Origin of the sequence: Streptomyces sp. NPDC048370 (assembly GCF_043200825.1) — a bacterium.
GTDB lineage: Bacteria > Actinomycetota > Actinomycetes > Streptomycetales > Streptomycetaceae > Streptomyces.
The window spans coordinates 378528-434248 of record NZ_JBICYI010000001.1; the positions used below are offsets into that span (position 1 = coordinate 378528).

Annotated in this window: 53 protein-coding genes and 1 pseudogene (2 of these 54 cut by a window edge); 22 read left to right on the plus strand and 32 right to left on the minus strand. The window is 71.8% G+C overall.

Translation table 11 applies throughout. The features are described from left to right. On the plus strand, positions 1-522 hold the end of the coding sequence (locus tag ACGFYP_RS01585) for a site-2 protease family protein (RefSeq protein ID WP_393485264.1). The gene continues 636 nt to the left of window position 1, outside the view; the window shows 522 of its 1158 coding nt (coding positions 637-1158); the start codon falls outside the window, past its left edge; it ends in the stop codon at positions 520-522. Positions 523-696: 174 nt separating this feature from the next. On the opposite strand, the gene ACGFYP_RS01590 is transcribed toward ACGFYP_RS01585, so the two are convergent. The 3 genes from ACGFYP_RS01590 to ACGFYP_RS01600 all read right to left on the minus strand — a co-directional run bounded on the left by ACGFYP_RS01590 (position 697) and on the right by ACGFYP_RS01600 (position 3559). After that, positions 697-1806: an SPFH domain-containing protein gene (locus ACGFYP_RS01590; protein WP_393485265.1), complete on the minus strand. Its 1110-nt coding sequence runs from the start codon at positions 1804-1806 to the stop codon at positions 697-699. A gap of 29 nt (positions 1807-1835) precedes the next feature. Beyond that, positions 1836-2273, minus strand: coding sequence for an NfeD family protein (locus ACGFYP_RS01595; protein ID WP_393485266.1), 438 nt, complete (start codon positions 2271-2273; stop codon positions 1836-1838). 932 nt (positions 2274-3205) lie between these two features. Continuing rightward, entirely contained in the window at positions 3206-3559 is a 354-nt protein-coding gene (locus ACGFYP_RS01600; protein ID WP_393485267.1) for a hypothetical protein, read from the minus strand. A 275-nt stretch (positions 3560-3834) separates the two neighbouring features. Between ACGFYP_RS01600 and ACGFYP_RS01605 the strand changes: the two are divergent. Continuing rightward, positions 3835-4020 (plus strand): annotated as a pseudogene (locus ACGFYP_RS01605) (pyridine nucleotide-disulfide oxidoreductase); the annotation flags it as partial. Between the two features lie 93 nt (positions 4021-4113). On the opposite strand, the gene ACGFYP_RS01610 reads toward ACGFYP_RS01605, so the two are convergent. Both ACGFYP_RS01610 and ACGFYP_RS01615 read right to left on the minus strand, forming a co-directional pair. After that, on the minus strand, positions 4114-4392 hold the full coding sequence (locus ACGFYP_RS01610) for a hypothetical protein (RefSeq protein ID WP_393485268.1): 279 nt from the start codon (positions 4390-4392) through the stop codon (positions 4114-4116). Between the two features lie 1446 nt (positions 4393-5838). Continuing rightward, positions 5839-6804 carry a pirin family protein gene (locus ACGFYP_RS01615; protein WP_393485269.1) on the minus strand — a complete coding sequence of 322 codons (966 nt, stop codon included), beginning with the start codon at positions 6802-6804 and terminating at the stop codon, positions 5839-5841. 143 nt (positions 6805-6947) lie between these two features. Between ACGFYP_RS01615 and ACGFYP_RS01620 the strand changes: the two genes are divergently transcribed. The 3 genes from ACGFYP_RS01620 to ACGFYP_RS01630 all read left to right on the plus strand — a co-directional run bounded on the left by ACGFYP_RS01620 (position 6948) and on the right by ACGFYP_RS01630 (position 8576). Further along, complete coding sequence (locus tag ACGFYP_RS01620) at positions 6948-7292, plus strand: tetratricopeptide repeat protein (protein ID WP_361967488.1); 345 nt, start codon at positions 6948-6950, stop codon at positions 7290-7292. 100 nt (positions 7293-7392) lie between these two features. After that, positions 7393-7794 (plus strand): DUF6153 family protein, encoded by a 402-nt coding sequence (locus ACGFYP_RS01625; RefSeq protein ID WP_393485270.1) that lies wholly within the window; start codon positions 7393-7395, stop codon positions 7792-7794. Positions 7795-7889: 95 nt separating this feature from the next. Next, positions 7890-8576 carry a DUF305 domain-containing protein gene (locus tag ACGFYP_RS01630; RefSeq protein WP_393485271.1) on the plus strand — a complete coding sequence of 229 codons (687 nt, stop codon included), beginning with the start codon at positions 7890-7892 and terminating at the stop codon, positions 8574-8576. Between the two features lie 51 nt (positions 8577-8627). Here ACGFYP_RS01630 and ACGFYP_RS01635 read toward each other — a convergent pair whose 3' ends face one another. Continuing rightward, positions 8628-10319 carry an amidohydrolase gene (locus ACGFYP_RS01635; protein ID WP_393485272.1) on the minus strand — a complete coding sequence of 564 codons (1692 nt, stop codon included), beginning with the start codon at positions 10317-10319 and terminating at the stop codon, positions 8628-8630. A 127-nt stretch (positions 10320-10446) separates the two neighbouring features. After that, entirely contained in the window at positions 10447-11913 is a 1467-nt protein-coding gene (locus ACGFYP_RS01640) for a purine-cytosine permease family protein (RefSeq protein ID WP_393485273.1), read from the minus strand. A gap of 141 nt (positions 11914-12054) precedes the next feature. Between ACGFYP_RS01640 and ACGFYP_RS01645 the strand changes: the two genes are divergently transcribed. Next, complete coding sequence (locus ACGFYP_RS01645; protein WP_393485274.1) at positions 12055-12669, plus strand: TetR/AcrR family transcriptional regulator; 615 nt, start codon at positions 12055-12057, stop codon at positions 12667-12669. 6 nt (positions 12670-12675) lie between these two features. Here ACGFYP_RS01645 and ACGFYP_RS01650 read toward each other — a convergent pair whose 3' ends face one another. Both ACGFYP_RS01650 and ACGFYP_RS01655 read right to left on the minus strand, forming a co-directional pair. Continuing rightward, complete coding sequence (locus tag ACGFYP_RS01650) at positions 12676-13560, minus strand: hypothetical protein (protein WP_393485275.1); 885 nt, start codon at positions 13558-13560, stop codon at positions 12676-12678. Further along, positions 13557-15008 carry a dihydrolipoyl dehydrogenase family protein gene (locus ACGFYP_RS01655; protein WP_393485276.1) on the minus strand — a complete coding sequence of 484 codons (1452 nt, stop codon included), beginning with the start codon at positions 15006-15008 and terminating at the stop codon, positions 13557-13559. Before ACGFYP_RS01655 ends, ACGFYP_RS01650 begins: the two co-directional genes overlap by 4 nt. A 207-nt stretch (positions 15009-15215) precedes the next feature. Here ACGFYP_RS01655 and trxA point away from each other — a divergent pair, with 207 nt between their 5' ends. Beyond that, the gene (trxA, locus tag ACGFYP_RS01660; RefSeq protein WP_393485277.1) at positions 15216-15590 is read left to right on the plus strand and encodes a thioredoxin; all 375 of its coding nucleotides are present in this window, start codon (positions 15216-15218) and stop codon (positions 15588-15590) included. Positions 15591-15886: 296 nt separating this feature from the next. Here trxA and ACGFYP_RS01665 read toward each other — a convergent pair whose 3' ends face one another. The 3 genes from ACGFYP_RS01665 to ACGFYP_RS01675 form a co-directional block, all read right to left on the minus strand. Continuing rightward, positions 15887-17074, minus strand: coding sequence for a thiolase family protein (locus ACGFYP_RS01665; RefSeq protein ID WP_393485278.1), 1188 nt, complete (start codon positions 17072-17074; stop codon positions 15887-15889). A gap of 323 nt (positions 17075-17397) precedes the next feature. Then, complete coding sequence (locus ACGFYP_RS01670; RefSeq protein WP_393485279.1) at positions 17398-17667, minus strand: hypothetical protein; 270 nt, start codon at positions 17665-17667, stop codon at positions 17398-17400. 65 nt (positions 17668-17732) lie between these two features. Further along, the gene (locus ACGFYP_RS01675) at positions 17733-18755 is read right to left on the minus strand and encodes a LacI family DNA-binding transcriptional regulator (protein ID WP_393485280.1); all 1023 of its coding nucleotides are present in this window, start codon (positions 18753-18755) and stop codon (positions 17733-17735) included. A gap of 156 nt (positions 18756-18911) precedes the next feature. Here ACGFYP_RS01675 and ACGFYP_RS01680 point away from each other — a divergent pair, with 156 nt between their 5' ends. The 4 genes from ACGFYP_RS01680 to ACGFYP_RS01695 all read left to right on the plus strand — a co-directional run bounded on the left by ACGFYP_RS01680 (position 18912) and on the right by ACGFYP_RS01695 (position 22793). Next, positions 18912-20180 carry an MFS transporter gene (locus ACGFYP_RS01680; RefSeq protein WP_393485281.1) on the plus strand — a complete coding sequence of 423 codons (1269 nt, stop codon included), beginning with the start codon at positions 18912-18914 and terminating at the stop codon, positions 20178-20180. Between the two features lie 160 nt (positions 20181-20340). Continuing rightward, a complete protein-coding gene (locus tag ACGFYP_RS01685; RefSeq protein WP_393485282.1) occupies positions 20341-21048 on the plus strand; it encodes an alpha/beta fold hydrolase in 708 nt (235 codons plus the stop codon). A gap of 14 nt (positions 21049-21062) precedes the next feature. Then, positions 21063-21281 carry a hypothetical protein gene (locus ACGFYP_RS01690; protein WP_361967461.1) on the plus strand — a complete coding sequence of 73 codons (219 nt, stop codon included), beginning with the start codon at positions 21063-21065 and terminating at the stop codon, positions 21279-21281. An 81-nt stretch (positions 21282-21362) separates the two neighbouring features. Next, positions 21363-22793: an SPFH domain-containing protein gene (locus ACGFYP_RS01695; RefSeq protein WP_361967459.1), complete on the plus strand. Its 1431-nt coding sequence runs from the start codon at positions 21363-21365 to the stop codon at positions 22791-22793. Positions 22794-22950: 157 nt separating this feature from the next. On the opposite strand, the gene ACGFYP_RS01700 is transcribed toward ACGFYP_RS01695, so the two are convergent. Next, positions 22951-23115 carry a hypothetical protein gene (locus ACGFYP_RS01700; protein WP_361967458.1) on the minus strand — a complete coding sequence of 55 codons (165 nt, stop codon included), beginning with the start codon at positions 23113-23115 and terminating at the stop codon, positions 22951-22953. Positions 23116-23218: 103 nt separating this feature from the next. After that, the gene (locus tag ACGFYP_RS01705; RefSeq protein WP_393485283.1) at positions 23219-24043 is read right to left on the minus strand and encodes a TIGR02452 family protein; all 825 of its coding nucleotides are present in this window, start codon (positions 24041-24043) and stop codon (positions 23219-23221) included. A 133-nt stretch (positions 24044-24176) separates the two neighbouring features. On the opposite strand from ACGFYP_RS01705, the gene egtA reads away from it, so the two are divergent. The 4 genes from egtA to egtD are packed head-to-tail and all read left to right on the plus strand — an operon-like array spanning position 24177 to position 28484. Further along, positions 24177-25442 (plus strand): ergothioneine biosynthesis glutamate--cysteine ligase EgtA, encoded by a 1266-nt coding sequence (gene egtA / locus ACGFYP_RS01710; protein WP_393485284.1) that lies wholly within the window; start codon positions 24177-24179, stop codon positions 25440-25442. After that, the gene (gene egtB, locus ACGFYP_RS01715) at positions 25439-26755 is read left to right on the plus strand and encodes an ergothioneine biosynthesis protein EgtB (RefSeq protein WP_393485285.1); all 1317 of its coding nucleotides are present in this window, start codon (positions 25439-25441) and stop codon (positions 26753-26755) included. The genes egtA and egtB overlap by 4 nt, the downstream gene beginning before the upstream one ends. After that, positions 26755-27522 carry an ergothioneine biosynthesis protein EgtC gene (gene egtC / locus ACGFYP_RS01720; RefSeq protein WP_393485286.1) on the plus strand — a complete coding sequence of 256 codons (768 nt, stop codon included), beginning with the start codon at positions 26755-26757 and terminating at the stop codon, positions 27520-27522. The genes egtB and egtC overlap by 1 nt, the downstream gene beginning before the upstream one ends. Further along, positions 27519-28484 (plus strand): L-histidine N(alpha)-methyltransferase, encoded by a 966-nt coding sequence (gene egtD / locus ACGFYP_RS01725; protein ID WP_393485287.1) that lies wholly within the window; start codon positions 27519-27521, stop codon positions 28482-28484. The genes egtC and egtD overlap by 4 nt, the downstream gene beginning before the upstream one ends. On the opposite strand, the gene ACGFYP_RS01730 is transcribed toward egtD, so the two are convergent. From ACGFYP_RS01730 to ACGFYP_RS01765, 8 genes are all read right to left on the minus strand, one after another. After that, complete coding sequence (locus tag ACGFYP_RS01730) at positions 28379-29257, minus strand: lysophospholipid acyltransferase family protein (RefSeq protein ID WP_393485288.1); 879 nt, start codon at positions 29255-29257, stop codon at positions 28379-28381. The two genes, egtD and ACGFYP_RS01730, sit on opposite strands and share 106 nt — an antisense overlap. Next, positions 29254-30144 carry a GNAT family N-acetyltransferase gene (locus ACGFYP_RS01735; RefSeq protein WP_393485289.1) on the minus strand — a complete coding sequence of 297 codons (891 nt, stop codon included), beginning with the start codon at positions 30142-30144 and terminating at the stop codon, positions 29254-29256. The genes ACGFYP_RS01730 and ACGFYP_RS01735 overlap by 4 nt, the downstream gene beginning before the upstream one ends. A 214-nt stretch (positions 30145-30358) precedes the next feature. Further along, entirely contained in the window at positions 30359-31606 is a 1248-nt protein-coding gene (locus ACGFYP_RS01740) for an extracellular solute-binding protein (RefSeq protein WP_393485290.1), read from the minus strand. A 206-nt stretch (positions 31607-31812) separates the two neighbouring features. Then, a complete protein-coding gene (locus tag ACGFYP_RS01745) occupies positions 31813-33231 on the minus strand; it encodes a cellulose binding domain-containing protein (protein WP_393485291.1) in 1419 nt (472 codons plus the stop codon). Continuing rightward, a complete protein-coding gene (locus tag ACGFYP_RS01750; protein ID WP_393485292.1) occupies positions 33228-34730 on the minus strand; it encodes a beta-N-acetylhexosaminidase in 1503 nt (500 codons plus the stop codon). Before ACGFYP_RS01750 ends, ACGFYP_RS01745 begins: the two co-directional genes overlap by 4 nt. Before the next feature lie 9 nt (positions 34731-34739). Beyond that, entirely contained in the window at positions 34740-35573 is an 834-nt protein-coding gene (locus ACGFYP_RS01755) for a carbohydrate ABC transporter permease (protein WP_393485293.1), read from the minus strand. After that, the gene (locus tag ACGFYP_RS01760; RefSeq protein ID WP_393485294.1) at positions 35570-36469 is read right to left on the minus strand and encodes a carbohydrate ABC transporter permease; all 900 of its coding nucleotides are present in this window, start codon (positions 36467-36469) and stop codon (positions 35570-35572) included. Before ACGFYP_RS01760 ends, ACGFYP_RS01755 begins: the two co-directional genes overlap by 4 nt. After that, positions 36466-37722, minus strand: coding sequence for an extracellular solute-binding protein (locus tag ACGFYP_RS01765; RefSeq protein ID WP_393485295.1), 1257 nt, complete (start codon positions 37720-37722; stop codon positions 36466-36468). Before ACGFYP_RS01765 ends, ACGFYP_RS01760 begins: the two co-directional genes overlap by 4 nt. Positions 37723-37916: 194 nt before the next feature. Here ACGFYP_RS01765 and ACGFYP_RS01770 point away from each other — a divergent pair, with 194 nt between their 5' ends. Then, a complete protein-coding gene (locus ACGFYP_RS01770) occupies positions 37917-38684 on the plus strand; it encodes a GntR family transcriptional regulator (RefSeq protein WP_361967433.1) in 768 nt (255 codons plus the stop codon). A 94-nt stretch (positions 38685-38778) separates the two neighbouring features. After that, a complete protein-coding gene (locus ACGFYP_RS01775; RefSeq protein WP_361967431.1) occupies positions 38779-38994 on the plus strand; it encodes a dodecin in 216 nt (71 codons plus the stop codon). Between the two features lie 135 nt (positions 38995-39129). On the opposite strand, the gene ACGFYP_RS01780 is transcribed toward ACGFYP_RS01775, so the two are convergent. Beyond that, a complete protein-coding gene (locus ACGFYP_RS01780) occupies positions 39130-39618 on the minus strand; it encodes a hypothetical protein (protein ID WP_393485296.1) in 489 nt (162 codons plus the stop codon). Positions 39619-39684: 66 nt separating this feature from the next. Here ACGFYP_RS01780 and ACGFYP_RS01785 point away from each other — a divergent pair, with 66 nt between their 5' ends. Next, positions 39685-40704, plus strand: a complete 1020-nt coding sequence (locus ACGFYP_RS01785; RefSeq protein ID WP_393485297.1) for an LLM class flavin-dependent oxidoreductase — start codon at positions 39685-39687, stop codon at positions 40702-40704. Positions 40705-40713: 9 nt separating this feature from the next. Further along, positions 40714-43086: an ATP-binding cassette domain-containing protein gene (locus ACGFYP_RS01790; RefSeq protein WP_393485298.1), complete on the plus strand. Its 2373-nt coding sequence runs from the start codon at positions 40714-40716 to the stop codon at positions 43084-43086. Between the two features lie 28 nt (positions 43087-43114). Here ACGFYP_RS01790 and ACGFYP_RS01795 read toward each other — a convergent pair whose 3' ends face one another. Continuing rightward, positions 43115-43693, minus strand: a complete 579-nt coding sequence (locus tag ACGFYP_RS01795; protein ID WP_393485299.1) for a YceI family protein — start codon at positions 43691-43693, stop codon at positions 43115-43117. Positions 43694-43808: 115 nt separating this feature from the next. Here ACGFYP_RS01795 and ACGFYP_RS01800 point away from each other — a divergent pair, with 115 nt between their 5' ends. Beyond that, complete coding sequence (locus tag ACGFYP_RS01800) at positions 43809-44672, plus strand: helix-turn-helix domain-containing protein (protein ID WP_393485300.1); 864 nt, start codon at positions 43809-43811, stop codon at positions 44670-44672. Between the two features lie 35 nt (positions 44673-44707). Here the strand turns inward: ACGFYP_RS01800 and ACGFYP_RS01805 are convergent, their stop codons facing one another. From ACGFYP_RS01805 to ACGFYP_RS01825, 5 genes are all read right to left on the minus strand, one after another. Continuing rightward, a complete protein-coding gene (locus ACGFYP_RS01805; RefSeq protein ID WP_393485301.1) occupies positions 44708-45535 on the minus strand; it encodes a tyrosinase family protein in 828 nt (275 codons plus the stop codon). Between the two features lie 23 nt (positions 45536-45558). After that, entirely contained in the window at positions 45559-45951 is a 393-nt protein-coding gene (locus ACGFYP_RS01810) for a tyrosinase cofactor (protein ID WP_393485302.1), read from the minus strand. Between the two features lie 317 nt (positions 45952-46268). Next, a complete protein-coding gene (locus ACGFYP_RS01815) occupies positions 46269-47015 on the minus strand; it encodes a succinate dehydrogenase/fumarate reductase iron-sulfur subunit (RefSeq protein WP_361970128.1) in 747 nt (248 codons plus the stop codon). After that, positions 47012-48994 (minus strand): fumarate reductase/succinate dehydrogenase flavoprotein subunit, encoded by a 1983-nt coding sequence (locus tag ACGFYP_RS01820; RefSeq protein ID WP_393485303.1) that lies wholly within the window; start codon positions 48992-48994, stop codon positions 47012-47014. The genes ACGFYP_RS01815 and ACGFYP_RS01820 overlap by 4 nt, the downstream gene beginning before the upstream one ends. A gap of 1 nt (position 48995) precedes the next feature. Further along, a complete protein-coding gene (locus ACGFYP_RS01825; protein ID WP_393485304.1) occupies positions 48996-49706 on the minus strand; it encodes a succinate dehydrogenase in 711 nt (236 codons plus the stop codon). A 72-nt stretch (positions 49707-49778) separates the two neighbouring features. On the opposite strand from ACGFYP_RS01825, the gene ACGFYP_RS01830 reads away from it, so the two are divergent. Then, positions 49779-50681, plus strand: a complete 903-nt coding sequence (locus tag ACGFYP_RS01830) for a LysR substrate-binding domain-containing protein (RefSeq protein WP_361970136.1) — start codon at positions 49779-49781, stop codon at positions 50679-50681. 411 nt (positions 50682-51092) lie between these two features. Here the strand turns inward: ACGFYP_RS01830 and ACGFYP_RS01835 are convergent, their stop codons facing one another. The 3 genes from ACGFYP_RS01835 to ACGFYP_RS01845 form a co-directional block, all read right to left on the minus strand. Beyond that, positions 51093-53309, minus strand: coding sequence for an EAL domain-containing protein (locus tag ACGFYP_RS01835; RefSeq protein WP_361970142.1), 2217 nt, complete (start codon positions 53307-53309; stop codon positions 51093-51095). Further along, positions 53306-54118 (minus strand): SAM-dependent methyltransferase, encoded by an 813-nt coding sequence (locus ACGFYP_RS01840; RefSeq protein ID WP_393485305.1) that lies wholly within the window; start codon positions 54116-54118, stop codon positions 53306-53308. The genes ACGFYP_RS01835 and ACGFYP_RS01840 overlap by 4 nt, the downstream gene beginning before the upstream one ends. A 279-nt stretch (positions 54119-54397) precedes the next feature. After that, complete coding sequence (locus ACGFYP_RS01845; RefSeq protein WP_393485306.1) at positions 54398-55396, minus strand: SCO0930 family lipoprotein; 999 nt, start codon at positions 55394-55396, stop codon at positions 54398-54400. 207 nt (positions 55397-55603) lie between these two features. Here ACGFYP_RS01845 and ACGFYP_RS01850 point away from each other — a divergent pair, with 207 nt between their 5' ends. Beyond that, on the plus strand, positions 55604-55721 hold the start of the coding sequence (locus tag ACGFYP_RS01850; protein WP_393485307.1) for a hypothetical protein. Its footprint extends 437 nt past the window's final position; the window shows 118 of its 555 coding nt (coding positions 1-118); it begins with the start codon at positions 55604-55606; its stop codon lies off the right edge, out of view.

A 55721-nucleotide genomic window follows, 5' to 3' on the forward strand; every position in this document is an offset into this window, starting at 1 on the left:
GGCGGCCTGTGGCTGATGATCATCGGCTTCTTCATCCTCGTCGTCGCAAACGCGGAACGGCGGCAGGCCGGAATGGCTTCAGCCCTGCGCGGGGTACGAGCGGCCGACGCCATGTCGAGCCCCGTGGAGACCTGCCCCGACTGGCTCACCGTGGAACGCTGCGTCGACGACGTGGCGATGCCGGCCCGCCATTCCACCCTGCCCCTGATCGACTTCGGGGGCCGCCCCAGCGGCCTGGTCGACCTGTCGCAGCTCGCGAGGACTCCCGTTTCGCAGCGCGAGGAGCTGCGTGTACGTGACGTGGCGACCCCGCTGTCGCAGTGCACCACCTGCACGCCGGACGACCTCCTGGAAGACGTCCTCGAAAGCATCCGCCCGAGCAGGAGCGGCATACGGATCCTCGTCACCGAAGGCGGCCTTCTGGTGGGCATCGTCACCGCACGCGACATCGCCCGGCTCGTCCAGCGGCACTCACTGCGCGGTACGGACAGCGGTCCGAACAACGACGCGGACAACCGATGAACCCGGGTGCTCGCCAACCGGGGAAGTGCGCCTCCGTCGGCTGCATTGGCTGCGTCGGCGAGCATGGCGGCATGAGCGACTTCCCGCCCATCAAGGAAGTCGTCGTGGGCAAGGGCGTCGCGGCCTACCGCGGCGTGGTCGCCCCGGGGTTCCCGGAGCCCTCGCCGTCGACGCTCAATCGCCGGACGTCTGCCCCCGGCCCGGTACCTGGGGCGCCCTCGCGGCCTCGGCCTCGGCCTTCGCGTCGCTCACCACGGCAGCGGCCTGCTTCGCGACCTCGTCAGCAGCCGCGGCAGCGTCGCTCGGAAGCGGCGAGCCTGCCTCCAGCTCCGGAGCCCCGCCTTCGTCCGGCGCGCCGTCGGCATCGGCAGTGGTTGTTTCCTCCGGTTGCGCGGATGCGGGAAGGCCCATCGTTGAACGATCGCCGAATGCGTGGCTGACAGCGCGAACTGCCTCGGTCAGCTCCCCCGGGATCACCCAGAACGTGTTGTTCTCGCTCTTCGCCAGGTGCGGGAGCGTCTCAAGGTACTTGTAGGCCAGGATCTTCGGGTCGGCGTTGTTGCGATGAACGGCCTGGAAGACGCGCTCCACCGCCTTGGCCTCGCCGTCCGCCCGCAAGATCATGGCTTGCTGCGTGCCCTGTGCTTCCAGGATGTCCTTCTGCTTGGTGCCCTCCGCGGTGAGGATCTTGGCTTGCCGCTCCCCTTCGGCGTGCAGGATGGCCGCGCGCTTGTCACGCTCGGCCCGCATCTGCTTCTCCATCGCCTCTTTGATGGTGTGCGGTGGATCGATGGCCTTGATCTCGACGCGGTTGACCCGGATGCCCCACTTGCCGGTGGCGTCGTCGAGGACGGTGCGGAGCCGGGTGTTGATCTCCTCACGTGAGGTGAGCGTCTGCTCGAGGTCCATGGAGCCGATGACGTTCCGCAGGGTGGTCACGGTGAGCTGATCGATCGCATGCAGGTAGTCAGCCACCTCGTAGGCCGCCGCCCGCGGGTCGGTGATCTGGTAGTAGAGCACGGTGTCGATGTTCACCACGAGGTTGTCCTCGGTGATCACCGGCTTGGGCTCGGACGAATACACCTGCTCGCGCACGTCGAGTTTGGTGTTGACGCGGTCCGCCACCGGCACGACGAAGTTCAGGCCGGGTTGCAGCGTCCGCCGATACCGGCCGAACCGCTCGATGTTGTAGCGGCGCGCCTGCGGGACGATCCGCACCGTGGCGGCCACGAGGAAGACAACAACAATCGCCGCCACAAGAATCGGGATGACAACCGGATCCACAATTCCTCCGTAGGGACGTGTTCAGCCGTTCACGGAAGCATTTCGCGGGGGTACACGACAGCTGTAGCGCCTTCGATCTCCATGACATCCACCAGCGCTCCCACCGGGATCACCAGGCTTTCGTCGAGAGCGCGAGCGGACCACTCCTCCCCGGAGATCTTGATCAGGCCGTGGCTCGCGGTGACCTCCTGCATGACCTCGGCCCGCCTGCCGATCAGCGCATCGCTGCCCTCACGCGTGAGGGGTGCGCTCGCCATTTGCCGCAGCGCGACAGGACGGACGATGAGGAGACCCGCTGCCGCTGCCACTACGAACGCCACAAGCTGGCCGAGAAGGCCGATGCCCACACCAGCGATGACAGCGGCAACCAATGCAGCGCCCGCCAGCAACCCGAAAACCAGCGTCAGGGTGAGAAACTCCGCGACACCAAGCACCCCTGCGGCGAGCAGCCATACGAACCACGGCATCGAGTCAGCCTCCCTCAGGGGACTTATCCCATTACTTACCCCCCAGAACCCAGACAGAACGGACTCGTCCGGTCCACTCTGCAATCAGGACGCCCGGGCAGCGACGGGAGGTCCCGCCCGCGTTGCCGGTGCTGGTCGAAGCCCTCCGCCAGACGGCCGCCCGCTTGCCATGCCGCCCCGTGCACCACCACCTCACAGAGAAGTCCATCACCGGAACCGCCCCTGATGGCCGGGCCCGGTGATCGGGAATGGCGTGGTCAGGCCACGGGGCAACCGTGCCGAGCGGACGCGGTGGCGAGGCCGTCAGCAGCCGATCCGCGTCCTCACTGCCGACGCTGTGCGGTCGTCGGTGGAGGAGCGTTGCCCGAGAGCCCCCCTCGCAGCCGACACGCTCCGCCGCGCGGCGGGCCGACTCGGTGGCGAACCGGGCCACTTGAAGCACCTGGGCGTCAGATGGTTCCTCGACGTCCTGGCGCGCATGGGCCAGGACAAGGAGGCCCTTGCCGGGCAGTGGGGCGCTGTCGACGAGCACTCCGGCTTCGGGCCGGACCGTGAAGGAGCCGTTCCAGCCGCATCCGATCGGTGTCGCCGAGGTCTCCTCCGCCGCGCCGCTGGATCGGTGGGCCGCTGCGGGACGGATGTTCAGCTTGAGCTGCACGCCACCGGACTCCTCGCCACGAGCCCATGCCGCGCGGCATTCGGTCTCGTGGCCCACCCATTCCGTGGTGTGACCGCCGAATTCAGCTCGGCGCCGCCGACAAACTCCCTGGCCTCCTCGACCACCAGCACTCCCCGGCAGGTGTCGGTGGGGGACCTCTTCCGAGTCGTCACTCCGGGGACCGAAACCCCAGATCAACCCGCTGACCGTGAGCGCCAGGACGAGCACTCCCCCTGCCGCCTTGGTCCGTCGCCCGATCACGGTTCTCCCTCTGTCACGGTGCGGTGGTAGCTGTGGGCGTGGCGCAGCGGCGGCCGGCGGCGGCGCGTTCGGCGAAGACCTTCAGTACGGAAAGGGCGTACGCCCGGTCGGCTTCCGGTCTCTTGGCCTCGTCGCTGTACGGGATGAGCGTGAAGAGCGCGGGTTCGCCGTTTCCGGGGCAGGCGGCAATGGCCCAGTAGCTGCCGTTTTGCCAGAAGTCGGGGTCCCCGGAGCGCTCGACGTAGTCGTGGCGTGCGCCCTCCGCGTACTGGCCGTAGTGCGCGGCGAGCCGGTGGGTGGTGTGACCCTCGGTGTTGCCCAGCACGCATTCCTCGAGCGGTGCGGTGCCGCGCTCGCTGCGCGACATCGCCGCCCGGCTCGTCGAACAGACTCGTTCCACCCGGCCTGCGATCGAGACGCCCGGCTGGCTACAGGGCACGCCGAGGGAGAACAGCGGCCTGAGCTGCCCAGTGGCCGCCTGACAGACGTGGTTCGTGCGGGAGAGGCAGCGGGCGCGGCGGCGGCACTGCCGCTCCGTAGCGCGGCGCCACCGTCACCGTCCACGACCCCCACGCCGTGCCGACCCCGCGCCGCCACCCTGAACTCGACTACGCCGACAGCCTCGACGACTCCTTCCAGGGCGCCGAACTCGTCCCGCTGGAACTGGGTATTGAAGGCGGCCGTATCCCCACCGAGGGCACCCGTGTCGCCGCCGACCCCCACCTCCACCTTCTCGGCTACGGCGACTGGACCGGCGGCCCGGCCTCGACAACCCTGATCGGAGTCGGCCGGACAGCCGGCGATGCAGTCCGCGAGATCCGCAGCCTAGGCCAACTGATGGCAGGGCCCGGGAAGAGGGGGCGGGGAGACACTGACAGGCCCCTCTTCCACCCATTCCGACGTCCTTCATGAGCGCAACCGTCAGGCAGCTGCCCTCGTGGACGCCTTGACCCATGCGGAACGATCTCCCGTCACGTGCAGCGGCATACCCTGCGCAGGTGTGACCCCCGCCCGCTGCGTCCCCTGGAGCGCACCGGCGAGGTGGCCCCTGATGATCTCCTCCCACAGATCGGCGGACAGGCCCTCGGGAATACAGACCCATACCTTGCCGTCGGGGCTGGTGTCCGCCAGTGCGTATCCGTGGGACCCGGGATCCAACTGACCGTCCTCCATGACCTTGGCCCTCATCTGTGCGGTCACCGATCCCAGCGAGGGAAGGGCGTCCGGCGTGGCGCACAACTCGGCTCGCGCGATCAGTTCGCCGAGCACCGTGCGCAGCTGTCGGGCTTCGGCCAGGGAGAGGTTGCAGAAGCCGCCGCTTTCCGCGCTCGACGGTGAAGGCCAGTCTGGGGGCCCTGCTGTAGGCCGGCTGTTCCAGACCTACGCGGATCTCGTCGTGAGCAACGACACCCAGAGCGTCCACCGAGGGGCGGTGGAGACGCAACTCCACGAGCTCGTCCTCTCCGCAGTGGAAGCGGTCTTCCAGGAAGCCATCGGAATGCCCCTCCTCGCGATAGTGGCACCATGCCGGGCACAGGGAGGTGATCTCCGCCGGGTGCTTCGGTCCGCCGACGTACGCATCCTTACTCGAGAGGTCCGCCCCGTCGAGGATCGCCGCGTACCTGTACTTCAGCGCCCGCAGGGCGATCGTGCACTCCTCCAGCTCGGCGATGGCGGACTCGAACCGCGGCAGGTCCATGTCGGTCCAGGTGCCCGCAGCGCCGATCCAGATCTCCGGCTGCCGCTGCCCCTCACCCTCGTCGAGCAGACCGATGGCGACGGAGAGCGCCGCCGCGTCGTAGCGGCTGCCTGCGATCAGCGTGCGGCCGGCGGTGAGGCTCGGCGGTTTCCGTCGGGGCAGGGCCGCTCTGCCCACGCGGTGCAGGTCCATTCCGCGATTACGCGGTATCCGCCCATCAGCGGGGGTCGGTGGCATTGCTGGTCTGTCGCCAGGTGGCTGGGCGGGTCAGAATCCAGTTCGCGCGGTCGACGAGCTGGAAGGTGTCGGTGTCGGTGATCCAGTTGGCCGTCGCCCTTGCCTGGGCGCGCGCTCGGGATCGGCGAGCACGACGCCTGGGCTGGCGCTGGAGTGCTGCGCCTCGCATCCCAGGTTGAGGCGCAGTTGCCGATCACGGTCAATTCGGGCCGCGGGTCCGGGATCTGGTGGTGGCTTGGATGCCGTAGCTCAAACCGGCTGTTTCACCGAACAGCAGCCCGCCCCGGCCCCACCGGCGATCGAGCCGCCGACCTTGACCGCGGCGAAGCGGAAGTTGGCTTGTTGACTTCCCACAACGTCGCGCACCGGCCTCCGCGACAGACCGACGCTGGACTGCAGCGTCGGAGGAGAGCTCACCTGAAGCGTCCGTGGCAGCCGAAGCGTCCAGGACGGGCCCCTCCGAATGACGTTCCTCTCCTGGGAGGCGGGGCCTGGACGGCCCCCTCCGATCATCTGACTACTCGTCAGCAGAGTCAGCATGGGGTCGGCATTCGTCCGACCAGACCTGGCCACAGCCTGCGACACATGAGACTCGACCTCAAGATCAGGAAGCCCCTCCAGAGGCCGAGCCGCCTGTTGCCAGACCTCTGCAAGCGGAACGACGGGGGAAGCCGCCGCCTCCGGCCTCATCCTTGAGGCATCAGCGCAGTTCAGCGCACCCTACCCCTAGGCTTCAGGCGAGTTGGAGGGAGTTCGGGGGCGGGGAGTGGGGCGCCGTCGTAGCCCTTGACCTCGCCGAACCTGGTGCCGGTCATCCACGCCTCGCGGGCTTCTTCGATGTCCTGCTGCGACCGGCCGATCCAGTTCCAGAACATGACGATCTCCTCCTCGAACGGCTCGCCGCCCAGGAGCATCAGGCCTGCGTCGGAGAGCGCGCGGAGGGGGAGTTCCGTGCGGCCGCAGCCGAGGTAGAGCATCGAGCCCGGAAGGACCGGGACGCCGTCGACGTGGGCCTCGCCCGACATCGACAGGACCGCGTACTCGAAGTCCGGCTCCAGGGGCAGGCTCGTCTCCGCGCCCGCCGTCAGGGCGAGATCCGCGCCGATCAGGGGGCTGTACGTCGCGCCTGGCGAGGCTGCGCCGTCCAGTTCGCCGAGGATGACCGTGGCGGTGAGACCGGCGGCGGTGACCTGCGGGAGGTTCGCGTGGTGCTGGAAGTGCGGGTCGACGTGGCGGTGGGCGTCCGGGAGCGCCACCCAGAGCTGGGCGCCGTGGAGGTAGCGCGCGTGGGACTTCGGGCTCTCCTCGGAGTGCGAGATCGCCCGGCCCGAGGTCATCAGGCCCAGCTCGCGCGGGCGGATCGTCTCCAGGCTGCCCGTGCTGTCGCGGTGCAGCACCTCGCCGTCGTGGAGCCAGCTCACCGTCTGCAGCCCCATGTGCGGGTGCGGCGGGACCTGCATGCCGGGCTCGTCCGCGATGTCGTCGGGGCCGTAGTGGTCGACGAAGGCCCAGGCGCCCACCATGCGGCGGCCGAGGTTGGGGAGCAGGCGGCGGACCTCGGTCGACTCGCCGAGCTGGACGTGGCGGGGGCTGAGGAGTTCCCGGACCGGCTCGGCGACGACGAAGCCGCGGCCGCCGCAGACGGTCAGGGCGGCCTGACGATCAAGATTGCTCATGACGCTCAACCTATTCCTGTCGGGGGACGACGTGGGCGTGTCTCCACGCGGAAAATAGTAGTGGAATGTTCAACTAATCTCAGGCGTTGACGAGAGTGCCGCCCCTTCGGGTGGCAGGGTAGGCACGCCACGAGGGAGCGCAAGTGAACGACACGTACTACGAGTTCGGTACGGCCGGCGAGCGGTGGGACCGCGCCCAGCTGTTCTTCGAGGCCAAGGAGTACCTGACCGCCGCCCGCATCCTGCGCGGCCTCGTCGCCGAGCACCCGGAGCAGACGGCCCAGCGCCTGCTCCTCGCCCGGTCCTACTACCACTCCGCCCAGCTCTCCCGCGCCGAGACCGAGCTCCGCGCCGTCCTCGACCGGGACCCGGTGGAGCACTACGCCCGACTGATGCTCGGCCGGACCCTGGAGCGCCAGGGTCGCCACGCCGAGGCCGCCCCGCATCTGCGGCTCGCCGCCGCGATGAGCGGCGACCTGCCGGAGTGAACCCGGCGGTGCCGCGCGGTCGCGCGGGGGCCGTTGGGTAGGCTCCTTGCCGGAGGTTCACGCCGTGTGTACGGGACGAGTGAGGCAGAACGACATCAGAGTGGCAGGCGCCCTGGCGCACCTGCTGCTCGTCGTCGTGCTCGCCCTCGGCGTCTTCGTGATGCACGCGGTCGGCCACCCGGAGAGCGCCTCGGAGGGCGCGCCGGGGGCCGGGGCCGACGGTATGACGCACGTCTCGGCGCCCGCGCACCACGCGGGGACCGAGACCTCCGGTTCGCCCGCCGACGACTCCGGTACGCAATCCGGTGCGCACGGGGACATGGCCACCCTCTGCGTGGCCGTCCTCGGCGTCTGGGCCCTCGCCCGGATCGTCCTCGCCGCCCTCGAGCGGCACCCCGACCGGCTCGTCCGGCTGCTCGGCCGGCTCCTGCCGGCGCTGGGCCCGAACGCCCCGCCCCTCAGACCTCCCGACCTCGCTCAGCTGTCCGTCCTGCGGATCTAGGCCGTATCGCCACCGCGGGCGCCTCGCGCTGCCCGCAGAAGCCTCTTCAGCCTTTTCCGACAGCACACGTACACAGCACACGAGGTGTCACAGACATGCGTGCCTTCAACCACCCCACCAGCCGCAAGGTCGCGCCCGGACGCGCGGGCGCCGTCGCCGCGGCCGTCGTCGCCGCGGGGCTCCTGCTCTCCGGCTGCGGTACCGCAACGGCGCCCGACAGCGCCACTCCGTCGGCGTCCGCCGTCGGCGCGTTCAACGACGCGGACGTCGCGTTCGCGCAGGCGATGATCCCGCACCACCAGCAGGCCCTGGAGATGGCGCAGCTCGCCGACGGCCGGGCCGAGGACGCCGGCGTCAAGAAGATCGTCGCCGACGTCGAGAAGGCCCAGGACCCCGAGATCCGGACCATGAGGTCCTGGCTCAAGGCCTGGGGCAAGCCCGAAGCCCCCGAGGCCACCGGAGGCTCCGGGGGCTCCGGGGGCTCCGGGGGCTCCGGGAGTCACGGGGGCCACGGCGGCGGAGGCAACGGCAGCGACGGCGGTCAGGCCATGGCCGGGATGATGTCCGAGCAGGACATGAAGGATCTGGCGACCCTGCGGGGCAAGGCCTTCGACCGGAAGTTCGCCGAGCTGATGATCGCCCACCACGAGGGTGCGGTCGAGATGGCCGAGGCCGAGCGGAAGAACGGTCGCGACGCCACGGCACGGAAGCTCGCCGATGACGTCGTACGCACCCAGTCCGCCGAGATCGCCGAGTTGAAGAAGATCCTCGGACGGCTCTGACCGGTGCCGCGCCGGCGGCCCTCGCCTCCCGAGGGCCGCCGGTACGGGGGATCAGTCGCGCGGGCGCGCGGGGACCACCTCGCCGCCTGTCACGACGATCTCGCCGCCCACCACGACGGTCTCGGCCACCGTGCCGGGGATCTCCTCCGGGTCGATCCTGAGGATGTCGCGGGACAGGACGACGAAGTCGGCGAGCTTGCCGACGGTCAGCGAACCCCGCTCTCCCTCCAGGAAGTTGGCGTACGCCGAGCCCATGGTGTAGCCCTCGACGGCGGTCGCGACGTCGATCGTCTCCTCCGGCGTCCAGGGCTCTCCCCCACCGTTCAGCGCGCGGCGCGTGACGGCGGTGTAGATGCCGACCATGGGGTCCATCTCGGCGACGTTCCAGTCGCTGGAGAGGGCGAGGACCGCGCCGGCGGCGTGCAGGCTGCGCAGCGGCCAGGCCTTGTGCCAGCGGTCGGGGCCGATGTTCTCGGCCCAGTCCTGGCCGGGTCCCGCGATGTCCGGTGCGGCGTGGCGGGGCTGCATGCAGGCGACGACGCCGAGCTCGGCGAAGCGGGGAGTGTCGGCCGGGTCGAGGCACTCGACGTGGACGACCTGGTGGCGGGCGTCGCGCGGACCGTTGACGGCGCGGGCGCGGGCGACGGCGTCGAGGACCGTACGAATGCCCCGGTCGCCGGTGGCGTGCACGAAGCACTGGAAGCCGCGCGCGTCGAGGCCGGTGAGCAGGTCGGCGAACTCCTCCGGCGGGTAGAAGGTGTCGCCGCGGTGGTGGCCGCAGCCCGCGTACGGCTCCAGGAGCGCGGCCGTACGGGGTTCGACGACGTCGTCGATGTACAGCTTGAGCGGTCCGACCCGCAGCCGGTCGTCGGCGAACTCCTTTGCCGCCCACGCGAATTCGTCCAGCTCGGCGTCGGTGGTACCGCGCGGGTGGAAGAGCGCCGCGACGATCCGTGAGCGGAGCCGGCCCTCGGCGCGGGCGCGCGTGAAGAGGACGAGGTCGTCCAGGGAGTTCTGCGGTTCGACGACGGTCGTGATGCCGTACGCGATGGCGTCGTCGAGGCTCTTGGCGAGCCTGCCGTACTGGCGGTCCGGCGAGGCCCACGGCACACCGAGCTCCCGCAGGGCGCGGTGGCCGGCGCGGGAGAGGCCCTTGACGGCGAAGTCCTTGACGAATCCGGTGGGTTCACCGGTCTCGGGGTCGGTGACGGCGGTGCCGAACGGCAGGTCGGTGCGGTCGCGGGTGACGTCGAGCACGCGCAGCGCCGCGGTGTTGAGCCAGGCGGTGTGCACGTCGTAACTGAGCACGAGGGCGGGGGTGTCGCCGGTGACCGGGTCGAGGTCGGCGGCGGTGGGCATGCGCCCGCCGGGGATCGCGGAGTAGTCGAAGGCCTCGGCCTCGATCCACCGGGCGTCGGGGTGGGCGGCCCGCCAGGTGGTGATCCGCTCGTGGATCGCGTCGAGGGTACGGGCCCCGGCCAGTTGGACGCAGGCGTCGTCGGAGCCGAGGCGCACGTGGTTGTGGGCGTCGATGAAGCCGGGCAGGACCAGGCGGCCGCCCGCGTCGACGACCGTGGTCCCGGGCCCGGTCCAGCGCGCGGCGTCGGCGTCCGCGCCGACCCAGACGATGCGCCCGTCGCGGACGGCGATCGCCTCCGCCTCGGGCAGCTCGGGGTCGACGGTGTGGACGCGGGCCCCGGTGAGGACGAGGTCGGCGGGGGTGGCCGGGGTGGTGCTGGTCATGATCGGTCGAACTCCGCTTTCTGGCAGTGGTGTTGAGTCGGATTCCGGGCCTTGGGCCGCGCTGTCGGCACGTCGGGACGCGTCGGGGGCTTCGGGCCCTTCAGGGCCTTCAGGGCCTTCAGGGCCTTCAGGAGTCACGGCCGTACGGGGTGGCGGTGCGGCGCGCGAGGGCGGCGTACACGAGCGCGGACACGACGGCTCCGAGGAGGGTGAGGTCGGCGCCGCCGAGCGGGGCGACGAGGGGGCCGGTCCAGAGCGCGGAGTCGCAGGTCAGCGCCGCGAAGACCATGCCGGCGAGCAGGGCCGTGAGGCCGGCGGGGTGCCAGCCGGAGCGGTACCAGTACGCGCCGTGCTCTCCGGCGTGCAGGGCGGCGGAGTCGTAGGCGCAGCGGCGCAGCACCATGTCGGCGAGGAAGACGCCGCCCCAGGGGGCGAAGACGATGATCAGGAGGGAGAGGAAGGCGAGCAGCGAGGTGGTGAAGTCGGTGAGGAAGAGGGCGCCGAGCGAGCCGAGGGCGGTGACGGCGGCGCTGACGACGATGGCGCGGGCGCGGCTCCAGGGGATGCCGAGGACCTGGAGGTTCAGGCTGGAGGAGTAGAGAGTGATGATCGAGTTGGTGACCGATCCGCCGAGGACCAGGGCGAGGAAGAGCGGCTGGAACCAGCCGGGGAGCAGCCCTTCGGCGCCGGCGACCGCGTCCGTCATGTCGGTCTGCGTCGCGGCGGCGACTCCGGCCACGCCGAGGGCGACGGAGGAGAGGAAGCCGCCGAGCGCGCCGCTCCAGGTGAGGGCCTTGAGGGAGGTGGCGCGCGGCAGGTAGCGGGTGTAGTCGGCGGGCATCGGGACGTACGAGATGGGGCCCGCGAGCACGACGACGAAGGCGAGGCTCCAGGCGGAGGCGCCGGGGCCGTCGGCGGGGGTGGCCGCTGTGTCGGCGCCGGGCAGGACGAAGACGAGCAGGGCGGCGAAGCCGAGGGCGAGGGCGTAGGCCATCCAGCGCTCGGCGAACTGGACGGTGGCGTGGCCCCACAGGGCGACGGCGAAGGTCATCGTGAGGGTGACGAGCAGGGCGACGGCGCGCGGGGTGTGGCCGCCGGCCCAGCCGAGGTCGGCGAAGAGGGCTTCGAGGGCGAGGGTGCCGACGACGGTGTTGACGATGGTGTAGCCGATGCTGACGATCCAGTTCAGCAGTCCGGCGGGCCAGTTTCCGCGCACGCCGAAGGCGGCGCGGGAGATGACGAGGGTGGCGGTGCCGGTGCGGACGCCGCCGAGTCCTGCGGCGCTGATCGCGAAGAACGAGAGTCCGCCGATGACGACGACGGCGGTGGCCTGCCAGAAGGAGAGGCCGAAGGCGACGGCGAGGGCGCCGTTGATCACGTAGGTGAAGGTGAGGTTGGAGCCGAACCAGAGCCAGAAGAGGTCCTTGGCGCCGCCGTGGCGCTCGGTGTCGGGGATGGGGTCGATGCCGTGGCCTTCGACCTGGAAGACCTCGTCATGGAAGGAGGCCCCGTCCGGGCGGACCTCTTCACTGCGGGCCGCGCCTCGGCGGGCCTCGTCACGGCCGGTGTCCGGCACTCTGTCCTGGTGCAGCATGCCCACTCCCAGACTTTGAATGGCGTTCTAGAATTTAGAACAGGGTTCAAGATGTGCGAAAGGTGACGGCCGCGTCAAGACCTCGGGGACCGGCGGTTAAAGTCGTGACCTGTCGGGGTCACGGGGACGGAGGCGGAACGGGTGGCAGGGGCAGCACGACGGCGCGACGGGCACATCACCCAGGAGCGGATGCTCGAAGAGGCCATGGCGGCCATCGCGGAGGACGGCCTCGCGGCGCTCACCATGTCGGCGCTGGCCGAACGGCTCGGCACGAGCGGCGGCCACATCCTCTACTACTTCGGCAGCAAGGACCTGCTGCTGCTGGCCGTACTGCGCTGGAGCGAGGCGGCTCTCGCCGAGGAGCGCCGGGCACTGCTGGCCCGTCGCCTGACGGCGGAGCGCAAGCTCGACCTGTTCCTGCGGCTCTATCTGCCGCACGGTCCGCGCGATCCCCGGTGGATGCTCTGGATCGAACTCTGGGCGCGCATCCCGGCGAACGAGGCGCTGCGCGAGGCCCAGCGGGAGCTCGACCGGGGCTGGCAGGAGGACCTGGAGGCCCTGCTCACCAAGGGCGTGACCGGGTCTCGCTTCGCACCGATGGACACGGACGAGGTCACCGCGCGCGCCTCCGAGCTCCTCGCGCTTCTCGACGGCCTCAGCACCCGTGTGGTCCTCGGCCACGAGTCCGGCGCGGACGCCCGCCGGGCGCTCGACGCGGCACGGTCGGCGGCGGGACTCCTGGTGCCGCGCGGCTGAGCGCGCTCAGCGCGCGGGCCCGCCCCCTGGGGGCTGCCAGGGTTCGGGGGTGGCGGCGGTGAAGGGCCAGGCCGGGGCGTCGGGGTGGCGGCGCATCTGGTCGGCGTACCAGCGGATCTGCTCGGTGTGGAGCGCGGGCCGGGACAGCTTGGCCAGCGCGGGGTACGAGTCCGCGATCACCTGGGCGAGGGCGAGAGCCGCCTCGGCGTCCGACGCCGCCTCTCCGGGGTGGGCGTGCGGTACGCCGTACCACTCCGCCACGGCTCGGAGGGAGCGGCGGCCGGGGCGGTAGCGGTCGGCGTGGCGGTCCAGGACCAGGGGGTCGCAGATCGGGGCGACACCCTGCGGGAGCCGCTCGGTCAGCGGGGCCAGGCCATGGCGCAGGAGTTCGGCGTGGAGGGTGCTCAGGACGTACGGGGAGAACCACACGACGAGCACCTCGTGCGAGGCGAGGTGCTCGGTGAGGACGGTCGCGAGGTCGTCGAGGGCGCGGGGTGCGGGGAGGCCCTCGGAGCGGGACCGCTCGACGGCGGCGGCGAGAGCCGGCGCCTCGTCGGATACCGGCGAAGGGAGATTGGATCCAATATCCATGATCCAATCTCCGATATACCCCTCGCTCCCCCGCACCGACGCGGAAAGGATCCGATCCACGGCCGTCCGGTAGCCGGTGGACACGATGTCCACCGCCAAGAGGCGGCGGTGGTGCCAGCCCGGCAGGTTCTGCCGGGCCGGCGGCGCCGGCTCGGGCACGTGCCCCGGGTGGAAGACCTGCCAGCCGTCCCCCGGGCCGTGGCCGTGCCGGAGGACCCCCGTCCCGGCCGGCACGACGGCCCCGCAGACCGCGCAGGGACCGTCGTAGTCGTTCGTGAGGTCGGGGGCCCCGGGGCTCATGCCGTTCCCGCACCGTCCCGGTACGCCTCAAGGAGCCGCAACCAGGCCTCGCTCAGGGTCGGATAGGAAGGGACGGCGTGCCAGAGCCGGGCGATCGGAACCTCTCCGACGACGGCGACGGTCGCCGAGTGGACGAGTTCCCCGATACCCGGCCCGACGAAGGTGACGCCGAGGACGATCTCACGGTCCAGGTCGACGACCATCCGTGCGTGGCCCCGGTATCCGTCGGCGTAGAGACCGGCGCCCGCAACGGAGGTGAGGTCCAGGTCGACGGCGCGGACCCGGTGCCCGGCGCGCTCGGCCTCGGCGAGCGAGAGCCCGACGGACGCGGCCTCGGGGTCGGTGAAGACGACCTGCGGCACGGCGGTGTGGTCGGCGGTGGCCGTGTGCGCGGCCCAGCGCTCGGACTCCCCGAGTGAGGCGCCGGAGGCGCGGGCGGCGATGGCCGCTCCGGCGATCCGGGCCTGGTACTTGCCCTGATGGGTCATCAACGCCCGGTGGTTGACGTCTCCCACGGCGTAGAGCCAGTCGCTTCCCTCGACCCGGAGGGTGTCGTCCACCGGGAGCCAGGAGCCGGGCTCCAGGCCGACGGTCTCCAGGCCGATGTCCTCGGTGCGCGGGGTGCGCCCGGTCGCGAAGAGGACCTCGTCGCCCTCGATCCGGTCGCCGCCCTCGAGCACCACGGTGACCGGCCCGGTGCCCCCGTCGCGTACGACCGCGGCGACGGACACTCCCGTACGGACGTCGGCGCCGCCCTCGGTGAGCGCGTCGGCGACGTGGTCGCCGACGAAGGGCTCCATGCGGGGCAGCAGCCCCTTGCCGCGCACCAGGACGGTCACGCGGGAGCCGAGCGCCTGCCAGGCGGTCGCCATCTCCGCCGCGACCACTCCCCCACCGACCACGATCAGCCGGCCGGGGACGTGCTTGGAGCTGGTCGCCTCGCGGCTGGTCCAGGGCCTGGCGCCGGTCAGCCCCGGCAGGTCGGGCAGTGCGGCGCGGCTGCCGGTGCAGACGGCGACGGCGTGGCGGGCGGTGAGGAGATGGCGGTCGCCCTCGGGCCCCTCGACGGTGACCTTCCGCTCGCCGTTCAGCCGGCCGTGGCCCCGGTAGAGACGGGCTCCGGTGGACTCGAGCCAGTCGACGGCGCCGTCGTCCTTCCAGTCGGAGACGTAGTAGTCGCGGTGGGCGAGCACCGCCGCCGCGTCCAACGGGCCCTCGACCAGCTGCCGCAGCCCGGGGACCTTGCGGGCGTCCGAGCGGGCGATGGCCGGACGGAGCAGCGCCTTGCTCGGCATGCAGGCCCAGTACGAGCACTCGCCGCCGACCAGTTCGCCCTCCACCACCGCGACGCTCAGACCCGCGGCCCTGGCCCGGTCCACCACGTTCTCGCCCACCGGTCCCGCGCCCAGCACCACCACGTCGTACTCGTGCTCCACCTCGTGTGTCATGGGGCCCAGTCTGGTGGCAGGTGTACGCGGTGGCCACAGGGGAAGGTGTGGCCTGCACGCGCGGAACCCGCACGGTGCACCCGTGGGACGGCCGATGTGCACACGCGGGGCGGCGCGGAATAGCGCGGCTCGATACGCGGTTGTGCGGGGCGAGTCCCCAGGGGACCGTGAAGGACACCCGCCAGGAGACCCGGAGAGGTAGCAAACATGAGCACTGTCGAGCTCACCAAGGACAACTTCGACCAGATCGTGAGTGAGAACGACTTCCTTCTGATCGACTTCTGGGCTTCCTGGTGTGGTCCGTGCCGCCAGTTCGCGCCGGTCTTCGAGGCCGCTTCCGAGCGGCACGAGGACCTCGTCTTCGCCAAGGTGGACACCGAGGCGCAGCAGGAGCTGGCCGCCGCGTTCGAGATCCGCTCGATCCCGACGCTGATGATCGTCCGCGACAACGTGGCCGTGTTCGCCCAGCCCGGGGCGCTGCCGGAGGCCGCCCTGGAGGACGTCATCGGGCAGGCGCGCAAGCTCGACATGGACGAGGTGCGCAAGTCCATCGAGGGCGCGAAGCAGCAGCCGCAGCAGTAGTACGAGCAGTCGGGGGGGGGGGGGGGGGGGGGGGGGGGGGGGGGGGCGCCCCCCCCCCCCCGCCCCCCCCCCCCCCCCCGCCCCCCCCCCCCCCCCCCCCGCGCTGGCGATGCGCCCGCCCGGCCGCCCGGGGCGGGGCCGGGCGGCCCTCCCGGTGCCCGGCGCCCCGCGCCCCCCCCCACGCGCGCGGGGGGCCCCACGCCCCCGCGCCGCCCCCCCCCCCCCCCCCCGGGCGCCGCCCGCGCGGGGGGGGGGGGGGGCGCGGGCCCCCCCCCCCCCCCCCCCCGCTCCGTCGGTCAGCGCTCCAGGACGAGTGCCAGGCCCTGGCCGACGCCGATGCACAGGGCCGCGAGTCCCGTTCCCGAACCGGCCGCCGCCAGCTGGTGGGCCACCGCGCCCGCGAGACGCGCGCCCGAGGCGCCCAGCGGGTGCCCGACGGCGATGGCGCCGCCGCGCGGGTTGACGATCTCGGGATCAAGTTCCGGCCACTCCGCGAGACAGCCGAGGGACTGGGCGGCGAACGCCTCGTTCAGCTCGAAGGTCGTGAGGTCGGCGAAGGAGCGGCCCGCCTTCTCCAGCGCGCGCCGGACCGCCTCCACGGGCCCGAGCCCGAAGAGCTGCGGCTCGATGCCGGTGACGGCGGAGGCGCGGATCCGGGCGAGCGGCTCGCGACCGGTCTCCCGCAGGCCCTCCTCGTCGACCAGGAGCAGGGCCGCGGCGCCGTCGTTGAGCGGCGAGGCGTTGCCTGCCGTGACCGTGCCTCCCTCGCTCCGGAAGGAGGGCTTCAGCTTGGCGAGGGCCTCCATGGAGGTGGTGTCGCGGATGCACTCGTCACGGGTCAACTCCGCCCCCGGGTACGGCACGACCTCCCCGTCGTACAGCCCCTTGCCCCACGCCTCCGCGGCCTTGCGGTGGCTGGCCAGGGCGAACGCGTCCTGCTGCTCACGGGTGAGGCCGTGTTTGTCGGCGACGAGCTCCGCGCCCTCGCCGAGCGAGACGGTCCACCCGGCGGGCATCCTCGGGTTGGTCATGCGCCAGCCCAGGGTCGTGGAGTGCAGCTGCTGGTGGCCGGCCGGGAAGGCGCGTTCGGGCTTCTGCAGCACCCAGGGCGCGCGGGACATCGACTCGACGCCGCCCGCGATCGCCACGGAGGCGTCGCCGACCGCGATGGCGCGCGCGGCCTGGATCACCGCCTCCAGGCCGGAGCCGCAGAGGCGGTTGACGGTGACGCCGGGGACGGAGGTGGGGAGGCCGGCGAGCAGGACGGCCATGCGGGCCACGTCGCGGTTGTCCTCGCCCGCGCCGTTGGCGTCGCCGAAGTAGACGTCGTCGATCCGGGCGGGGTCGAGCGCGGGCACGCGGTCCACGAGCGACCTGACCACGTGGGCGGCGAGGTCGTCGGGGCGTACGGCGGAGAGCGCGCCTCCGAACCTGCCGATCGGGGTGCGGACGGCGTCGACGATGTAGACGTCGCGGATGCTCATCGGTTCTCTCCCACGTGACCTTCGGAGCCTTCGGACGGTCGGATGCGGCCGACTCGCCGACTGCCCGTCCTCACGTTCGTTCGCCTGGTGAATTTTCCTTCGTTGACGTGCGCGCCGAGTCTCCGCCGGGCGGAGGTTCCTGTCAACGGTGCCGACGGCGTTACGTGGCGGGTGAACGGATCCGGTCGGGGGCGCCGCGTCGAGGCCCCGGCCCGGGTCACGACGGCGCGGCGACGCATCGAGGCCCCAGCCAGGGCAGGGCCACGGGCAGCGCGGCGACGCCCAGGACGCGCCCGGAGGGACGCCGTCGACGACGCCGCCGCTCAGGCCCCCGGCGCCGTGCGGACCAGCGCGGTCAGCCCGTAGTCCAGTTCACGGCCGTCGACCAGGAGCGCCTCGACCGTGCGGGTCTCCGGGTCGATGTCGGCGGCGAGGCCGTGGCCCTCGTAGCGCGGGTAGCCCGACGAACCCGTCCGGCCCGTGGCCTCCACGACCGCCGACCGGACCGCGCTGTCCTCCACGGACGCGCCGCCCCGGTCCTCCACGTGCTCGGGAACGAGCAGGATCTCGTAACGCCGCGGAAGTGTGCTCATGCTTCGACGCTAAGCCGCTTCGCCCCCGGGCGCCCGCCACGACCGGCCCGGCCGCCGCCCCTCGCTCAGCTGGACTCCCGGGGGATCACCCGCGAGGCCATCAGCTCCTGCGCACCCGGCGTCGCGTCGGGGTCGCGGACCGCGCTGTCGACCAGCTCGGCCAGGTGCCGGCCGATCACCATGTCGATCTCCACGGTCGTCAGCCGGGGCCGCAGCAGCCGCCCGAGCAGCAGATCGTCCGAGCCGACGACCGCCGTGTCCCCGGGGACGTCGATCCCCGCGTCCTGCAGCGCGCGCATCAGCAGCATCGCGTACTCGTCGTTGTACGCGAACACCGCGTCGAGGCCCAGGTCGCGCCAGCGTCCGGCGAGCTCGTTCGCCGCCTCCTCCTCGTACCGCAGCGGCAGCGGTACGACGGTGGCGTCGGTCCCCGCCACCGCCTGGCGGGCGCCGTCGAGTCGGGGCCCGGAGAACATCTCCAGGCCCGGCTCCTCGGGGACCACCACGCCGATCCGGCGCCGCCCCCGCTCCACCAGGTGCTCGGCGGCCACCCGCCCCACCCGCCCCTGGTCCATGACCAGGGCGTGCGCGCCCTCGACCCGGTGCGGGCCGACGGTGATGACGGCCTTGGCCCCGGAGCGCTTGAGGATCTCCACGCCGGTCGGCGAGAGCTGGACCTCGCCCAGCGAGACCACCGCGACGGGACGGAGCTCCGCCCAGGCGCGCGCGGCCTCGTCCCCTTCGAGCCCGAGGCTGCCGTACTGCACGACGGTGTAGTCGAGGCGGCGCAGGGCCCACTGCAGCTCGTTGAAGAACTGGCTGTAGAGCGGGCCGATCGGCACGTGCGCGGTGGGCAGCAGGACCATCCGGCTGTGACCGGCGCGCAGGCTGCGCGCGGCGGCGTGCGGGACGTACCCCAGCTCCTCGGCCGCGTCCCTGACCCGCTGCCGGGTCGGCTCGCTGATGCGTACGGCCGCGGTGTTGTTCAGGACGTACGAGACGGTCGCTCTGGACACGCCCGCGAGCCGCGCCACATCGGCGCTCGTCGGGACGGGGCGTTCGGCGGACTGTTTGGGTGACTGGCTCATCGCTCCGGCATCTTTCCAGAACAATCCGGCCCGAGGTCTGGCGGATGGCCGGATTCGAGTGCTACACAGTGCTGACGCGTGTCACTGACACGTGTAACCCTATCGAATCTTCCGCTCCTCGCCCCCGTATCGGGCGATCTTCACCAGGAGGGCAATGTGGCCCTTTCCTCCTCCGAATCCGGAGTCGGCACCCCCGGAGTCGGCGCCGCCGGAATCGAGTCCCCCTCGGGCCCCCGGCCCACCCGCGGTCTGCTGCCTCTGCTCCTCGCCGGGAACACGGCGATGTACGCGCTCTACGTCGGCGTGCCAGGACTGCTGCTCGCGCCGCAGATCGAGGACATCGACCCGGCGAACAAGGTGGCCAACTTCGGTCTGATCTCCGGCGTCTCCGCGATCTTCGCGACGATCTTCAACCCGGTCGCCGGCGCGCTCTCGGACCGTTCGGGCCGCCGCAACCCGTGGATCCTGGCGGGCGGTCTGCTCGCGATACCGGTGATGTTCCTGCTCGGCAGCGTGGACACGATCCTGCTCGTGCTCATCGCCTGGTGTCTGGGCCAGGCCGTCATGAACGTCTACCAGGCCGCGATCACCTCCGTCGTGCCCGACCGGGTCCCCCTCGCCGCGCGCGGCAAGGCCTCGGCCGCCGTCGGGCTCGGCCTGCCGATCGGCTCCACCATCGGCGCCCTTGTCGGCGCCGCGTTCTCGGAGAACTACCGCACCGGGTACCTGGTGTTCGGCGTGATCGTGGCGGCCACCGCCGTCCTGTTCACCACCTGCGCCCGCGAGGAGCGGATGCCCGCCAAGGCGCCCCTGCCCGTGAAGCAGCAGCTCGCCGCCTTCGGCAGCGCGCTCAAGGACCACGACTTCCGCTGGGCGTTCATCGGCCGCGCGCTGCTCATCCTCGGGTACTTCGCGGTCGCCGGCTTCCAGCTGTACATCCTCAAGGACCACACCGATCTGCCGGCCGGGCTCTCCCCCGAGGAGGCGGTGGCGATCCTGATGCCGCTCAACTCCGTCGCCATGGTGGTCTCGACCGTCCTCGGCGGCTGGCTCTCCGACCGCTACGACCGTCGCAAGCTCTTCGTCGGCGCCTCCGCGGCGCTCGCCGCCGTCGCGCTGCTCATCCCGGCCTTCTCGTCGAGCTGGACCGCGATGCTCGCCTTCTCCGCCGTCAACGGCCTTGGATTCGGCTGCTACATGGCGGTGGACACGGCCCTGGTCACGATGGTGCTGCCGAAGGCGGAGGACGCGGCCCGCGACATGGGCGTGCTCAACGTCGCGAACGCGGGGCCGCAGATCGTCGCCCCCTTCATCGCCTCGCTCATCGTCTCGCTGAGCGGCGGATACACGGCCCTCTTCCTGATCGCGGCCGTCCTGTCGGTCCTCGGTGCGCTCGCCGTTCGCCCGATCCGCAGCGTGCGCTGAGCTGCGGGGGGGGCGGGGCAGCACGCCACGCGCTTGGGTTCCGGGCCGGGGCACACCCCGAGCACCAAGCACCGGGCCACCGCGCCGCGTTCCGCGCCGGTTCCGTAGGCTCCTAGGGCTGTCCGTACTTCCGTACGACCGATCCGCGAGAGGCTTCGACGTGCTGCTGAACACCCGTACGTGGGGATCCGGTGACCGGATCGCGCTCCTGATCCACGGGATCATGTCCGACCACCGCACCTGGCGCAGGGTCGGACCGGCCCTGGCCGAGCGCGGTTACCGGGTGATCGCGGTGGATCTGCGTGGCCACGGCGCGAGCGGCCGGGCGGCCGGGTCCGAGGGGTACACCCCCGAGGACTACGCCGACGATCTCGTCGAAACCCTGCCCACCGGAGCCGAGTTGGCCCTCGGCCACTCGCTCGGCGGTCTCACCCTGTCCGCCGCCGTGGAGCGGCTCGCCCCGCGTCGCGCGGTCTACGTCGACCCGGTCTGGCACCTGCCGGCCGGGCCGACGGGGTACGACGCGGAGCTGTTCACCCAGTTCAAGTCGTTCACCCGTCAGCACATCGCGATGTTCAACCCCGGCTGGGAGGAGCAGGATCTCGACCTCGAGATCGAGACGCTGAACCTCTGGGACGAGCGGGCGGCGCACGGGCTCGTGGACTCCGCGGGCCGGGACATGTGGCCCGCGAAAGCCGTGGTGCCCTCGCTGGTCGCCCTGGCCGACCCGAGCCGCCTCGTCTCCCCCGAGAACGCGCGGATGCTCCAGGAGCGCGGCTTCGACGTCCGTACGGTCGTCGGCGCCGGACACACCATTCACCGCGACGATTTCGACGGGTTCATGGCCGCCCTGGAGGGCTGGATCTGACGTACCGTGTGGTCATGGACGACGTCTCGATGGTGGGCTTGCTCGGCCGGGTCACCGGCACCGTCGGGCCCGGCCTCGTCGGCGAGGTGATCGTCCGGATCCGGGGCGGTGCCGAGCACTTCCTCGCCTACGCGGCCGACGCCAAGGAGCGGATCCATCCCGGAACGGTCGTGATGGTCGTGGAACATCTGCCTCCACGCACCGTGTATGTCACAGCCGCGTACGACAGTTGACCGATCCATTGAGCGCCCGTCCGTCGAGGCGCACACTCCCTTCACCGGATCCGCACGGCTCCGGTGAAGGGGGAGCTGCCCATGGGCATCGGCATCCTGGCGGGCGGCGTGGTCGCCGCCGTCCTCGTTCTCATCGCACTGTTCAAACTCATGTGGCGCGTCGCTGAACCCAACGAGGCGCTGATCATCTCCGGTTCCAACCACAAGATGGAGGGGCTCGGCGAGGGCATGGGCTTCCGGATCGTCACCGGTCGCGGCACGTTGGTGCTGCCGGGCGTCCAGGCCGTCCGGAAGCTGTCGCTCGATCTCAACGAGACGCAGTTGCAGGTGGAGTGCGTCACCCACCAGGGCATTCCGCTCAAGGTCCGTGGTGTGGTGATCTTCAAGGTGGGCGACGACTTCGTCTCGATCGCCAACGCCGCCCGCCGCTTCCTCGACCAGCAGAAGCTGATGTCGGAGCGGGTGCACATCGTCTTCGCCGGTCATCTCCGCGCCATCGTCGGCGGGTTGACGGTCGAGGACATGATCCGTGACCGGGAGAAGCTGACCGGGCAGGCGCGTTCGGCCTGTGGCACGGAGATGGAGAAGCTCGGTCTGATCGTCGACTCGCTGCAGATCCACGAGATCGAGGACCCGACGGGGTACATCAAGAACCTGGCCGCGCCGCACGCGGCTGCGGTCCAGCGCGATGCCCGGATCGCGCAGGCCGAGGCCAACCGGCGGGCCACGGAGGCCGAGCAGCAGGCCGCGGCACGGATGTCGGAGGCCACCAGGGACAGCGAGATCCTGCAGGCCGGCTACCAGGCCGAGCGGGACCAGGCGTCCGCGAAGGCCCGGCAGGCCGGGCCGCTGGCCGAGGCCGGGGCACGGCAGGAGGTCGTCGTCCAGGAGACGCGGGTCGCCGAGCTGGAGGCGCACCGCAAGGAGCAGCAGCTCCAGGCGGACGTCCGCAAGCCCGCGGACGCGCAGGCGTACGAGACGCGGACCCGGGCCGACGCCGAGCGTGACGCCCGGATCTCGGCGGCGCAGGCGGAGGCGAAGGAGACCGAGCTCGCCAGCGCCGCGAGGGCGACGGCGACCCGGCTCACGGGTGAGGCGGAGGCGGCGGCCCAGCAGGCGCGGGGGCTCGCCGTCGCCGAGGCGACCCGGGCGAAGGGGCTCGCGGAGGCCGAGGCGATCAAGGCGCGGGCGGCGGCCCTGGCCGAGAACCAGGAGGCCGTGGTCGCTCAGCAGCTGGCCGAGAAGTGGCCGGAGATCGTCGAGGCCGGGGCATCGGCCTTCGGCAACGTGGACCAGATGGTCCTGCTGAACGGCGCGGACGGGATGGGCGAGATGTTCGCCAAGGCCTTGACCATGGGCGGGACGGGTCTGGGTCTCGCCCGTCAGCTGCTGTCGACGATGAATCCGGGGGCTCAGCCGGGGGCCGTGGCGGCGGTGCCTTCGGCCGACGGCGCGGCGGTGCCGCCCGCTCCCCGGACGGAGGCGATCCCGGTCGGGGACGACGAGGAGTAGCCGTACCGGAGCGTACGGGCACGCGGAGCCGTACGGGAGAGTGCGGGTACGCGGAGCCGTACCGGAGCGTACGGGTGTTGCGCGGAGCCGTACGTGTACGACGTGGCCGGGCCCGGTGCCGTGACGGCGCCGGGCCCCGGTCATGGCGAGCGGAAGGTCAGTTGTGGCCGAACTTCCGTTCCTTCTTGTGGGAGACGTGCTCGATGATCGGCTGGGGTGTGTCCCGCACGGCCGGTGTCTGTTCCTTCGCCGCCGCCTCGGTCCTGTGTTCGTGGCCACCCGTACGGGCGCCCTTGTTCACCCGGGTCTGTTTCTTGCCCACGATCGTGCCTCCTGACAGCGGTACTCGGACGCTGGGGCCGTTTTCAGCCTCGCACGCGAGTACGGGCGCCGCATGTCAGGGAAAATCGGGCGGCTCGGGCCGCTCAGGCGCCGAAAGCCCGCTGGAACGCGCCGAGCGTCGTCCGGCCTGCCGTGCGGTCGAGGATCGCGAAGACGATCTCGTCGAAGTGGCCGGCGAACCGGCCGCCGTCCGTGAGCAGCGCCCGGAACGCGTCGGCGACCTCGGCCGGATCGTTCTGGAAGACGCCGCAGCCCCAGGCGCCGAGGACGAGCCGCCGGTATCCGCCCGCGACCGCGGTCTCCAGGACCCGTGCGGCGCGGGACGCGAGGGCGGCCGGGATCCGGTCGGCCCGCTCCGGGGCCTGGCGCCGGACGACGCCCGCGTTGGGGGCGGGCGAGGTGAGGAAGCCGACCGTGAACGGCTCGTCGAGGAGTCCGCCGCGGTCGTCGCGGAAGACCGGGACCCCGGGCGAGAGGATCACCCGGTCCGTGTAGAAGGCATCCTTCTCGGCCCGGTGGTGGGCGTAGAACTCGGGGGCGCGCAGGAGCGTGGTGTAGAGGGCGGAGGCCCGGCAGACCGCCTCCTCCTGGGCCTGGGCGCCGTTCAGATAGCCGCCGCCCGGGTTGCGGGCGGAGGCGAAGTTCAGGACGGCGACCGGGCCGGCCGGATCCGCCCTGGTCAGGCGGCGGGCGGCGACCAGGCTGCTCTCGTCGGTGACCTCGATCGCGGTGGCGCGGTCGGTGGCGGGGGTCACGGGGACGGGCTCGGGGCCGTACAGCCTGGTTCCGGCCAGTGCGGCGCTCAGCTCCTCCTCGATGGAGACGGACCGGCCGCCGGGGGCCCGGTAGCGGCCCGCCTCGACGATCTCCTCGGTCTGCTTCGCGATCCCCCGCAGTCGTGCGCTCATGCCCGAAAGCATGATCGACTCCGGCCTCCGAGGGCAACGGGATATTCACCGTGAGGCCGATGAGGCGCTCTTGCACGCCCGTCGGCGGTGGCTTTAGGTGGAATCAGCGCCTAGAGGAACGGGAGGAAACGACATGTCGCCGAGCGGTATACCGCGGAACGGTCCGGCCATCAGCGAGGACGAGGCCGAGGACCTGCTGCGATGTATCTGCTTCAAGACGGGCCCACCCCGCACGGTCGGGGTGGAAGTGGAATGGCTCGTCCACGAGCTGCGTGACCCGCGGCTTCCCGTCCCGTCCGAACGACTGGCCCTGGCCGTCGACACCGTGAGGTCCCTGCCGCTGGCCTCGCCGATCACTCTCGAACCCGGCGGGCAGCTGGAGCTCAGCTCGCCTCCCGCCGACTCCCTGATGAGCTGCGTCGACACCCTCTCGGTCGATCTGGGCATGGTGCGTGACGCGCTCTCCCCGCTCGGGCTCTCCCTCAGTGGTTACGGGGTCGACCCCTGGACCGCCCAGCGCGAGCGGCTCCTGCGGGAGCCCCGCTACGAAGCCATGGAGACCGCTCTCGACCGTACGGGCCCCGCCGGCCGGGCCATGATGCGTGACTCGGCCTCCGTGCAGGTCTGCCTGGACGCCGGCCACGAGGAGCCGGGGCCGCTCGGATACCACCGCCGCTGGCAGCTGGCCCATTTGCTGGGCGCGGTGCTCGTGGCCGCCTTCGCCAACTCTCCCGTCCACGGGGGGCGCCGCACCGGCTGGCGCTCGACCCGGCAGTCCCTGTGGGCCGACCTCGACCCGGCGCGGTCCCTCGCGCCCGACCCGGACCGCGAGCCGCGCGACGCCTGGGCGGCACACGTCCTCGACACCCCGGTGATGTGCGTACGCGGCGAGGACGAGGACGCGCCGTGGGTCGTTCCTGAGGGGCTCACCTTCCGTGAGTGGCTGCGCACCGGGCGCCCCCGGCCGGCCGACGAGGACGATCTGCGCTATCACATGACCACCCTCTTCCCTCCGGTGCGGCCGCGCGGGCATCTGGAGCTGCGGATGATCGACGCTCAGCCCGGTCCGGACGGCTGGGTCGTGCCGGTGGCCGTGACCACGGCACTCTTCGAGGATCCGGAGGCGGCGGAATCGATCTACCGGGCCGTCAAACCTCTGGCGGAGCGGGCGGGTTCGCTGGCCGCTCCGCGCAATCCGCTCTGGCTCGCGGCCGCCCGGGACGGGCTCACGGACCCGGACCTGCACGCCGCGGCGCTGGTCGCGTTCCCGGCCGCGCTGGAGGCGTTGCCGCGGATCGGGGCGAGCCCGGCCGTCGTCGGCGCGGTGGCCGCCTTCCATGAGCGCTACGTCCTGTCCGGCAGCTGTCCCGCCGACGACCTCCTGGAGGTGGCGTCATGACCGTGATCGACGACCCGACGGCCCTGCGGCGGCGTGCGCTGGACGCGCTCACCACCGCGCGGGCCCGTACGGCGCTCCTGACCTCCTGTGTCGAGGACGACGAACTCACCGCGCAGCACTCGCCGTTGATGTCTCCGCTCGTGTGGGACCTGGCCCATATCGGCAACCAGGAGGAGCAGTGGCTGTGGCGGGCGGTGGCGGGCCGTGACCCGCTGCGCCCGGAGATCGACTCGATCTACGACGCCTTCGAGCACCCCCGCGCCACCCGTCCCACGCTGCCGCTGCTGCCGCCCGCCGAGGCCCGCGCGTACGCCTCGGACGTACGGGGCCGGGTCCTGGACGTCCTGGAGCGGGCCCCGTTGGAGGGACGGCCGCTGGTGGAGGCGGCGTTCGCCTTCGGGATGGTCGCGCAGCACGAACAGCAGCACGACGAGACGATGCTGATCACCCATCAGCTACGGAAGGGGCCGCAGGCGCTGACCGCTCCCCCGCCGCCCGCCACGGACATCGGCCCTCTCGCCGCCGAAGTCCTGGTGCCCGGAGGGGCGTTCACGATGGGCACCTCGGACGAGGCGTGGGCGCTGGACAACGAACGGCCTGCGCACACCCGGGTCGTGCCGTCGTTCTTCATCGACACCGTGCCGGTCACCAACGGCGCCTACATGGCGTTCGTGACCGACGGCGGCTACACGGACGAGCGGTGGTGGCAGGCGGAGGGCTGGGAGCAGATCCGGAAGCACGAGATCGCCGCGCCGCTGTTCTGGCGGCGGGACGGCGGGCAGTGGATGCGGCGGCGGTTCGGTGTGACGGAGCCGGTGCCCGAGGACGAGCCGGTGGTGCACGTCAGTTGGTACGAGGCGGACGCCTACGCCCGCTGGGCCGGGCGCAGGCTGCCCACGGAGGCCGAGTGGGAGAAGGCGGCCCGGCACGACCCGTCGACCGGGCGTTCGCGCCGCTACCCCTGGGGCGACGCCGACCCGGCTCCCGAGCACGCCAATCTCGGCCAGCGGCACCTGCGGCCGGCTCCGGCGGGCAGCTATCCGGAGGGCGCGTCGCCGCTCGGGGTACGGCAGTTGATCGGGGACGTGTGGGAGTGGACGTCCAGTGACTTCCTGCCGTATCCGGGGTTCACCGCCTTCCCGTACAAGGAGTACTCGGAGGTGTTCTTCGGCCCCGCTCACAAGGTGTTGCGCGGTGGGTCGTTCGCGGTGGACGCGGTGGCCTGCCGGGGTACGTTCCGCAACTGGGACCTGCCGGTGCGTCGGCAGATCTTCTCCGGTTTCCGGACCGCACGGGACGCGGAGCTGGCCTGATGTGCCGTCATCTGGCCTATCTGGGGCCGCCGGTGGCGCTCGGCGAGCTGCTGACGCGGCCGCCGCACGCGCTGTACCGGCAGTCCTGGGAGCCGCGCCGACAGCGGTACGGCACGGTCAACGCGGACGGGTTCGGCGTCGGCTGGTACGCCGAGGGCGATCCCGTTCCCGGGCGCTATCGGCGGGCCGTGCCGATCTGGGCCGATGCCCCGTTCGCGGACCTCGCGCGCGTGGTGCGTGCCGAGGCGTTCCTCGCGGCGGTACGGGACGCGACGGTGCCGGGGGCGGACGGGGAGGCCGCGGCGGCCCCCTTCGCCTCGGGGCCGTGGCTGTTCAGCCACAACGGGGCCGTGCGGGGCTGGCCCGGTTCGCTCGCCCCGCCGGCGGCGGGGCTGCCGGCCGCCGAGCTGCTCGCCCTGGAGGCGCGTACCGACTCGGCCCTGGTGTGGGCGCTGGTGCTGCACCGGCTGCGGGCGGGCGACGGCCTGGACCGGGCGCTCGGGGACACCGTGGTGGAGGTCGCGGAGGCGGCCCCCGGTTCCCGGCTGAACCTGCTGCTCACCGACGGCGCCACCATCGCGGCGACCGCCTGGGGGGACTCCCTCTGGTACCGGACGGAGCCCGGTCCGCCGGGCGCCGCCCGCACGGTCGTCGCCTCCGAACCGTACGACGACGATCCGCGCTGGCACGAGGTGCCGGACCGCACGCTGCTGACCGCCACCCGTACCGACGTCACCCTCACCTCGCTCAAGGAGCCCTCCTCGTGAGTCCGTTCCAGCTGACCCGCACCCTTCCCGAGGACGCCACGGATGCCGATCTGCGCGCCGACGTGCTCCACGGTCTGACCCGTACGCCGAAGGAGCTGCCGCCGAAGTGGTTCTACGACGCGCGCGGCAGTGAACTGTTCGAGGAGATCACCCGGCTGCCGGAGTACTACCCGACCCGTGCCGAGCGGGAGATCCTGATCGAGCGTGCGCCGGAGATCGCGGCGGTGACGGGGGCGCGGACCCTGATCGAGCTGGGTTCGGGCTCCTCGGAGAAGACCCGCTTCCTGATCGACGCGCTGCTGCCGGAGCTCGACAGCTACGTCCCGGTGGACGTGAGCGAGTCGGCGCTGAAGGGGGCGGCCGACGCGTTGCTCGCGGAGCGGCCGGGGCTGCACATCCACGCCCTGGTCGCCGACTTCACCCGTGGCCTCGCCCTGCCCGGGACGCCGGGGCCGCGCCTGGTGGCGTTCCTCGGCGGGACGATCGGCAATCTGCTGCCGGCCGAGCGCGAGCTGTTCCTGCGTTCGGTACGGGCGATGCTGGCGCCGGGCGACGCGCTGCTGCTCGGCACGGACCTGGTGAAGGACGAGGCGACGCTGGTCGCCGCGTACGACGACGCGGCCGGGGTGACGGCGGCGTTCAACAAGAACGTGTTGACCGTGATCGCCCGTGAGCTGGACGCGGACGTCCGGGCGGACGACTTCGACCACGTGGCGCTCTGGGACCGGGAGCGCGAGTGGATCGAGATGCGGCTGCGGGCGCGTCACGCGCTCACGGTGAAGATCCCGCAGCTGGATCTCGTCGTGCCGTTCGAGGCGGGCGAGGAGATGCGGACGGAGGTGTCGGCGAAGTTCCGTCAGGCGGGTGTGCGCGCGGAGCTGGCCGAGGCCGGGCTCGAACTGACCCGCTGGTGGACGGACAAGGAGGGACGCTTCGCGCTGTCGCTCGCGACGGCGCGCTGAGCCGCCTGAGCGAGCGCACGACGGTTCGGATATTGGATCGTGGATATTGGATCCAGTATCCGAATCTCGGCGGTGAGTCCGCGGGCGGCCACGATCCGCCACAGCGAGGCGGCCAGCGGATCCTCCCCCACGAACGCGGCGGGCCCGACCGGCCGGTACTCAAGTCGTACCGGAAGCACCGGTACGGAGGCGTCGAGAGCCGCCTGGAAGGCCGCGTGCCGGAAGGCTCCGCCGCCCCGGCCGCACCAGGTCGAGCCCTCGGGGAAGACGATCACCCGGCCGCCGCCCGCCATGGCCCCGGCCATCGTCCGGACGGTCTCGGGCAGGGCGCGCAGCCGGTCGCGGTCGATGAAGAGGGTGCCGCCCCGCGCCGCGAGCGGGCCGAGCACCGGCCACTGGCGGACCTCCCGCTTGGCGAGCATGCGCCCCGGCAGGACGGACGCGACGAGCGGGATGTCCAGCCAGGAGATGTGGTTGGCGACGATCAGGAACGGCCCGTCCGCGGGGACCGGGGCACCGGTGACCTTCGTACGGACGCCGAAGGCGCGGAGGACCACCCGGCACCACACGCGGACGAGCGCCCGCCGGCCCGCCGCCGGCAGCAGCGCCGTCAGGGGCGCGAGCAGCACTCCGGCGAGGACGGCGGTGAGGCCCGCGGCCAGCCGGACCGCCGCCAGGACGGACCCGGCGACCGGGCCGGAGTGCCGCGCGCAGGCGTCGGGCGCGCACGGCGATGTCGGCAGCCAGGGGTTGACGGGGCCGGCGGTGGTCACTGCGCCGGGGCGAGGGAGAGGAAGTGGCGCAGATAGCGGGGGTTGGTGTTGCGCAGGGACAGCAGGACGTAGAGGTCCGCGACACCGAAGTCGACGTCGTGCGCGGGCGCGCCGCAGACCCAGGCCCCGAGCCGGATGTAGCCGCGCAGCAGCGGCGGGAGCTCGACGCGGCCCTCGGGGCGGGTGATCCCGTCGGGGGTCCAGAGCTTGTGCGGGGTGACCCAGTACTCCTCGGGGGCGAGGTGCTTGGCCTTGACCCGGTCCCAGGTGGCGGCGGCGAGCGCGCCCCCGTCGGCCAGCGGTATCGAGCAGCACCCGGCGAGCCAGTTGTGGCCGGTGCGGGTCATGTAGCGGGCGAGCCCGGCCCAGATGAGGGCGATGACGGCGCCGTTGCGGTGCGCGGGGTGGACGCAGGAGCGGCCGACCTCGACGAGGTCGTCCCGGATGGAGCCGAGGCGGCCGAGGTCGAACTCGCTCTCGGAGTACAGGCGTCCGGCGATCCGGGCGCGGTCGGGCGGCAGCACGCGGTAGGTGCCGACGACCTCGCCCGTGGCCTCCTCGCGGACGAGCAGGTGGTCGCAGTACGCGTCGAAGGCGTCGATGTCGAGGCCCGGCTCGGGTCCGTCGAGGTGGGCGCCCATCTCACCGGCGAAGACCTGGTGACGCAGGCGCTGGGCGGCGCGGACGTCGTCCTGGTCGCGGGCGAGACAGACGATGTAGCGGGGCTCCTCCGCGGGCCGGTCCGCGGCCAGGGGCTGCGGCTGCGGCTGCGGTTGCGCCGGGACCCCGGTGAGCGGGGCGCTCGCCAGGGGGGCGCTCAGGAGGGGAACACCGGCGGGGACGGGGACAGCGGGTGCGACAGCGGCTGCGGGTGAGGGTGCGGGCATGTCGGGCTCCTCCGGCGTACGGAAGGGGGACGGTGAGGGCCGGACCGGGTGAGCGGTGGTCCGGCTCCTTACTTCTTCCGTGGCCGATTGGATTCGACATGACCGTTCGGGGGATCGCGGGTGTGTAAGCGCTGAATGCTGGTCGGCGCAGCCCGCGCCCGTCGCCGCAGCCCGCGCCCGTCGCCGCAGCCCCCGCCGGTCGGCGCAGCCCGCGCTACTCGGCGAGTGCCTCGGTGATCCGTGCCGACGCGGCCTCGGCGGCCTCCTTCGGGTCCTCGCCCTGGAGCACGGCCGTCATGTAGGGCTTGATCGGGTTGGCGGCCTCGACGTCGGCCCACTGCGGTGAGTTCGGCGTGGCCTTGCCGCGTGCGGCGCCGACGGCCATGACGGCGGTGGCTTCCTGCCCCTCGACGACCGAGGCGAGGGAGGTCTTGTTGGGGACGTAGTTCATGGCGCGGGCCAGTTCCGTCTGCCACTTCTCGCCGGCCAGCGCCTTGACGACCTCGATGGCGGCGTTCCGCTCGGGCGCGTTCTCGGGGACGATCAGGTCGGAGCCGCCGGTGAAGACCGCGCAGGGCTGCCCGGCCTTCTTGCCCGGTATCGGGAAGAAGCCGAGCTTGTCCTTGAGCCCCGGGTTGGCCTTGGTGATGGCGGCGACGGCGCTCGGGGTGGCGATGATCTGGGCGACGTCGCCCTTGGCGAAGACCTCGGCCTGGGGCGGTGTCTGCTCGTCGGCGTTCTTGGGCCCGGAGCCGAGCGACTGCAGGTTCTTGTAGAAGTCCATGCCGCGCAGCGCGGCGGGGCTGTCCAGGGCGCCGGTCCACTCGCTGCCCTTGTCCTCGGCCAGTTGGCCGCCCTCGTCCCAGATGAAGCCGGCGAGGGTGTACCAGTCCTGTCCCGCGAGGTAGATGCCCTGGGAGCCGTTGCGGTTGAGCTTCTCGGTGTCGTCGAGCCACTGGGCCCGGGTGGCGGGCGGCTTGGTGAGGCCGGCCTGCGCGAAGAGGTCCTTGTGGTAGATCACCACACGGTTGGCGGCGTACCAGGGGATGCCGTACTGGGTGCCGCCGATGCGGCCGGGCTCGGCGAGGCCGGGCAGCCAGTCCTCGCTGCCGAGGTCGCGCACGGACTCCAGGGTCAGGTCGTAGAGCTTGTCGGTGTCCGCGTACTGGGCGACCTGGGTGTTGCCGACCTCGATGACGTCGGGGCCGCCCTGCCCCCGGATCGCCTCGGTGACCTTCTTGCCGATGCCCGTCCACTCCTGGAAGGTGAACTTCAGCTCGACGCCCTCGTGCTGGGCCTCGTAGTCGGCGGTGAAGCGCTGGAGGAAGTCCTCGCTGACGCTGTCGCGCATCAGCCAGACGTTGACCGTGCGGGTCCCTTCGTCGCCGGGGAGGAGCCCGCAGCCGGCGAGGGCGAGGGCCGTGGCGGCTGCCAGGGGACAGAGCAGGTGTCGGTTCTTCACGTAGGTCACCTTCTGCGTTCCATGAATGGAGTGCGGTGGGGAGCTGACCCGTCGTGGGGGGACCGAACGGCGTGTTCGTGCGGGTGTGTGGGTTGGATTCTGGTCTGGACCAACGGAGTGGTCAAGCCCCGGACGATCTGGTTCCGGGCAGGCGTGCGACACACGCCTGCCCGTTACCCCGGGTAGGACCGTGGGGGTCCGCGGCGTCAGACTGCCGGTACGGAGTCCTCGAAGGCCGTGCCCGACGTGCGGTACGCGGCGACCTTGGCCGCCACCTGCGCCGGGGTGAGGACCTGGTCCTTCACGTGCAGGACGTAGTCGACCTTCTGGTCGTAGGACCGCGCCGTGGTCGAGGTCTGACCGGCGAGGTCGATGAGCCACTGGTTGAAGTTGATGGACATCGGGCGCTCGGGGAGATAGCGGGCGTCGTGGCGGCCGAACTCCTGGCCGTCGACGTAGTAGACGATCGTGTTGTCGTCGATGGTCAGGACGAGGTCGTGCCAGCCGGCGTAGCTCGCCCGGACCTCGGAGTGCTGGTTGACCGCCTCCCACGGGTCGGGCCGGTAGGTCTCCCACGAAGTGGTGTAGAGGATGTTCGCGGGCTCGCCCCAGCCGCCGTTGGGCAGGTACTCGAAGTCGTACTCGGCGTAGTCGTCCGCCATCGGCGCCTTCAGGTCGTTGATGGTGAAGAAGGTCTGGACGAGCCGGTCGCCGTCCGGTCCGGAGAGCGGGGCGTCGGAGAAGCGGACGCGGGCCGCGTACGTGCCGTTCCTGAACTTCATGGAACGGGTGAGGATCTCGGTCATCCGGGTCGACTCGGCGGTGCCCGCGGTCGAGGTCCGCAGGTTCATGATCGAGTTGGTGCCCTCCTTCGCGAAGGTCACGTTCTCGGGCGCCCAGGTGGCGCCGGGCACGCCGGGACCGCCGGAGTTGGACCGCACGCTCCAGCCGTGGGCGGCGATCGCCGGGTCGGTGTGGCCGGTGTAGTCGAAGTCGTCGAAGAGCGCCGGTCCTCCGGTGGGCGGCGGGGTGGTGGGGTCGGTCGGGGTCGGGGTGGGCTCGTTGCCCGCGGGCGCCGTGCCCCAGACCTGCACACCGCCGACGGTCGCGGTGACCTTGCTCCAGTTCGCGTACGTCGTCCGGGTGGGGCCGAAGGAGTAGTCGTCGTTCTGGTTCAGCGGCTGCCAGTTGGAGCGGTGGAAGCGCAGCTGCATGTCGCCCGTGTCGGCGCCGGGGGCGAGACTGCCTGCGCCGGCGGTGAAGCCGACCTCCAGATAGCGGTCGGCGGTCGCGGTGGGGTTGGCAAGCGTGCCGAAGGTTCCGGTGAGGTTCGCGCAGCCCTTCACCGCCCAGGAGCAGGCGTAGGTGTACGAGGCTCCCGCGTCGGCCTTGAAGTAGTACCGCAGCTTCACCTGGCTCAACGGGACGCTCGACGTACCGGAGTTGACGACCTTGAACCAGGGCTCGACCTGGTCGCCGCCGGTGGCGCTCTGCCGGTACTGCACGGTCACGGCCTCGCCGGCCGCGGCCGCCGGAAGGGCGGTCAGGGCGGTGGCGCCGAGGCCTGTCACGGCGGCCACGGCGAGCGCGGCGCGTATCCGCAGGTTCTTCTCTCGGGTGCTCATGAGGATTCCTCTCCTTGGACGGAGGTGGGGGAAAGGCGGCGCGGCACCCGGAGGGTGTCGAGCCGGGTCCGGTGGTGGCGCAGCCGTGCCTGGAAGCCGGGCCAGTCCCTGCGCCCGGTCCAGGCCGTCTCGGCCAGGGCGCAGAGCCGGGGAAAGGCCAGGTACTCGGCGTGGGCGCCGGTGGGGACGTACTCGGTCCACAGCTGGGCCTGGGTGCCGAGGACGCGCGCGCTCTCCTCGGGGCTCCAGTGGACGGGCGCGGGGTCGGTGCCGAGCACCGTACGCAGGTCGACGACGGCACCTGGCTGGCCTGGCGGCTCGTCGGGGCTCGCCGACTGTGGGTAGTCGAGGTAGGTGGAGCGGTGGGGCGCCATCACGACCCGGTGGCCGCGCCGGGCGGCGGTGCGGCCGTGGGCGGTGTCGCGCCAGGGCATGACGGTGAAGTACGGCGGGAGGTCGCTGCCGGTCTCGGTCCAGCCGAGCGGTTGGCGGCCGGTCTCGACGAGATGGTTGCCGATCCGCTCCATGAACCAGCCGTGCAGGGCGTCGGGTCCGTCGAGCCCCTCCTCGGCGGCGCGGCGGCGGGCGGCGGGCGAGGCGTGCCACTCGGTGGTGGGGCACTCCTCGCCGCCGACATGGACGTACGGCGAGGGGAAGACGTCCATCACCTCGTCGAGGACGTCGCGGCAGAAGTCCAGGACCTCGTCGTGGACCCCGAGGACCGTGTCGCACACCCCCCAGCGGTCCCAGACGGGGAGCGTACGGTCCGGCCGGTTGCCGAGCGCGGGGTAGGCGGCCAGCGCGGCCCTCACGTGGCCGGGCATCTCGATCTCGGGGACGACGGTGACCCCGCGTGCGGCGGCGTGCCGTACCAGGGCGGCCAGTTCGTGGCGGGTGTAGGCACCGCCGTGCGGATGGCCGCCGATCTCGGTGAGCCGGGGGTGGGCGGCGACCGGCATGCGCCAGCCCTGGTCGTCGGTGAGGTGGAGGTGGAGGACGTTGAGCTTGTGGAGGGCGAGGAGGTCGACGTATCTGCGGAGGAAGGAGACGGACCGGAAGGTGCGGGAGACGTCGAGCATGGCGCCGCGCCAGGAGAACCGGGGGACGTCGGTGATCTGGACGCAGGGCACGGTCCACGCGACCCCGGTGACGGGGTGGTCCAGCAGGGCCTCGACGGGCAGGAGTTGACGGAGCGTCTGGACCCCGGCGAGCAGGCCGCGCGGGTCGGCGGCGCGGAGGAGCACCCCGTGGGCGCCGATGGTCAGGCCGTACCCCTCGTCGCCGAGGCCGGTGAGGGCGGGGTCGACGGCGAGGACGACGCGACCGTCGGGGCGCTCGGGCAGCGGCAGCCCTGTGGCGGGTCCGAGCAGCGTACGCAGCAGCTCGGCGGCGGCGTGGGCGCCGGGCGCAACCCTCAGAGCGGTGTCGTTGGCGAAGGTGAACGTGCCGGGTAACGAGGCGAGTTGGGTCGGTTGGGGCACGAGTGGGGGTGTGCTCATGGTGGCTCGCTATCCCTTCACGGCTCCGCCGGTCATCCCGGCGGCGACCCGGCCCTGCAGGACCAGGAAGAGGATGAGGACGGGCAGGGCGAAGAGGGTGGAGGCGGCCATGGTGGCGCCCCAGTCGGTGCCGAAGACGTTGGAGAAGGAGGAGAGCCAGACGGGCAGGGTCCGGTCGTCCTGGTTCTTGATGATGAGCATGTTGGCGAAGGCGAACTCGTTCCAGGCGGTGATGAACCCGAAGAGCGAGGTGGCCATGAGCCCGGGGGCGAGCAGGGGCAGCGTCACCCGGCGGAACGCCTCGGCGCGGGTGCAGCCGTCGACCTGGGCCGCCTCTTCGAGTTCGGCGGGGACGGCGGCGAGGAAGGAGCGCAGGGTCACGATGGTGAAGGGCAGGGTGACCATGAAGTAGATGAGGGTGAGGGTGGCCAGCCGGTCGAGCAGGTCGGCGTCCCGGGCGATGACGTACATGGGGATCAACAGCGCTTCCCACGGTGCCATTTGGGCCATGAAGACCATGAGGACGAAGCCACGGCGGCCGTGCCAGCGCATGCGGGCGACGGCGAATGCCGCGCCGAGCGCCACGACCAGCGCGAGCAGGACGCAACCGGCGGTGACGAGCAGGCTGTTGCGCCAGAAGAGCCAGAATCCGTCCGCCTCGACGGCGTGTACGAAGTGCTCCAGGGTGAGGGAGGTCGGCAGGAGGACGGGGGTCTCCGCCTGGATGTCGGGGGTGGGCTTGAAGGCGGTGAGGACCATCCAGTACACGGGGAAGACGGCGAGGACGAAGACGATCGAAGCGGCCGTGTTCAGGGGAAGTCGGCGCAGGACGCGGGGTGTCACCGGTCGGCCTCCTGCCGGAGCAACTGACGGAAGTAGGCGATCAGCACGGCGACGAGGATGAGCACGGTCAGGGTCGAGACGGCCGAGCCGAGGTCGTAGCGGTGCAGGGACTGGGCCACCCGGTACGCGTAGACGGGCAGCGTCGTCGTCGCGTCGCCGGGTCCTCCGCGCGTGACGGCCCAGATCTGGGCGAAGCAGCGGAAGACCCAGATCACTTCGAGGCAGAGGACCAGGCCGAAGAGAGGCCGGAGCAGGGGCAGGGTGATCGAGCGGAAGATCCGCCAGGCCCCGGCGCCGTCGAGCCGGGCCGATTCGTACAGCTCCTCGGGCACGGTCATCAGGGCCGCGTGCAGGGTGATGGCGGCGAACGGGACCGACTGCCACACCACGAGCAGGACGAGGACGGTGAAGGCGGCGGTGCCGTCGGCGAGCCAGGAGTACCCCTCGTAGGAGGTGAACCCCAGGCGCACGAGCACCCAGTTGACGACGCCGAGGCGGGAGGCGAAGAGCCATTGGAAGACGGTGGTGGTGGCGATGACCGGGCTGGCCCAGGCCAGGACGAGTCCGCTCGTCACCAGGATCCGCATCCGCCGGCCGAGCCGACGCATCATCAGCGCGACCGACGTGCCGATCACCATGATGAGGACGACGTTGATCAGGGTCCACCAGAAGGTGCGCCGGACGACCTCCCAGAACTCCGGGTCCGCGAGCACGGTCCGGTAGTTGGCGAGGCCGACGAACGGGGCGCCGCCTCGGATGAGTTCGCCCATGCCGTAGTGCTGGAAGGAGATCAGCAGATTGCGGACGAGGGGGTAGCCGAGGAGCAGGGCGCCGCCGATGACGGTGGGCGCGACGAGGAGGTAGGGCCAGAGGACGGCCCGGCGGCCTCCCCTCACGAGCCGAGGGTCTTGGTGATGCTCTCCGACGCGTCCTTGGCCGCCCGTGCCGGGTCGGTGCCGGTGAGCACGGCGGTCATGTACTGCTTGATCGGGTTGGTGGCCTCGACGGCCGCCCACTGGGGAGAGTTGGGTGTCGCACGGCCCTGCGCCGCGCCGGCGGCCATGGCGGCGGTGCCCTCGTCGTCCTGGATGACGCGGGCGAGCGAGGTGCGGTTGGGGACGTAGCTCATCGTCCTCGCCATCTCCGTCTGCCACTTCTCGCCGGCGAGCGCCTTGACGACCTCGTAGGCGGCGTCGGGGTGGGCGGAGGCCTCGGGGACGATGAGGTCGGAGCCGCCGGTGAAGACGGCGCCGGGCTTGTCCGCCGTCGCTCCGGGGATCGGGAAGAAGCCCAGCTTGCCCTTGAGCGCCGGATTGGCCTCCTCGACGATCTTCGCGCCGCCGGGCACGGCGATGATCTGGGCGACGTCGCCCTTGGCGAAGACGTCGGCCTGCGGGGGCTTGGCCTCGTCGGAGTCCTTGGGCCCCTTGCCGAGGGCCTGGAGCTGCCGGTAGAAGTCCATGCCCGCGAGCGCCTGCGGGGTGTCGAGCGCGCCCTTCCACTCCTTGCCGTCGCGTACGGCGAGGTCGCCGCCGTCCTCCCAGATGAAGCCGGCGAGGGCGTACCAGTTCTGTCCCGGCAGGTAGATGCCCTGCGTCGAGCCCTTGTTGAGCTCGGCGGTGACGGTGAGCCACTCGGCGCGGGTCTTGGGCGGGGCGGTGACACCGGCCCGGGCGAAGAGGTCCTTGTTGTAGATGACGACGCGGTTGGCGGCGTACCAGGGGATGCCGTACTGCTTGCCCTCGACCTTGCCGGGCTCGGCGAGGCCGGGCAGCCAGTCGGCGCCGTCCAGGTCCGCGACCTTGTCGCTGAGGTCGCGGACGCCGCCGCTCGCCGCGTACTGGGCGATCTGGGTGTTGCCGACCTCGATGACGTCGGGGGCGTCCTTGCTGGCCAGGGCCGCCGTGACCTTCTCGCCGATGCCGTCCCACTCCTGGATCTGGATGTCGAGCGTGGTGCCCTGGTGCGTCGCCTCGAAGTCGGTGCGGAAGCGGGTGAGGAATTCGTCGGTGACGCTGTCCTTCATGATCCAGACGGTGACCTTGCCGGAACCGCCCGCCTTCGGGTCGTCCGTCGAGCCGCAGGCGGTGACGGAGAGGGCGAGGGTGGTCGCGAGGGCGACGGGCACGGCTAGGGAGCTGATCTTCACGGGCACCTCGGGGAAGAAGTATTGACCAATTGGTCAGGTGGTCAGCTGCGTGCCCAGAAGGTGGCATAGACCAATCGGACCGTCAACCCCTTGAAAAATATGCGCTGTTCACCGACATACCCGCCGCAGACTCTGGCTAGGATTGGGCTTACCAGCTGACCAGTCAGGAGAGCCGGGGAAGCCAGGGAGAGCACATGAAGGACAGCCCCTCGGGCGGGGTGCTGAAGCGGGAGCGGGTACGGGAGCACCTCCTGGGCCTGATCGAGGCACGCGGACCCGGTGTACCGATCCCGTCCGAACGCACGCTGTGCGCCACCCTCGGCGTCTCGCGCCCCACCCTGCGCGCCGCGGTCGACGAACTCGTCGCGACGGGCGCGCTCGTACGGGAGCAGGGGCGCGGCACGTTCGTCGCCCCCGCCAAGATCACACAGCAACTCGTCCCGCTCGACACGGCGTTCACCGTCCCCCGGGCGGCGGGCACCTGGTCGAGCCGGGTGCTTGAGTCCGCCAGGACCGCGGCCGGGGCGCGGATCGGCAGGAAGCTCCGGGTCTCCCCCGCCGCCGAGCTGCTCTACATCGCCCGGCTCCGCCTGGTCGACGGCTCCCCCATGGCCATCGAGCATCTCCACATCCCGGCGGACCTGCTGCCCGCGGCGCTCACCACCGAGGAGCTGGAGGCCGGCGATCTCTACGAGCATCTGCGCGACCACCACCGGATCCATGTCCGGGAGGCGACGCAGTCGATCGAACCCACCGTCGTCAGCGAGGACGAGGCGGAGCTGCTCGACATCCCCGTCTTCTCCCCGGCCCTGCTGATCGAGCGCCTCACCCTGGACACCTCGGGGCGGCCCGTCGAGTACGTCCACTCGGTGTACCGGGGCGACCGCTACCGGATCGTCTCGCGGCTGGACTTCACCCAGGACGGCGTCGTGACCTCCTCGACGGAAGGGGATGCCTACTGACCGGCCGGAGAGGCCGCGGGAGCCTCCGACGTGTCGCGGACCGGGGCGGGGTGGGGCACCGTGGAGGAAACCCACGGAGAGGAATCCGGCCCCCATGTCGAACCACACCTACCGCGTCACCGAGATCGTCGGCACGTCCACGGAGAGCGTGGACAAGGCCATCCGCAACGGCATCGAGCGGGCCTCGCAGAAGCTCCGCGGCCTCGACTGGTTCGAGGTCACGCAGGTCCGCGGCCACCTCGTCGACGGCGAGATCGGGCACTTCCAGGTCGGGCTGAAGGTCGGCTTCCGCCTGGAGGACGGCGACTGACGGCCGTTCCCGGTCCGGGTCGCGGTCGGCGCCCTCCCGATCCCGGTCCGGGTCGCGGTCGGCGCCCTCCCGATCCCGGTCCGGGTCCCGGTCGGCGCCCTCCAGGTCCCGATCCAGGTCCCGTTCCCGCGCAGGTCAGGTCCGGCCCTCCTTCTCCTGGGCGGCCATGAGCGCCTCCGACGCCGTCGCCCAGCGGGCCCGTACGACCGTGAAGCCCGCCGCCTCGGCCGCGTCGCAGACCAGCTCGTCGTCGTCCACGAGCATCCGGACCTCACGGTCGCGGCCGAGCCGGCGCAGGATCTCCAGCTTCGTCACGCGCGCGGGGCGGAAGTCCCTGTCCCGCCGCATGTGGAGCGCGCCCTCCGGAAGGCCGTGAGCCGCGAGCCACGCGACGGTGTCCCGGCGACAGCGCTCGGGCCGCCCCGTGAGGTACACGACCTCGCACTCCTCGGCGGCCTCCACGCACAGGGCGACGCCCTCGGCGAGCGGCGGATCCTGCGGCGCGGCGGCGAAGAACGCCGCCCAGTCGCGCGGGCGGCGCTCCAGGAAGCGCTGCCGGTGCGCCGTGGAGGCGAGGGTGTTGTCGAGGTCGAATACGGCGAGGGGGCTGCTGGTACGCGTCACACGGACAGCGTAGGCAACCCCGGACGGCGCCGGGAATCCTCAGCCGCCCCCGGCGTTGAACCCCACGTGACTCTTTCTCTCGACGGCATCCGTCTCTCCGTCCTCGACCGCTCCCGGACCCGGGAGGGCGAGGAGGGCTCCGTGGCGCTGCGCGCGACCGTGGACCTGGCGCGGGAGGTGGAGGCGCTCGGGTACCACCGCTTCTGGGTCTCGGAGCACCACAGCGTCCCGGGTGTGGCCGGTTCGGCGCCGACCGTCCTCGCGGCCGCCGTGGCCGCCGTCACCTCCGCCATCCGGGTCGGGACCGGTGGGGTGATGCTCCCGAACCACCAGCCGATGGTCGTCGCGGAGCAGTTCGGCGTCCTGGAGTCGCTGTTCCCCGGCCGGATCGACATGGGCCTCGGCCGTTCGGTCGGCTTCACGGACGGGATCCGACGGGCGCTGGGCCGGGACAAGGACGACGCCGAGCGGTTCGCGGAGCAGCTGCACGAGCTGCTCGGCTGGTTCACCGGGACCCAGACCGCCCATCCCCAGGTGCACGCCCGCCCGGCGGAGGGCCTGCGGGTCCCTCCGTACGTCCTGGCGACCGGCGAGGGCGCCTCGATCGCCGCCGAGGCGGGGCTGCCCCTGGTGATCGGTGACCTGCGCGGCCGGGAGCGGATGCTGCGCGCGATCGACGAATACCGCTCCGCCTTCCGCCCCTCCCCCTGGTCCACGGAGCCGTACGTCGTGATCGCGGGCACGATCGCGGTCGCCGCGACCGAGGAGGAGGCGCGGACGCTGCTGGTCCCGGAGGCGTGGTCGCTCGCGCACTCCCGTACGCAGGGCGTCTTCCCGCCGCTCATGCCCGTGGACGGGATCGAGCGGCTGACGATGAGCGAGAAGCAGCGCGGGTTCTTCGAGTCGGGCCTGAAGGGGCATCTGTACGGCACGGAGGAGCAGGTCGGTGACGCCCTGGAGCGGGTGGTCAAGGAGAGCGGGGCCCAGGAGGTGCTGGTGACGACCAGTACGTACGACCGGGCGGCGCTGCTCGACTCGTACCGCCGACTGGCCCGCGTCGCGGGCCTGACCAGCGAGAACACCTAGAATCGGGGGATGTCCGACACCCTGGGGACTCCCCTCGACGGCCACGATCCGTACGTCCGCGTCCGTGGCGCCCGCGAGCACAATCTCGCCGGCGTCGACGTCGACATTCCGCGCGACGCGATCGCCGTCTTCACGGGCGTGTCGGGCTCCGGGAAGTCCTCCCTCGCCTTCGGGACGATCTACGCGGAGGCACAGCGCCGCTACTTCGAGTCGGTCGCGCCGTACGCCCGTCGGCTCATCCACCAGGTGGGGGCGCCGAAGGTCGGTGAGATCACCGGGCTTCCGCCCGCGGTCTCGCTGGAACAGCGCCGCTCCTCGCCGGGTGCCCGCTCCTCCGTCGGCACGGTCACGACGCTCTCCAACTCGCTGCGCATGCTGTTCTCCCGCGCCGGTACGTATCCGGCGGGGGCCGCGCGGCTCGACTCCGACGCGTTCTCGCCGAACACCGCCGCCGGAGCCTGCCCCGAGTGCCACGGTCTGGGCCGGGTGCACGAGACCACTGAGGAACTGCTCGTACCCGATCCGGAGTTGTCGATCAGGGACGGGGCGATCGCCGCCTGGCCGGGGGCCTGGCAGGGCAAGAACCTCCGCGACGTGCTCGACGCCCTGGGCCACGACGTCGACCGGCCGTGGCGGGAGCTGGACGCGAAGGACCGGCGGTGGATCCTCTTCACGGACGAGCAGCCGGTCGTCACGGTGCATCCGGTACGGGACGCGGGGCGCATCCAACGCCCGTACCAGGGTACGTACATGAGCGCCCGGCGCTATGTGATGCACACCTTCGCGGACTCGAAGAGCGCCACGCTGCGGGCGAAGGCGGAACGCTTCCTGACCAGCGCCCCCTGCCCGGTCTGCGGGGGCGGCAGGCTCCGCCCCGAGGCGCTCGCGGTGACCTTCGCGGGCCGGACGATCGCCGAGCTGGCCGCCCTGCCGCTGACGTCCCTTGCCGGGCTTCTGACGGAGCACGGGCGTGGCGGTGACGCCTCCGAGACCGCGCGGGTGTTGACCGAGGACCTCGTCGCGCGGATCGCCACGGTGACCGAGCTGGGCCTCGGCTACCTCAGCCTGGACCGCGCCACCCCGACGCTGTCCAACGGCGAGCTCCAACGGCTGCGGCTCGCCACCCAGTTGCGCTCGGGCCTGTTCGGCGTCGTGTACGTCCTCGACGAGCCGTCCGCCGGTCTGCACCCGGCCGACACCGAGGCCCTCCTGGTGGTCCTTGACCGGCTCAAGGCGTCCGGCAACACGGTGTTCGTGGTCGAGCACCATCTCGACGTGATCCGTCACGCCGACTGGATCGTCGACGTCGGCCCCCGGGCGGGCGTGCACGGCGGCCGGGTCCTGCACAGCGGCCCGCCGGCCGAACTGGCGGGGGTGGCGGAGTCGGCGACCCGCCGCTTCCTCTTCGACCGCGCCCCCGCACCCGAGCGGGCGGTCCGCCCGCCCACCGGGCTGTTGCACGTCGGGCCCGTCACGCGGCACAACCTCAGGGCCGTCAAGGCGGCGTTCCCGACCGGGGTCCTCACGGCGGTGACCGGGGTCTCGGGGTCGGGGAAGTCGACCCTCGTCGGCGAGTTGAGCGAGGAACTCGCCGGCGTGGGGCGGATGGTGACGGTCGATCAGAAGCCGATCGGGCGGACGCCCCGGTCCAACCTGGCGACGTACACGGGTCTCTTCGACGTCGTACGCAAGCTGTTCACGGACACCGAGGATGCACGGGCCCGCGGCTACAGGGCGGGGCGGTTCTCGTTCAACGTGACCGGCGGGCGGTGCGAGACCTGCCAGGGCGAGGGCTTCGTCTCGGTCGAGCTGCTCTTCCTGCCGAGCACGTACGCCCCCTGCCCGGACTGCGGGGGCGCCCGCTACAACCCGGAGACGCTGGAGGTCCGGCTGCGCGGGCTCACCATCGCCGAGGTGCTCGATCTGACGGTCGAGTCGGCGGCCGAGTTCTTCGCCGACACGCCGGCCGCCGCGCGGAGCCTGCGTACGCTGCTCGACGTCGGCCTCGGCTATCTGCGGCTCGGGCAGCCGGCGACCGAGCTGTCCGGCGGCGAGGCCCAGCGCATCAAGCTGGCATCCGAGCTCCAGCGGCCGCGCCGGAGCCACACCCTGTACGTCCTGGACGAGCCGACGACAGGGCTTCACCCGGCCGACGTCGAGGTCCTGATGCGCCAGCTCCACGGCCTGGTCGACGCCGGTCACACGGTGGTCGTGGTCGAGCACGACATGGACGTGGTGGCCATGGCGGACTGGGTGATCGACCTCGGCCCGGGCGGGGGCGAGGAGGGCGGCCGGATCGTCGCCGAGGGGCCGCCGCGCAGGGTGGCGGGCGCGCCGTCGAGCCGGACCGCGCCGTATCTCGCGACCCGACTCGACGGCTGAGGAGCGGTGAACAGCACGCCCTGGCGGGCTACTTGGGCTCGACGAACTGGACCTCCAGGCTCACCTTGATCACGTCACCGAGGAAGCCGGGCGCGAAGTCCAGGCCGAAGTCGCTGCGCCGGAACTCGCCGGTCGCGTCGAAGCCCGCGTGCCGGCTGCCGTCCACCGGGACGTCGACGACGCCCCCGAACTCGACGTCGAAGGCGATGGGGCGGGTCACGTCCCCGATGGTGAGGTCCCCCTCCAGGGTCCACTCCTCCCCCGCGCCGCCGATCCGGGTGGAGCGGAACGTCATCGTCGGGCGCTTCTCGACGTCGAGCAGGTCGGCGGCGCGCACATGGGCGTCACGGTCCGCGTTGCCGGTGTCGATCGAGGCGAGGGCGACGGTCGCGGTGATCGAGGAGTCCGCCAGGCTCTCGCCGACGACCAGCTCGGCGCTCAGGTCGTTGAAGCGGCCGCGCACCTTGGAGATGCCGAGGTGGCGGATGGTGAAGCCGACGGCGGAGTGCAGCGGGTCGAAGGCCCAGCTCCCGGGGGTCAGCGGAAGAGCGGTCCCGGAGGTCGCGGCGGCGGTGGAGGTGGCGGAGGTCTGCGCTTCGTTGGTCATGGCTCAACGCTGCGGCCCGGCCCCGCCGCGAGGAAGGCCGCGCCGAGACCGGTAGTGCGGAGGCTGGTAGTGACAGGGCCACCCTCGCGCCCTCCCCTCCTCGTACGATCGGGGGATGAGCGACAACGAGCTGGGGGCCTTCCTGCGCGCCCGCCGCGAGGCCCTCACCCCTGCCGAGGCCGGGCTGCCCGCCGGGGCGCGTCGGCGGACGCCGGGGCTGCGGCGGGCGGAGCTGGCGATGCTGGCCGGGATCAGCGTCGAGTACCTGGCCCGCCTCGAACAGGGCCGGGACCGCAACCCCTCGGCCCAGGTCCTCGGCGCGCTCAGCGACGCGCTGCGGCTGCCGCTCGACGCCCGGGTCCACATGCGGCGCCTGCTGAAGTCCCAGGACCACAAGCACCTGTGCGCGGTGGCCCCGACGCCGGCCCGCGAGGTGCGGTCCACGGTGCGCGCCCTGCTCGACCGGCTCGGGGAGACCCCGGCCGCCGTGACGAACGTGCTGGGCGAGACCGTCGCGTACAGCGACGGCTACGCACGGCTCGCGGGCCCGCTGGGGCTGCTCGACGGCGACCCGCCGAGCATGCCGCGCTACGTCTTCACCGACCCTCGGGCCCGTGAGGTCTACCCGGACTGGGACCGGGTCGCCGACCAGCAGGTGGCGGCGCTGTACTTCGGCATCACGGGCTCCGACCCCTCGATGGCGGAACTGGCCAGGGAGCTGACGATCACGGCGGGCGCGGCCTTCTCCGACCGGCTGGCTTCGGCGGGTGTCCTGCCGGACCGCTCGGGCGTGGAGCGCCTGGTGCACCCCGAGGCAGGCGAGCTGCGCCTCGCGTACGAGGTGCTCGAACTGGCGGAGACCGACGGGCAGCAGCTGGTGGTACGGCTGCCCGCCGACGAGGTGTCCTCCGCCGCCCTGGACCGGCTGGTCGGGCGCCGCCCGGGCACTTTGCGCGCGGTCGGCGACCGACCGGCCTGATCCGGCCCGATCCGGCCTGATCCGGACGAGAGACCCTAGGCCGCCGTGTCGAAGGTGTAGTGGCGGGTGTGGTCCAGCATGTCCGCGGGGGTCACGTTGTTCCAGGGGCGCATGGTGTCGTTCAGGTCGACGACGTTCGCCGTGCCCGCGGCCGGCAGGTACGTGGACCGGGGGTGACGGGCCTGCCAGTCGGCCCACAGCTTGTCGATGAACGCGTGGTGCATCCAGAACACGGGGTCGTTCGGGGAGACTCCCGTGCCCATCTGGCCGCCGACCCAGACGTGGACGCGGTTGTGGAGGTTGACGCCGCGCCAGCCCTCCAGGTGGTTGCGGAATCCGTCCGACGAGCTGTTCCACGGCGCCATGTCGTAGGTCTGCATGGCGAGGACGGAGTCCACCTCGGCGCGGGTGGGCAGCTGACGGCCGCCGGCGCCCAGGTCGCGCCGCAGGAAGTCACGCCCGTCGACCCGGACGTTGATCGTCCACCGGTTGCCGCTGCGGGCGAAGGCGCCGTCCAGCACCTGGCCGTCGCGGGCGCGGCCGGTGCCGCCGAGGAAGTCGGGGGCCCAGAGCGAGGAGCGGGCTGTGCGGTCGGCCGTCCAGTCCCAGTAGGGCAGGGCGACCGTGGAGTCGACGGACTGCAGCGCCTGCTCGAACTCTATGAGGAAGCGGCGGTGCCAGGGGAGGAACGAGGGCGAGCGGTGGCCGACTCTCTCGCCACTGTCCGTGTCGCCCATGATGAAGGCGTTGTGCGTGGTGACGAAGGTGTCGTAGCGGCCCGAGCGCTTGAGCTCGAGGAGCGCGTCGACGAAGCGTCGCTTCTCGTCGGCGGTGAGGGCGGCCTGGTTCTTGCGTACGGTCATGGTGGTGCGGCTCCTGGATCGGGTCAGACGAGGGTGAGCGGAACGAGGGGCGCGCCCCTCAGCTCGCGGACGGCGGCGCGGGCCGCCGCCTTGGCCGTGGCGACCGGCTCGTAGTGGCTGATCACGCTGATCCAGGTGCCGTCGGCGTTCTGCATGACGTGCAGTTCCTCGCCGTCGATGGTCACGGAGTAGCCGCCCCCGTGGTGCCCCCCGTGATGGCCGCCGCCGTGCGCGGGGCCGCCCTTGATGCGTCGGCCCAGGTAGGTCTCGTCGAAGGACGCCGGGGCGGAGCCGGCGGCCGGGGCCGCGGCCCGCGGTGCGGCCGCGCCCGCGGATCCGGCGACGGCGAGGCCCGTGACGGCCCCGGCTGCGCCTGCGGCGACGCCGAGCGCCTTGCGGCGGGTGATGCTGGACATGACTGGTCCCCCAAGTGGTCGGACAGGACCGGGGGTTGGTCATATGCCCCCGGCAGGACCATCAATACCCAAGGGTTCCGGAGCGCCGGAAATCACCAGATGTCGGTTGGTCGCGAAATGGCCAACTCGTAGCGAAATGTACAGACTTGAACAGAGTTGATCTTGCCGTGCGGAGACACCGCAGCACCCGGAGATGAAAATCTTACGGAGATCACGACGATCTTGTGAAGATCTTCCTCTCCGGGGTGCGGGACGTGGCAGGGGTCACGCCCCTCGACTGTCCGAAAGCGGCCGTGCCCCGCGCCGGAATCCGGGATTCAGTGGCGGGCCTTACGACGCGCGCGCAGCCACTCCTTGTTCATCGCGGCGATCGACGGCAGCGGGATCCCCTTCGGGCAGGCCGTCGCGCACTCCCCGGTGAGGGTGCAGCCGCCGAACCCCTCGGCGTCCATCTGCCCGACCATGTCCAGGACCCGGCTCTCGCGCTCAGGGGAGCCCTGGGGCAGGACGTTCAGATGGTTGACCTTGGCCGAGGTGAAGAGCATCGCCGAGCCGTTCGGGCAGGCGGCCACGCAGGCGCCGCAGCCGATGCACTCGGCGTGCTCGAAGGCGAAGTCGGCGTCGGCCTTCGGGACCGGGGTCGCGTGGGCCTCGGGGGCCGACCCGGTGGGGGCGCTGATGTAGCCGCCGGCCTGGATGATCCGGTCGAAGGCGGAGCGGTCGACCACCAGGTCCTTGACCACCGGGAAGGCGGAGGCGCGCCAGGGCTCGATGTCGATGGTGTCCCCGTCACGGAAGGACCGCATGTGGAGCTGGCAGGTGGTGGTGCGCTCGGGACCGTGGGCGTCGCCGTTGATGACCAGGCTGCACGCGCCGCAGATGCCCTCGCGACAGTCGTGGTCGAAGGCGACGGGGTCCTCACCGCGCAGGATGAGCTCCTCGTTGAGCGTGTCGAGCATCTCCAGGAACGACATGTCGGAGGAGATGCCGTCCACCTCGTAGGTGGACATGGCTCCGGGGGCGTCGGCGTTCTTCTGGCGCCAGACGCGGAGGTTGAGCTTCATGCGTAGCTCCGCTGGGTGGGGTGGACGTGCTCGAAGACGAGGTCTTCCTTGTGCAGGACGGGGGCGTCGCCGGTTTCGCCGCCGTGCTCTCCCGGGGGACGACCCCCGGACCCCCGGAATTCCCAGGCAGCCACGTACGAGAACTCCTCGTCGCGGCGCGCGGCCTCGCCGTCCGGGGTCTGGGACTCCTCGCGGAAGTGGCCGCCGCAGGACTCGGCCCGGTGCAGCGCGTCGAGGCACATCAGCTCGGCGAGCTCCAGGTAGTCGACGATCCGGTTGGCCTTCTCCAGGGACTGGTTGAACTCCTCGCCCGTGCCGGGGACCTTGACGCGGCGCCAGAACTCCTCGCGGATCTGCGGGATCCGGTCGAGCGCCTTGCGCAGGCCCTCTTCCGTACGGGCCATGCCGCAGAACTCCCACATCAGTTCGCCGAGTTCGCGGTGGAAGGAGTCCGGTGTCCGGTCGCCGTCCACCGAGAGCAGCAGGTTCAGGCGGTTCTCGGTCTCGGCGAGTACCTCGCGCACCGCCGGGTGGTCGTCGGTGACCCGCTCGGCGTGCGGGTGGCGGGCGAGGTAGTCGTTGATGGTGGACGGCAGGACGAAGTAGCCGTCGGCGAGGCCCTGCATCAGCGCGGAGGCGCCGAGCCGGTTGGCGCCGTGGTCGGAGAAGTTGGCCTCGCCGACGGCGAAGAGGCCGGGGACGGTGGTCTGGAGGTCGTAGTCGACCCAGAGTCCGCCCATCGTGTAGTGCACGGCGGGGTAGATCCGCATCGGGACCTCGTACGGGTTCTCCGCGGTGATCCGCTCGTACATGTCGAAGAGGTTGCCGTACTTCTCCTCGACGGCCTTACGGCCCATCCGGCGGATGGCGTCGGCGAAGTCGAGGTACACGCCCTGCCCGCCGGGACCGACGCCACGCCCCTCGTCGCAGACGTTCTTCGCGGCGCGGGAGGCGATGTCGCGGGGGACGAGGTTGCCGAAGGAGGGGTAGATGCGCTCCAGGTAGTAGTCGCGCTCGTCCTCGGGGATCTCGGCGGCCGGGCGGGTGTCGCCCTTCGCCTTGGGGACCCAGATGCGGCCGTCGTTGCGCAGGGACTCGCTCATCAGCGTCAGCTTGGACTGGTGGTCGCCGGTGCGCGGGATGCAGGTGGGGTGGATCTGGGTGAAGCAGGGGTTGGCGAAGTACGCGCCGCGCCGGTGGGCGCGCCAGACGGCGGTGGCGTTGGAGTTCATGGCGTTCGTCGACAGGTAGAAGACGTTGCCGTAGCCGCCGCTGGCGAGGACCACCGCGTCCGCGTAGTGGGTGGAGATCGCGCCGGTGATCAGATCACGGGCGACGATCCCGCGGGCCCGGCCGTCGACCACGATCAGGTCGAGCATCTCGGTGCGGGCGTGCATCTCGACGTTGCCCGCGGCGATCTGCCGGGAGAGCGCCTGGTACGCCCCGAGGAGCAGCTGCTGGCCCGTCTGGCCTCGGGCGTAGAAGGTACGGGAGACCTGGACGCCGCCGAAGGAGCGGGTGTCGAGGAGTCCGCCGTACTCGCGGGCGAAGGGCACGCCCTGGGCGACGCACTGGTCGATGATCTCGACGGAGATCTGGGCGAGGCGGTGGACGTTGGACTCGCGGGCGCGGAAGTCGCCGCCCTTGACGGTGTCGTAGAAGAGCCGGTGGATGGAGTCGCCGTCGTTGCGGTAGTTCTTGGCGGCGTTGATGCCGCCCTGGGCGGCGATGGAGTGGGCGCGGCGCGGGGAGTCCTGGTAGCAGAACTGGACGACGTGGTAGCCCTGTTCGGCGAGGGTGGCGCCGGCGGAGCCGCCCGCGAGGCCGGTGCCGACGACGATGACGGTGTGCTTGCGCCGGTTGGCGGGGTTGACCAGCTTGGCCTGGAAGCGGCGGGTGTCCCAGCGTTCGGCGATGGGTCCCGCGGGGGCCTTGTGGTCGACGACCGGCTCACCGGTCGTGTAGTCGAGGAAACTCATGTCAGCTCACCACTCCGCTCATGACGGCGACGGGGACGGAGACGAAGCCCACGGTCAGGACGAGCGCGAGGCCGTTGGCGAGGATCTTGAGGAGACGCTCCCGGCGGGCGTTGCCGACGCCGAGGGTCTGGGCGGCGCTCCAGAAGCCGTGGCGGACGTGCAGGCCGACGGCGAGCATGGCGACGATGTAGATGACGTTGCCGTACCAGGTGGAGAAGGTGTCCACGACGTTCTCGTAAGGCCTGCCCTCCTGGAAGCCGCCGGAGTGGACGGTGCCGGTGGTGAGGTCCAGGACGTGCCAGACGATGAAGAGCGCCATGATGATCCCGCCCCAGCGCATGGTGCGCGTGGCGTACGAGGACCGCTTGCGGCGGTGGGCGTAGCCGGTGGGGCGGGCCTTGATGTCGCGCCTGCTGAGCTGGTACGCGCAGACGGCGTGTCCGACGACGGCGGCGAGCAGCACGATCCGGACGAGCCAGAGGGCCCAGGAGTAGTGCAGGACGGGGTCGCCCATGGTGCGCAGCCAGTGGCCGTAGGCGTTGAACTCCTCCGGGCCGAAGAAGACCTTGAGGTTGCCCATGACGTGGGCCACGAGGTAGCCGAGCATGATCAGACCGCTGACGGCCATGACGGTCTTCTTGCCGATGGTCGAGGACCAGAAGCCGCGGGAGCGGGTGGGCGGCGGGGGTGCCGTCTTCGTTGCCAGAGCCATGGCATCGACGCTAGGGCCGAAGGGCCTGAGAGGTCCAAGACATGGTCCTGCTCATCTCGATAGGCTGAGCCTATGCAGTTCCAGCAGCTTCTGTACTTCGTGGCCGTGGCGGAGACCCGGCACTTCACGCGCGCCGCGGAGCGGGTACATGTCTCCCAGCCCTCGCTGTCGCAGCAGATCCGGGCCCTGGAGCAGGAGCTGGGGGCGGAGCTGTTCAGCCGGGCGCGCGGGAACATCGCACTCACCGACGCGGGCGAGGCGCTGCTGCCGCTGGCGCGGCGCATCCTCGCGGACACGGACACGGCGCGGCACGAGGTCCAGGAGCTGGTGCAGCTGAAGCGGGGCCGGGTGCGGCTCGGCGCGACGCCGAGCCTGTGCACGGGTCTGCTGCCGGACGTGCTGCGCGCCTTCCACGATCTGCACCCGGGGATCCGGCTGCTCATCGAGGAGGGCGGCTCGCACGATCTCGTACGGGAGCTGGCGCGCGGCGCGCTCGATCTGGCGCTCGTGGTCCTGCCGCTCCCGACGCCATCGCCCGCGCTGACGACGGTGGAGCTGCTGCGTGAGGACCTGGTGGTGGTGTCGAGCGCTGCCGCGCCTTCGCCCGCACGGCCGGTGCGGATCGCGGATCTGCGGGATCAGCCGCTGGTGATGTTCCGGCACGGCTACGACCTGCGGGAGCTGACCGTGGCCGCGTGCCGTGCGGAGGGCTTCGAGCCCTCGTTCACGGTGGAGGGCGGGGAGATGGACGCGGTCCTCGGGTTCGTGCGGGCGGGTCTGGGGGTGGCGGTGGTGCCGGCCATGGTCGCCGCGCGGGCGGGCCGCGACCTGCGGGTCACGGCCCTGGCCCGTCCCGGTCTGCGGCGCACGATCGCCCTGGCCCACCGCAGCGACGTGGCGCCACCGCGGGCGGCGCGGGAGCTCCAGAGACTGCTGCTGCGCAGCAGCGGCGGCCGCGGGAGCCCGGAGGCGTAGCGCACGTGCGGGCGACCGGTGGTGTACGGGGCGAAGGGGGCCGGCGACTGCAGGAAGGGCGCGCGCCCGGTCGTAGTACCGGAGCGGGCGCGGCGGCGGACCCGCGGTGATCCTGGAGTCATGCACCTGCCCAGGGTGGTCGTGGAGCGACCGGACAGCCGTGGCCTGCGGCAGGTCCGCCTGGGTGGCGAAGTGGTGGGAGCGGCCTGGTCGTTGCGTGACCTCCGGAAGAGCTCGCCCCCGCCCTCGTGCCGCACCCCTGGCCGGGCCGACTCGGAGTAGGCCGCCCCGAGCGTCCCGCCGCTCGTACCGAGGGATGCCCCTCACGGCGGTCGCCGGGGGCGCGGGGCCCGTCGGTTCGTCGGTTCGGCGTCAGGGACGGACCGACGGGACCCTCGTGTCGTGCACGGTCTAGACCGCGTCCGCCAGGACCAGGGAGTGGATGCGGTCCGGGGCGCCGGGGCGGGCGTAGTACCAGCCCTGGGCCGTGTCGCAGCCGAGCTCGCGGAGCTGCTGCGCCTGCGCCCCCGTCTCCACGCCCTCGACCGTCACCGCCAGCTCCAGGCTGTGCGCCAGCGAGACGATGCCCTCCACGATCTTGAGGTCGACCGGGTCCGCCGGGTGCTGCTGCATGCCCTGGGTGAAGGAACGGTCCAGCTTGAGCACGCTCACCGGAAGCCGACGCAGGTTGGCCAGGTTCGAGTAGCCCGTGCCGAAGTCGTCGAGGGCTATGTCGACGCCCATCTCGGCGAGTTGGCGCAGCGGCTTCAGCAGGTCGTCGTCCGCGCCGATGAGCGCGGACTCGGTCACCTCCAGGCAGAGCGCGCCCGGTTCGAGCCCCGACCGCTCCAGGACGTCGACCGTGTCGGCGACCAGGCGCGGGTGGTGCAGCTGGGTCGGCGAGAGGTTGACGTTGATCCGCAGCGGGCCGCCGTCGGCGTGCCGGGCCTGCCAGAAACGGGCCTGGCGGACGGCCTCCTGGAGGACCCAGCGGCCGAGCGGCACGATCAGTCCGGTGTTCTCGGCGAGCGGGATGAACCGGTCGGGCCCGAGCACCCCGTGCTGCGGATGGCACCACCGTACGAGCGCTTCGGCGCCGTGCACGCTGCCGTCGCCGAGGTGCACCAGCGGCTGGTACTCGATGAAGAACTCGCCGCGCTCCAGAGCCGCGGGCAGCGCGGTGGTCAGCCCGTGCCGGGTGATCGCGCGGGCGTCGGCCTCCGCGTCGGCGAACTCGAAGCGGTTGCCGCCGGCCGACTTGGCCCGGTACATCGTGATGTCCGCGCTGCGCAGCACCTCCGCGGGGGTCCGCTCCCCCGCCGGCCCCTCGACGACCCCGACGCTGCCGCGGACGGTCAGTTCGCGGCCGTCGATCCGGACGGGGGTGGCGAGCGTCGCGAGGATACGGTTCGCCAGCTCGACGACCTCCCGCTCGGTGTGCGGGCCGGTGGTCAGGGCGACGAACTCGTCGCCGCCGAGCCGGGCCACCATCTCGCCGGGCGCGGTGGCGCAGCTCTGCAGCCGGTCGGCGACCTCGACGAGCAGCCGGTCACCGGTCGAGTGGCCGAGGCTGTCGTTGATGGCCTTGAAGCCGTCCAGGTCGAGGTAGCAGAGGCCGAAGCGCCCGCCCGCGGTCGAGCTGAGCGCCTTGTCCAGGCGCTCGAAGAACAGGGTCCGGTTGGGCAGTCCGGTGAGCGCGTCATGGGTCGCCTCGTACCGCAGCCGGAGGTTGAGCAGCCGCCGTTCGGTGGTGTCCTCCATGAGCGCCAGCTGGTACTGGGGGACGCCCTCGGCGTCGCGCAGCAGCGAGACGGTGAGGTTGGTCCACAGGACCGTTCCGTCGCCCCGGTAGTACGGCTTCTCCACGCGGTAGTGGTCGCGTTCGCCGCGCACCAGCTCGCCGTAGAGCTTCCAGACGTGCGGGCCGTCCTCGGGGTGCGCCCACTCGCTGACGTTCCGGCTGCGGACGTGCTGCTCCAGGCCGCCGAACATCCGGGTCAGGGTCTCGTTGACCTCCAGGATGTTGCCTTCGAGGTCGGCTATGCCGATCCCGATGGCGGCCCCGTCGAAGACCGCCCGGAAGCGGCTCTCGGTGGTGTGCAGGGCGACTTCGGCGGCGCTGCGGGCGTTGAGCGCGGACCGCGCGATGGCCTCCTGCTCCAGCAGGGTCCGCTCGCGCAGCGCCTGCGCGAAGCCGGCCGCCATGGCGTGCTGGAGCCGTGCGCAGCGGGCCCGCAGCTCCTCCGTGGAGGCGCCCGTGACGGTGGCCGAGGTGCCCGTGGCGGTACCCGGGCCCGTCGAGGCGGTCTCCTCCTCGCCGCAGTACAGCACCAGGTAGGCGTCGATGACCCCGAGGGTGCGGCTCAGCGCGTCGGGGTCGGTGCAGTGGACGCCCACGAGCGCGGCTCCCGCGCGGTGCGCGGGGGCCGTGTCGAAGGACCTGTCGTGCAGCGCGGCGCGCAGCTCGCGGGCGAGCGGCAGCAGATGCTGTTCGAACTCGGCGCGGGTCATCGAGGTGGCCGTGACCGGGAAGATGGCCCGGCTCCATATCGTCACGAACCGCCTGAGTCTGTCCTCGAGGCCGTCCGGCTCCGCGCCGGAACCGGACGGCTGCGACGGCACCTTCACGCTTTGCGCCCCACCCCTGCGAAGCCCGAGAAGGCGAAGGGATCCTCGTCCTCGACCGGGCTCTCGGGCCGCCAGTCGGGCATGGAGACCAGGCCCGGCTCGATGAGTTCGCAGCCCTCGAAGAAGCGGCTGATCTCCCCGTGCGAGCGCATCACGAGCGGGTTGCGGATGCTCTTGTAGACCCCGACGGTGCCCGAGGCCTCGTCCTGCGTGAGCGGGATGCCCTCGTACGAGGCGTGGGTCAGCACGAGCAGGCTGCCGGGTGCGAGGGCGTCGATGAGCTCCGCGACGGCCCTGCCCGGTTCGTCCTCGTCCTCCAGGAAGTGCAGGACGGCCACGAGGAGCAGCGCCACCGGCTTGTCCAGGTCGAGGAGTTCGCCGACCTCGGGGCTGTTGAGGATCTCCCGCGGCTTGCGCAGGTCGGCCGCGACGACGGCGGCGCGGTCGTCGCCCTCCAGGACCACGCGGCTGTGCGCGACGGCCACCGGGTCGTGGTCGACGTACACCACGCGCGCGTCGGGGGACGCCGCCTGGGCGACCTCGTGGACGTTGCCGAACGTCGGTATGCCGGAACCGATGTCGAGGAACTGGGTGATGCCGTTGTCGACGGCGAATCGCACGGCGCGACGCATGAAGGCCCGATTCGCCTGCATGACCTTGGGGAGTCCCGGCATGAACTCCATGGCCTTGCGGGCCGCTTCCCGGTCCACCTCGAAATTGTGCGAGCCGCCCAGATAGAAGTCGTACATACGGGACACACTCGGTACCGAAATATCGATACCCGGCGGGGCCCAGGCGGGACGCTCCATCAATGTCTCCAACAAGTCGCCACGGGGGATACGGCCATGTGTTCGCGGCCGGTGTTCGAGCCGAGGCTACTGATCGCCCGCCGAGAGAGCGAGTGGAAACGGAAATTCGCGGTCCGTTCTTGGTCACACGCCATTGGCACGTGCGCGAGGAACTGCGTGAGGAACGCAGAGTTCACGCCTTCAGCGCGTGCACATTCACGTGCATGTGGACGTGCGCCGGTCCGCCGTCACTCGTGAAGTGACGGCGGACCGGCCGGCCGGAAGCGCTGCGCGGGGGAGTTACTTGGGCGCTCCGACCAGCTTTCCCTCGGGGGACACGGCGTACCAGGTGCCGCCCACACCTTGGCCGTTGGTCTCTCCGGGCGCGTTGTCGCCGGCGAAGGTGTAGAGGGGCCAGCAGTCGATCGTCTGCTGCTTGATGCCGTCGGGCCGGGCGAAGGTGACGAAGCCCTTCTTCGTGATGCCCTCGATGTCGTTCTTGTCGACAGGGGCGACAACCGGCCACTTCGCCAAGCAGGCGCCCGTGCAGGCCGTCTTCATGGGCCAGGCGGAATCCTTCTTGAAGCGGTAGACCGTCATTCCTCGCGAATCGACCACGATGTCACCGAGCTTGGGGTCCTTGCGCACCGAGAGGCCCGCCGCGTCCGTTCCCGGTGCCTCCTCGGCGCCCTCGTCCGCGCCCTCGTCGGGGGCCTCGGCGGAGGCCGGTGCGGCCTTCTTTCCGTCGGGGGCGGAGGCGAACCAGGTGCCGCCGACACCCTGCCCGTTGAGGTCGCCCGGCTGAATGTCCTTCGCGTACCGGTACATGGGCCAGCCGCCGATGGTCAGTTGCTTGCTGCCGTCGGACCGGGTCACCTCGCCGAGCAGCGAAGCGTCCACCCCGGCCGGGGGCTTGGCGCCCTCGGGGCTCACCACGGGCCACACGGCGGCGCAGTCGCCCTCGCACGTGGCCTTCGGCGGGGAGGAGGAGTCCTTGTCGAAGCGGTAGAGGGTGAAGCCCTCGCTGTCGGTGACCACCTTGCCCAGCTGCTTGGTCGCCGACACCGCCAACTGCCCGGCGGGTTCGGCGCCGGTGCCGTCGGCGGTGCCGGAGCCGTAGCCCCCTGAGGCGTATCCGTCGGAGCCCGCGCCGCTGTCGGCGGGCGCGCCCGCCGGGTTCGCGGCTCCCGCCGGCTGACCGCCCAGCGTCTGGTCGCCCTTCTCCTGACCGCACGCCGTCGTCAGCGTGAGCACGGCGGCCGCCGTCAGCACCAGAGCCGCGTTCCCCCAGGTCTTCATCTGAACTCCCGTTGTCTCATCGCTAGTTGGTGCGACCCGTGCGGCCGCTTCCGGCATTGAGTACGGGCCGCGCGGGCGTCGTGCTCAACGGGAGGCGAGGAAGTTTCCGGAGATCGTCAAACCGGTGCACCCGCAGATCCCCACCATCCGGCGAATCCGGTGCGATTCCCGGCGCGGAGGGCCAGGACTGTGATCATGCTCTTCGGCGTGTCTCTGTACGGATCCCACCTCGCACGGGCCCTGGCGGCCGCCGCGCTGCTGTGGCTGCTCGCCGCACCGGCGCCCGCTGCCGCCGACGCCTGCGCCTACGCCACGACCGGGCCCG

What these genes read in the sequence shown, in the direction of transcription:
- ACGFYP_RS01595 (WP_393485266.1), bottom strand. Translation starts at nt 2,273, where the DNA reads ATGCCGTGGTTCGTATGGCTGCTCGCCGCAGGGGTGCTTGGTGTCGCG.
- ACGFYP_RS01600 (WP_393485267.1), bottom strand. Translation starts at nt 3,559, where the DNA reads ATGTCGCGCAGCGAGCGCGGCACCGCACCGCTCGAGGAATGCGTGCTG.
- ACGFYP_RS01615 (WP_393485269.1), bottom strand. Translation starts at nt 6,804, where the DNA reads ATGAGCAATCTTGATCGTCAGGCCGCCCTGACCGTCTGCGGCGGCCGC.
- ACGFYP_RS01630 (WP_393485271.1), top strand. Translation starts at nt 7,890, where the DNA reads ATGCGTGCCTTCAACCACCCCACCAGCCGCAAGGTCGCGCCCGGACGC.
- ACGFYP_RS01635 (WP_393485272.1), bottom strand. Translation starts at nt 10,319, where the DNA reads ATGACCAGCACCACCCCGGCCACCCCCGCCGACCTCGTCCTCACCGGG.
- ACGFYP_RS01640 (WP_393485273.1), bottom strand. Translation starts at nt 11,913, where the DNA reads ATGCTGCACCAGGACAGAGTGCCGGACACCGGCCGTGACGAGGCCCGC.
- ACGFYP_RS01650 (WP_393485275.1), bottom strand. Translation starts at nt 13,560, where the DNA reads ATGAGCCCCGGGGCCCCCGACCTCACGAACGACTACGACGGTCCCTGC.
- ACGFYP_RS01655 (WP_393485276.1), bottom strand. Translation starts at nt 15,008, where the DNA reads ATGACACACGAGGTGGAGCACGAGTACGACGTGGTGGTGCTGGGCGCG.
- trxA (WP_393485277.1), top strand. Translation starts at nt 15,216, where the DNA reads ATGAGCACTGTCGAGCTCACCAAGGACAACTTCGACCAGATCGTGAGT.
- ACGFYP_RS01665 (WP_393485278.1), bottom strand. Translation starts at nt 17,074, where the DNA reads ATGAGCATCCGCGACGTCTACATCGTCGACGCCGTCCGCACCCCGATC.
- ACGFYP_RS01670 (WP_393485279.1), bottom strand. Translation starts at nt 17,667, where the DNA reads ATGAGCACACTTCCGCGGCGTTACGAGATCCTGCTCGTTCCCGAGCAC.
- ACGFYP_RS01675 (WP_393485280.1), bottom strand. Translation starts at nt 18,755, where the DNA reads ATGAGCCAGTCACCCAAACAGTCCGCCGAACGCCCCGTCCCGACGAGC.
- ACGFYP_RS01690 (WP_361967461.1), top strand. Translation starts at nt 21,063, where the DNA reads ATGGACGACGTCTCGATGGTGGGCTTGCTCGGCCGGGTCACCGGCACC.
- ACGFYP_RS01695 (WP_361967459.1), top strand. Translation starts at nt 21,363, where the DNA reads ATGGGCATCGGCATCCTGGCGGGCGGCGTGGTCGCCGCCGTCCTCGTT.
- ACGFYP_RS01705 (WP_393485283.1), bottom strand. Translation starts at nt 24,043, where the DNA reads ATGAGCGCACGACTGCGGGGGATCGCGAAGCAGACCGAGGAGATCGTC.
- egtA (WP_393485284.1), top strand. Translation starts at nt 24,177, where the DNA reads ATGTCGCCGAGCGGTATACCGCGGAACGGTCCGGCCATCAGCGAGGAC.
- egtB (WP_393485285.1), top strand. Translation starts at nt 25,439, where the DNA reads ATGACCGTGATCGACGACCCGACGGCCCTGCGGCGGCGTGCGCTGGAC.
- egtC (WP_393485286.1), top strand. Translation starts at nt 26,755, where the DNA reads ATGTGCCGTCATCTGGCCTATCTGGGGCCGCCGGTGGCGCTCGGCGAG.
- ACGFYP_RS01735 (WP_393485289.1), bottom strand. Translation starts at nt 30,144, where the DNA reads ATGCCCGCACCCTCACCCGCAGCCGCTGTCGCACCCGCTGTCCCCGTC.
- ACGFYP_RS01745 (WP_393485291.1), bottom strand. Translation starts at nt 33,231, where the DNA reads ATGAGCACCCGAGAGAAGAACCTGCGGATACGCGCCGCGCTCGCCGTG.
- ACGFYP_RS01750 (WP_393485292.1), bottom strand. Translation starts at nt 34,730, where the DNA reads ATGAGCACACCCCCACTCGTGCCCCAACCGACCCAACTCGCCTCGTTA.
- ACGFYP_RS01770 (WP_361967433.1), top strand. Translation starts at nt 37,917, where the DNA reads ATGAAGGACAGCCCCTCGGGCGGGGTGCTGAAGCGGGAGCGGGTACGG.
- ACGFYP_RS01775 (WP_361967431.1), top strand. Translation starts at nt 38,779, where the DNA reads ATGTCGAACCACACCTACCGCGTCACCGAGATCGTCGGCACGTCCACG.
- ACGFYP_RS01790 (WP_393485298.1), top strand. Translation starts at nt 40,714, where the DNA reads ATGTCCGACACCCTGGGGACTCCCCTCGACGGCCACGATCCGTACGTC.
- ACGFYP_RS01795 (WP_393485299.1), bottom strand. Translation starts at nt 43,693, where the DNA reads ATGACCAACGAAGCGCAGACCTCCGCCACCTCCACCGCCGCCGCGACC.
- ACGFYP_RS01800 (WP_393485300.1), top strand. Translation starts at nt 43,809, where the DNA reads ATGAGCGACAACGAGCTGGGGGCCTTCCTGCGCGCCCGCCGCGAGGCC.
- ACGFYP_RS01805 (WP_393485301.1), bottom strand. Translation starts at nt 45,535, where the DNA reads ATGACCGTACGCAAGAACCAGGCCGCCCTCACCGCCGACGAGAAGCGA.
- ACGFYP_RS01810 (WP_393485302.1), bottom strand. Translation starts at nt 45,951, where the DNA reads ATGTCCAGCATCACCCGCCGCAAGGCGCTCGGCGTCGCCGCAGGCGCA.
- ACGFYP_RS01815 (WP_361970128.1), bottom strand. Translation starts at nt 47,015, where the DNA reads ATGAAGCTCAACCTCCGCGTCTGGCGCCAGAAGAACGCCGACGCCCCC.
- ACGFYP_RS01820 (WP_393485303.1), bottom strand. Translation starts at nt 48,994, where the DNA reads ATGAGTTTCCTCGACTACACGACCGGTGAGCCGGTCGTCGACCACAAG.
- ACGFYP_RS01825 (WP_393485304.1), bottom strand. Translation starts at nt 49,706, where the DNA reads ATGGCTCTGGCAACGAAGACGGCACCCCCGCCGCCCACCCGCTCCCGC.
- ACGFYP_RS01830 (WP_361970136.1), top strand. Translation starts at nt 49,779, where the DNA reads ATGCAGTTCCAGCAGCTTCTGTACTTCGTGGCCGTGGCGGAGACCCGG.
- ACGFYP_RS01840 (WP_393485305.1), bottom strand. Translation starts at nt 54,118, where the DNA reads ATGGAGCGTCCCGCCTGGGCCCCGCCGGGTATCGATATTTCGGTACCG.
- ACGFYP_RS01845 (WP_393485306.1), bottom strand. Translation starts at nt 55,396, where the DNA reads ATGAAGACCTGGGGGAACGCGGCTCTGGTGCTGACGGCGGCCGCCGTG.